Genomic DNA, 57671 nt, shown 5'->3' with positions numbered 1-57671 from the left:
GTCTGTCCAACGTGCTGTCCGGTAAAACTGAATTCAGCCCGGCGCTGATTCAGCAGGGCGTGTACGGTTTCGACTTCCTGCCACGTGGTCAGGTTCCGCCGAACCCGTCTGAGCTGCTGATGCATCGTCGCATGGGTGAGTTGCTGGAGTGGGCGAGCAAGAACTACGACCTGGTGTTAATCGATACGCCGCCAATCCTGGCCGTCACCGATGCCTCTATCATCGGTAAGCTGGCCGGTACCTCACTGATGGTGGCGCGTTTCGAAGCCAACACCACCAAAGAAGTGGACGTCAGCTTCAAACGCTTTGCCCAGAACGGTATTGAGATTAAAGGTGTGATCCTCAACGCCGTGGTGCGTAAAGCCGCTAATGCGTATGGCTATGGGTATGACTACTACGCCTATGACTACGGCAAGACGAACAAAAGCTGATCATTGAGCAATAAAACAGGGGGCGGTCTGACCGCCCCTTTTTATCGTCCCTTTGAATGACGACACGCATCAATTTACACAGGTTATTCTGTCCAAACCCACAAAAGCGATACATCTATAAATCGCATGGCGAGCGTCACTCAACAGAATTCATCACCAGCAGGCATCGCCCGCACGCAATTTGTGACCGTGCAATCAGACTCGCTGTAAAGCCAGTCGGGAAGGCGAAGCGTGATTATTGCTGGCATGAGAACTTGTGGAATTAAGGAATCACACCATGGCTCCATATTGGTATGTATCAGGCTTTTTACTGCTGCTTTCGCTGTTTGAAATAGCGTTAAAAAAAGACGAACGCACAAATTATATTCTGACCTGGCTACTCTGTTTTGCCGCCGTGACTTTGATTATTTTCGGGGGAATACGCGGTCTTGGTACCGGCATGGATGACTTTCAGTACCGGAGCTTCTTCGAAGACTTTGTAAGACGTATTGAGATTAATGGCTTCTTTAATACCGTTGCGTTTTTCCGTTACGAACCGCTGATTTTTGCGATGGCCTGGCTCACCAGCCTGTTTTCGCACAATGCCAGCATCTTCCTGTTTGTCTTCTGCGCCATTGCCGTTTCCATCAACACCTGGTTTTTCAGGAAGATGTCTCCGTATCCGGTGCTGGCGCTGGTGCTCTATTCGGCGCACATCTTTATCAACAAAGACATTAACCAGATTCGCTTTGGCCTGAGTTCTGCGCTGTTCCTTGGCGTTCTCTGGTCGATCTATCTCAAGCGCTACTGGTGGGCATTTGCCTTCTTTATTCTGTCGTTCACGAGCCATAACACCGGTGTCATGGTGGTGACGCTTGTGCCGTTCCTGTTTATCCGGGACTGGCGCTGGTGGCCGGTCATTATCATCGTTGCCAGTCTGCCGCTATCGGTTGTGGGCGGCTCGGGCTTTATTGCCCTGATTGCCGGTCATCTGGGATCGCTGGGAGAGAGGGCATCGGGCTATAACAATGACCCCTCCTATGCAATGGGTGGCAGCATCCTGGCCGTATCGAACCTGAAAAACATCATGCTGGTGTTCGTCTTCTTCTATTTCATGCTGACCGATAAGCTGAAGCGCGAGAATTACGCCCAGTATCGCCTTAACTATCTGCTGATTTTAAGTTTTGCCATCGGCGGAGCGATCAGGATCTTCCTGTATAACTTCCCGTCAGGTTCGCGCCTGTCCAACTATCTGCAGCAGGTTGAGCCGATCATCCTGACCTCGCTGATTTATCAGGCAAGGCGATCCTGGAAGCCAGCGCTGTATGCCATGCTGGTGTTCTTCCTGCTCTATTACCTCTACTACAACACCATTTCAACCAAACAGGCCGTTACCGGTTATGAAGTGGCGCGGGAGTTTTGGCTGATCCACTAATCAATCTGACGACCGCCCCTGGGTGACGAGTTTCACCCAGGGGCGGTCGTCGGTCAGAACACAGGTTTTTCATCGACCGTTGTCGAATGAACTGTTTATTTTTGAACTACTTTAATGAGGTGCTGGCAATGAAGGACATTCGTTTCTCCATCGTAATTCCGGCTTATAACGCGTCAGAATCGATTGTCACGACGCTGGATTGCGTTAAAGCACAAACGTATCGCAATTTCGAAGTCATCATCGTTGATGATAAATCTGCGGATGCCGCCGCGCTGGCGGATGTGGTACGCAGCGAACGCTACCGGGATCTCGATATCAATCTGGTGCTCTCCGAGGTCAAACTCAACGGAGCCGGTGCACGTAACAAAGGAATTGAGCTGGCGACCGGTGACTACGTCAGCTTCCTTGACGCCGATGATGAGTGGGCGGCGGACAAACTGCAGCAGGTGAGCGAAAAAATTGCTCAGCTGGACGCGCAGGGCAAAAAGAATTTCGTCATTTTCAGCCAGGTGAATATCTATCAGGATGGCACGTTCCTGAAAGTGATGCCGATGCAGCCGCCAGGCAAAAATGAAACGGTCGCGGAGTATCTGTTCGGCTGCTACGGCTTTATCCAGACCAGCACCATTGTGCTGAAGCGGGAAGACGCGGCGAAAATTCAGTTCGATACCCGCTACATCCGTCATCAGGACTATGATTTCTGCATTCGTGCCGACCGCATGGGCTATGACTTTGTGATGATCGCTGCACCGCTGGCGAACTACCACCTGGTCACTAAATTTGGCTCGAAACACAAAGGCGAATCGGTGAACTACTCGATGTTCTGGCTCGATAGCATGAAGCCGCATCTGACCCCGCGTGACATCCACACCTACAAAGCTTTTAAGCTGCCGCTGCGCTACAAGATGGATGGTAAGTCGCTGATGGCAAGCCTGAGCTTTGCGCGCTACTTCTTCCTCACCAACAAAGACAACCGTGCTTACTTTATGAACCGGGTTAAAGACAAGGTCAAAGCACGTTTCGGCGGTGAGAAAGCGATCTCCTGACGCGCGCCGCGCCTCGCTCTGCTCCTGATGCCGGGAGCGACTCTTTTTACGATTAATTCAGGGTTGAAGATGAATACTTCTGTTGGAACCGTTGGCATCGTCATGCCTATGTATAATGCACGTCAGACGGTGTTACGCGCGGTGCAATCGGTTATCAATCAGCACTATACCGACTGGCATCTGTATCTGGTCAACGATAAATCGACCGATGACTCGCTGGAATTTGTGCGTGAGCATTGTCAGGATCCGCGCATTACCATTCTGGATAACGCGGTCAACATGGGCGCAGCAGAGACCCGAAATGTCGGGCTGCGCGCGGCCACTGAAGAGATTATCGCCTTTCTCGACAGCGACGATGAGTGGCATGCGGATAAACTGACCCAGCAGGTCGCTGCCATCGCGGCCGGTGATGATTTTGTGATTACCGAATATCACTATAAAACCCGCAAGGCTGAGCACGACATTACCTACGGCAAACCTTACCTGCAGCAGGAAAACTTTGTGAAGAAGCAGTATCGCGTCTGCTTCTCCTCCGTCTGTTTCCGCCGTCCGCCGCAGGGGCTTTTCTTCCAGCGCAAAGGCCACGAAGATTTCCTGTTTTTGTATGAATTATTCACCCGCTATAAGCAGGCGCGCGTAATTCAGACGATTCTGGTCAACTATTACGAATTAGGCGATTCCCTTTCCCGTAATAAGAACAAAGCGGCCCAGTGGCACCTTGAATTATTAAGAATTATCTATAAAAACAATCCTTTAAAAATCTATTACTATTACGCCTGGTATATGGTGAATGGTGTGCTGTTTACCTTTAAGCATCGTTAAGCCTGTCGGCAGGATTGTCTTTAAAATTTGAGGTGGATAGCGTTTCATGAAAAAAATTGTCCTGGTGATCAAAGATGCTTATTCGTATGCGGGCACCGAGAACATCTGTAACTTCATGTCAGAGTGTCTTGGCGAGACCCATGAAGTCACCATCTACTCGCTGGAAGGCAGTGGAAAAACCTTTTACCCGTTTGAGCACGTCAAACAGATCGTCAGCTTTGAAGGGCAGAGCAATCCGATCAAAAGCGCGGTTGCCCGGATTCACGAAGAGGGCTTTGATACCGTTTTCCTGATCAGCATGGGTCGCCTGAGCGTGATGTTCGCTTTCTGGAATCTGCTGGCGATGAAGAAGAAGCGGGGCAAAGCCTACGCCTGCGAACACATCGCCATTAACTCCTTCAGCAAACCGATTAAGTTCCTCAAGTTTCTGCTGCTGCGCTACTACGACCGCGTGATTGTTCTGACCGACAAAGATCATCAGGTGTTCAGCCGCTGGCGCATTCCCAGCAAGCAAATCCCCAACCCGGTGGTTTACAAAGACTATCAGCGCCAGACCCGTCATCGCCAGGCGCTGGCCGTAGGCCGACTGGATAACCAGAAGGGCTTTGACCTGATGCTGGATATCTGGCGCGACTTCGCCCGCAGCCATCCTGACTGGACGCTGGTGATTGCCGGTGACGGTGAACTGCGTCAGCAACTGCATGACCAGGCGGCGGTGCTGGGCATCACCGACAGCGTGAAGTTTGTCGGTAAGGTCAGCAATATCAACGACTACTATCGCGACAGCGATATGGCGCTGATGACCTCGCGCTATGAAGGATTGCCACTGGTGCTGCTGGAAGCAAAATCCTGGTCACTGCCGGTAGTGGCATATGACTGCCCGACCGGTCCACAGGAGATCATCAATCACGGTGAAGATGGTTTCCTGGTTCCGATGAACGACAAAGCCACGTTTCTGGCCCGAATGGAGCAGCTCGCCAGCGATGACGCGCTGTTCTATGCCATGAGCGAAAAAACGAAACAGACCGCGCTGAAATTCGACGGTAATCAGATTAAGCAAAGCTGGCTGTCATTGGTTTAACCGGAGCTGGAAAAGCTCACTTGCGACGTGCCTCAGGGACACCGCCATGGCCAATGGCCTTATTGACTACGGGAATTGATGCATGAAAAGAAGAGAAGTTTTACAGACCGCCGCCTCCGCTCTGGTGGGGGCTCTCTCCGTGAGCACCTTTTCCAGCTACGCTGCAAAAAGTAACGGTATCGCCCTGAAACCGGTTGATGCCACTGACGTGCCTAAAGGCGACGTGCCAATTCTGACCCCGGAAAATGTCTACGCCATGCCACCGCAGTTCTGGCAGGGCTTTGAAGGCAAACTCTGGATTGGTAAAGCGGGCGCAGATGCCAGCAAACCGGGCAACCAGATCCCGGTCTTCCTGCGTGATGCCAGCGGCAAAGTGTCGGAGATTGCTCAGCCTATCGCGCTGAACAAAGGTAACTTTGCCCAGTTTATTCAGGACAATGCTGCGCTGATTGCCAATCCGTCGCATTCGATGGCAGTCGAGGACAGCAGCGGTCAGACGCTGTTCAACATCGCAGATGTCAGCCGTCCGGGCGCTGCAGATTTCAGTCAGCGTCTGGCGCAGCCCGCGGGTTATCAGCTGATTGGTGAGATCCCGTCCGTAGCGGAGTTACGCAAAACCCGTCCGTTGTTTGAAGGGGCCAAGGTTAAGCTGAAAAGCTGGCATGAAGGACGGGAAGTCGGCGGCGGCGAGTTTGTCGGCAGCTTCCAGCCCGCTCAGAATGATGGCGGCGTAAACTTTGCCGGTGAGGGCTTTTCCTGGCGTCGCGTGGTAGACGATTTTAACCGCCTGACGCTGTTTGATTTCGGTGCGATTGCCGATGGCAAAACCGATACGGCGCCCGCCATTATGGCGATGTTCCAGTGGTCACAGCAGGCAAACCAGCAGATCTGTGTCCAGTTCCCGGCCGGTACCTTCATGGTCTCAGCCTGTAACCTTGGCGATAAGTATCTCAACTTCTTCCGCATGTCCGGTGCGATGGTAAACTTCGGCTACTTCCCGGCGACCACTATTGTCTCAGATGGTAAGTCAGAGTTCGTCTTTGAGATGAATGCCCGTCGGGTTGAGCTTTCCAACCTGAATTTTAACGGCAACAGCGATAAGAGCCCCAACAAGCAGGGCTTTTTCCATAACAACTGCCCTGGCGGACAATATTTCCGTGGTGCCTGCCTGCGCTTTAACGCAGTCGGCGGCACTGCCATCAGCCTGCAGGATACTCTGGATTGTAAAATCGACCAGTGGTACGCCTCACGCTGCAGTGGTGATGTGATCAAATCGGGCTGGTCAGGGCAGAAGCAGGGCAAATGGGACCACAGCACCGCGATCGAACTGTCGAACTTCAATGCGCAGTACTGTCGTGGTGGCAAAGTCCTCAACCTGCCGCGCTGCGGCCAGTCGATTATCCATAACGGCTGGATTGAGCACTGTGATAACCCGGGCGATCTCTCCAACGGCCAGTGGATTGTCGATGCGCTGAGCCTGGAAGATTGTAAAAATCCGCTGATCGCGCATAACACGCGCCTGAATATGCGCCAGACCAGCCTGCAGTCGGGCAGCTGGATCGACAACTCCATGCAGGGCGACCGTCTGCTCAGCATCTGGGAGATGGGATCGACCCGCGTGGAGTCCTATGGCGTCGCGCTGGATGGCAGCCTGAAGTACAACTACATCACCTCGCGCTGGCGTTTAGAGAACAACACGAATCAGGAGACCTGGTTTGATCTCGGCAGCCTCTACTCCCCGACCGTGGGTGATTCGTGGGAGATCGAAATTTTTGGTCAGTCGCAGTTCAGCAACGGCAGTGGCGATAAGCCGCTGATGAACCTCATCGGTGACAAGACCACCGGTGGCCGCGCGATGATCCACGTACAGCGCAAAAAAGATCGCTCTGAAGCGAGCTGGTCGGCCGAAGGCAGCAGCCCGATTGTCGATGTGCGCTATGTGGCTGAGCATGACACCGATGTCCGCATCTTCGTCAAACTGGCGGGCTGGACGCCGTCGGTGGCCGTGCTGGTGAAAACCACCGGTAAAGATCGCTTTGTCACTGGTCGCTGTGCGCGCGTTAACGCGAAGATGGAGAAGGGCAATCCTCCGGCGGGCGACGCGACTAAACGCGCGCCGCAGCGCTTCAGCCTGCACAACGGCAAAGCGGGCGTGGGTGCCAACGAGCAGGGCGATCTGCTGATGGCTTCCCGTCCGCTCTCCGCCGATCAGGTCGATACCAGCAAGCCGGAAGGCTTTGTTTCCGTCGTAATCAACGGCAAACAGGTCGCACTGCCTTACTTCGCAATCAAGTCGTAATCCCTTGCATCACGGCCGCCACAATGGAGGCGGCCGGTTTTAACAGGAGCACTACCTTTGGGTGCGTTATCCCGTAAAGCATTACTTTAAACAGAGTTCATTTTGCCCATTGCGGATCTGGGCGGCTTACAGAATTAAAAAAATTCATTCGGAGTTGTTATGAAAATTTTATTGGTGGGTAACCATACGTGTGGAAATCGCGGGGATGGCGCGATTCTTCGTGGACTGATTGATTCAATGAAGTCTGCACGCAGTGATTTAGAAATTGATGTTATAAGCCGTTATCCAACCAGCTCCGGTTATCTGCTTCAGCAGGATATTAAGCAGGATGCGCTGTATCTGCACAACAGCAAATCAGGCAAAGGTCTGGTCGGTTCGTTCAAGCGTAAAGTCGCGAACCGCCTGATGCCTGATATCATGATGGCGCATCTGGGCAAGGGCGGGATCTTTAAGTCGTTCGCTGTACCGCCGCACCTGAAGGCGTTTACTGACAGTCTGGCAAAATATGATGCGATTATTCAGGTTGGCGGATCGTTCTTCGTTGACCTCTATGGCGTGACCCAGTTTGACCATGCGCTCTGTGCGCTGATGGCGAAAAAGCCGATCTACCTGATCGGTCACTCGGTGGGGCCGTTCCAGAACCCGCGCGTCAATGCGCTGGCAAACTTTGTCTTTGATCGGGTCGACAGCCTGGTGCTGCGTGAATCGGTCAGCCTTGACCTGATGAAGCGCGATGGCGTGACCAGTTCTAAAGTCGCGTCTGGCGTTGATACCGCTTTCCTGGTGCGGGCACGCGAAGTCGAAAATCCGAGCCATAACCTGCTCTACTGGCAGGGCATTATCGATGGCCGTAAAACCATCGCGATCACCGTGCGTGAACTGGCACCGTTTGATAAACGTCTGGGTGTGACGCAGAAAGAGTATGAAGCGGCATTTGGCCGGGTGATCAATGCCATGATTGCTGAAGGCTATCAGGTTGTGGCGTTCTCAACCTGTACCGGCATCGACAGCTATGCCAAAGATGACCGCATGGTTGCACTGACCCTGCGTGACCACGTGACGCAGCCTGAACATTACCATGTCATTATGGATGAGTTTAATGACCTGGAACTGGGCATCCTGCTGAATCATTGCCATCTGACCATTGGTACCCGCCTGCACTCGGCGATTATCTCCATGAACTTTGGCACCCCGGCTGTGGCGATCAACTACGAGCACAAGTCGATGGGTGTGATGAACCAGCTTGGTCTGCCGCAGATGGCAACCGATGTGAAAAGCCTGATGGATGGCTCGCTAATCGACAAGGTGAAAACTGTTCTTGCCGATTACGACAACATCAAGCTCAAGGTCGACACGGCCGTTGCGAATGAAAGGGAAATTGGCAACCGGATCACTGAAGAGATTCTCAAAGTATTAGGGTAATGTGATGAAACTGACTTTTTTCACCATGCGTTTCCCGGTTGCCTCTGAGACATTCGTATTAAATCAGGTAACCCACTTTATTGATGCCGGTTACGAGGTGGAGATTATTTCAGTCTTTCCCGGCGATTTAGTGAACCGGCATGCCGCTTTTGATGAGTATGGTCTGGCGGCGAAGACGCATTATCTGCTGCCGGAAGAGAAGATCTCGATTGTCGATAAGCTGAACCAGCGCATCAAGCTGGTGCTGCCAAAAGTGACGAAGCCGTCGCTGCTGCGTTCGCTGAATGTGCGCCGTTATGGCGCGCAGTCCAGCAAACTGCTGCTGCCGTCGATTGTGGCGAATGCAAAGCAGACCTTCACCGCAGATGTGTTCCTGGTGCATTTCGGCTATGCCGGTGCGCTGGCGAACAAGCTGCGTGAGCTGGGCGTGCTCAAGGGTAAACAGGCGACCGTGTTTCACGGTGCCGATATTTCCCGTCGTCACATTCTGGAAGAGCACAAACTCGACTATGTGAATCTGTTCCGCCAGAGTGAGCTGATGCTGCCTATCAGCAATCTGTGGAAGAACAAGCTGATTGAGATGGGCTGCCCGCCGGAAAAAATTCACGTTACGCGTATGGGCATTGAGCCGGAGAAGTTTAACTTCCAGCCGCGCCAGGCGTTTCAGACGCCGCTGCGTATCGTTTCGGTGGCACGTCTGACCGAGAAGAAAGGGCTGGATGTGGCGGTCAAAGCCAGCGCCATCCTGAAGCAACGTGGCGGTCAGTTTCAGTACACCATTATCGGTAACGGCGATCAGGATGAGATGATGCGTGATTTCATCGCCCGCGAGGGGATGGAAGATTGCGTCAGCATGCCGGGCTTTAAACCGCAGGAGGAGATCCGTCGCGCGCTGAGTGAGGCTGACATCTTCCTGCTGCCCTCCAAAACCGCCGCAGATGGCGATATGGAAGGTATTCCGGTTGCACTGATGGAGGCGATGGCGGTCGGCCTGCCGGTGGTCTCAACCTTCCACAGCGGCATTCCGGAGCTGATCGAAAACAACGTATCTGGCTGGCTGGTGGAAGAGGACGATCCTGAGGCGCTGGCGGAGACGCTGCTGAAGCTCTCTCAGGGTGAAGTGGATGTGGCGCCCGTGGTCGCGGCCGCCCGTCACAAAGTTGAGACTGAATTTAATCAGCATATCGCCTACGGCGAACTGGCACAGATTCTGGAGCGACTGGTGTGAGTGGATTTAAGTCACAGGCGATTTGGCTGTTCGGCAGCACCTGCTTCTCGGCAGTGCTGCAGGTTGCACAGCTAAGCTTTCTCGCCCGCAAACTGGAAACCCACGAGCTGGGTCTGTTAGCCATCATCAACGCCATCCTGGCGGTGGCGGGTGTGCTGCAGGATATGGGGATGAGCAGTTATCTGGTGCATCGCCAGAACATTACCCGTCGTGAGCAGAGCACTATCTACTGGGTGAACGTCTCACTCAGCTTGTGTACTGGCCTGATCATGCTGCTGATCGCCTTCCCGGTCTCCTGGTTCTATCACCTGCCGGAGCTGGTGGGTCTGATCATGCTGACCAGCCTCAACTTCCTGGTGCTGGGGCATCTGTCGCAGTATCAGGCGCACTACATCAAAACCAAGCGGATGGTTTCGCTGGCGAAGATTGAGATGGGCACCAAGCTGTTTGCCTTCCTCTGTGTGGTGGCGATGCTGGAGTTCACCTCGCTCACCGTAGCGGCGGCGATTCTCGGTCTGTTCATCAACGCCTTTACCCGCATCCTCTGCATGATTGCGCTGGGTGAGAAGTCGTGGCGTCCGACCTGGGAGTTCGACAAAGCGACCTTTATCGGTGCGATTCGCTACGGCAGCTATCAGCTCGGCTCGCAGACCATTAACCAGCTGCGTACCCAGGCCGATGCGCTGGTGGTCGGTAAAGTGATGGGCGCCGAGATGCTGGGTGTTTACTCGCTGGCGAAAGAGCTGGTGCTGCAACCGCTGAAGCTGGTGACGCCGGTGATTAACCGACTGGCACTGCCGCGCTTTGCAGAGAAGCAGCACGATGCCGAGCAGCTGAAGAAGCTGTTCCTCAAAGGCACGCTGGGGATCATGCTGTTCAGCAGCGCGATGTACCTGGTGATTGGCATCTTCTCGCCGGTTATCGTTCGTGTGCTCTACGGCGCATCCCACGAGCAGGTCTATCATCTGATTCCGCTGATGCTGCTGTTTGGTATGCTGCGGCCGATGGGCGGACTGACCGGGGCAATTTCCCAGGCCAATGGACGGACCAACGTTGAGTTCTACTGGAACATCGTGGCGAGTATTGTGGTTCTGGCGGTGCTGGCAACCACCTTTATCTGGCCGAACGTGCTCTATGTGGCACTGACGCTCTCCATCTCGCAGATCCTGATCTCGGCACTGGCTCATCCGTTCTTTATCAAGCCGGTAATTGGCATTCGGTTTATTCCCTATGCCCGGCAATGGGTGGCGGTGTCGGTGGTATTTGTGGGCATAATGTTGCTGGTCAATCACTTTAATCTGTTTGTGATGCCGGAGTGGTTTGAAGGCTGGTTGTAATCACAATTGCGTTATATCAACGGGCGGCCTCAGGGTCGCCCGTTTTCATTTATGGCTGGTCTCAGCCGCGCGGCGAGCTGTGGTGGAAATAACAGAGGCGATATTCGATTACTGATTGTCTTTATTCAGTTTATACCGTTGCTGGCAATGGGCAAAATGCCGAATTTCCAAGTTATGACAGAGAGTTACTGTCCGATTTTCAGATAAAGATTATACTTGCTCTTCCGGCCGATCCTGCATAATCGACCCACATCTTCATTTTATTAAACGGAATAAATATGACCAAGCTTAAAGCAGTAATCCCGGTTGCGGGCCTCGGTATGCATATGCTCCCTGCGACTAAAGCCATTCCGAAAGAGATGCTGCCTGTCGTCGACAAACCGATGATCCAGTACATCATTGACGAGTGTGTTGCCGCGGGTATTAAAGAGATTGTGCTGGTCACGCATGCATCGAAAAATGCCGTAGAAAACCATTTCGACACCACCTATGAGCTCGAAGCGCTGCTTGAAGCGCGCGTGAAGCGTCAACTGCTGAGCGAAGTGCAGTCTATCTGCCCGCCAGGCGTAACCATCATGAACGTGCGCCAGGCGCAGCCGCTGGGCCTGGGTCACTCTATTCTCTGTGCCCGTCCGATGATCGGTGATAATCCGTTTGTGGTCGTGCTGCCAGACGTCCTGCTGGATGACTCCACCGCTGACCACATGCGTTACAACCTTGCAGCAATGGTTGCCCGTTTTGAAGAGACCGGCCACAGCCAGGTCCTGGCGCAGCATATGCCCGCGTCCAATCTCACTGAGTACTCGGTAATCACCACTGCAGAGCCGATTGATCACCCTGGCGACATCAGCACCATTACCGATTTCGTTGAGAAGCCTGAAGATACTGCCGGACTGAACTCTGACCTGGCTGCGGTAGGCCGCTATGTCCTCTCTGCTGATATCTGGGCCGAACTGGAGCGCACTGAGCCAGGCGCGTGGGGCCGTATCCAGCTGACCGATGCGATTGCGAGCCTGAGCAAACATAAAACCGTTGATGTTTCGCTGCTGACCGGTCACAGTTTTGACTGCGGTCGTAAGCTCGGTTACATGCAGGCGTTTGTCTCTTACGGCCTGCGCAGCAACGCGCAGGGTCGCGATTTCCGCGAAGCTATCCAGACCATCCTCGCAAAACAACAGTAATTTATTTGCCGCGTCCTGCGCGGCAGATTGAAAGGAGCTCACATGGCAATTTTAGTCACGGGCGGAGCAGGGTATATCGGCTCCCATACGGTACTGGCGCTGTTGCAGCGCGGTGATGATGTTGTGGTTCTGGATAACCTCTGCAATGCCTCACGCGAAGCGATTAACCGCGTTGAGAAACTGGCAGGCAAAAAAGCGACCTTCGTTGAAGGCGATATCCGTGATCGCGCCTGTCTGCGTGACCTGTTTGCATCCAACAGCATTTCAGCCGTAATCCACTTTGCTGCGCTTAAAGCAGTCGGTGAATCTACGCGTATGCCGCTGGAGTACTACGAGAACAACGTCGCGGGCACCGTGGTGCTGCTGGAAGAGATGCGTGATGCCGGCGTCTGGAACTTCATCTTCAGTTCATCAGCAACCGTTTATGGCGCAGATGCCCCGGTTCCTTACGTTGAGACTACCCCGATTGGCGGCACCACCAGTCCATACGGCACCTCTAAGCTGATGACCGAATTCGTGATGCGCGACTTCGCCAAAGCTGAGCCGAAGTTCAAGGCGATTGCCCTGCGTTACTTCAATCCGGTTGGCGCGCATGAGTCAGGCGAAATCGGTGAAGATCCGGCGGGCATCCCAAACAACCTGCTGCCGTATATTGCACAGGTCGCGATTGGTCGTCTGGAGAAGCTGGGCGTGTTTGGCGGTGATTACGATACGTCAGACGGTACCTGTCTGCGTGACTACATCCATGTCGTTGACCTGGCGGAAGGGCACCTGAAAGCGCTGGATTATCTGAGCAAAGTTGAGGGCTACACCGCCTTTAACCTGGGCGGCGGCAAAGGCTTCTCGGTGCTGGAGATGATCAAAGCGTTTGAGAAGGCGTCCGGCAAGGCGATCCCGTTTGAGATCAAGCCACGTCGCGATGGCGACCTGCCTGCGTTCTGGGCCGATGCGTCACTGGCAAATACGACGCTCGACTGGCGCGTGACGCGCGGCATCGATGAGATGATGCGCGATACGTGGAACTGGCAGAGCAAGAACCCGGATGGGTTTCGGTAGTCTGCGATGAAATTCAAAAAACCCGGCTCAGGCCGGGTTTTTTTGTGCCTGCGTTAAGAGAAATTGCATATTCCTGCTCACTCTCCTCACCTTAATGCCAGATTGTGAGTGACTGATGACTTAATACGGAATTATCCTGGTCTGGCTTCTGTAGCGTTTAATCACAATAGCGGCTAATCCGACTCTGTGAAGAGGCGCAAAGCGTGATTCCTCATACGCTACTATGCTGTTTTGCCAGTGATTACATTTACTCATGCAGGATGAGATCAATGTTTAGTCACTCTTAAGTTTTGTCAGTGGCAATGAAAGATTAGGCATATTATTTTTGCCGCACAAAATGTACTATTTGGAGTTATCCCGGAACCCGTATGCGATTGATTGAAATATAATCAGCGCATCGACAGGCTAACCTGTGAAGGCAAGATTCCTATCACACAGCGCATTGGTTGCTGCAAGCCAGGGGCGGTAGCGTGGCTGTTTATTCATAATGAGTAAAAATTGACCCGCTTATATGCATAGCATGTTTAAATTTGTTAGAGGATGTGGAATGTTACTTCCCGTAATCATGGCCGGAGGAACCGGCAGCCGCTTATGGCCCCTTTCCCGCGAACTTTATCCTAAACAGTTCATCTGTCTGCACGGTGAGCACTCCATGCTGCAGGAGACGGTTAATCGTCTGAGCGGCGTCGAAGCGCGTGCACCGATGGTCATCTGTAACGAGGAGCATCGTTTCCTGGTTGCTGAGCAGTTGCGACAAATTAACAAGCTATCCCATAACATCATTCTCGAACCGGTAGGGCGTAACACTGCTCCGGCCATCGCGCTGGCTGCGCTGAACGCCGTAGAGCAGGGTGATGATCCGGTTCTGCTGGTGCTGGCCGCCGATCACGTAATTGAAGACCGTGCTGCGTTTCATCAGGCTATCCAGGTCGCTACCGCTTATGCCAAGCAGGGCAAGCTGGTGACTTTTGGTATCGTGCCAACCGGTCCGGAAACCGGCTATGGCTACATTCAGCGTGGCGAAGCACTGCCAGGCGCAGAAAGCGGCCCTTATCAGGTTCAGCGCTTTGTTGAAAAACCGAATCAGAGCACCGCTGAGCAGTATCTTGAGTCCGGTGAATACTACTGGAACAGTGGCATGTTCATGTTCCGGGCTAAACGCTATCTGCAGGAGCTGGAGAAATTTCGCCCGGATATTCTGGAAGCCTGCCGTCGCGCCATGGCTAACGTGAAAGAAGGGAATGATTTCATCAGTATTGATAAAGATGATTTTATCGCCTGTCCTGACGAGTCAGTGGATTACGCAGTAATGGAACAGACCGATGCCGCAGTGGTCGTCCCGCTGGCAGCCGGATGGAGTGATGTCGGTTCATGGTCTGCACTGTGGGAAGTAAACGACAAAGACGCTCACGGCAACTCGCTGAAGGGCGATACCTTCCTGCACAACACCAAAAACTGCTACATCAACAGTGAAGATCAACTGGTTGCCGCCATCGGCGTTGAAAACCTGGTCATTGTGAACACCAAAGATGCTGTGCTGGTTGCACGTAAAGACCAGGTACAGGATGTTAAGCGGGTGGTTGAGTTCCTGAAAAACGAGTGCCGCAGCGAATATCGCCGCCATCGTGAAACTTACTGGCCATGGGGACGTTGCGATCTGGTGGTTAACACTGGCCGCTTCAACGTTAACCGCATCACGGTTAAGCCGGGTGAAGCCTTCGAACTGCAGATGCATTATCACCGCACCGAACACTGGGTGATCCTCTCAGGCACAGCGAAAGTCACTATTCAGGATAAAACCCTGCTGCTGACAGAAAACCAGTCAACCTTTATTCCAATCGGTCACCCGCATACGTTAGAAAATCCAGGCAAAATTCCCCTGGAACTTCTGGAAATCCAGTCGGGTTCTTACCTTGGTGATGACGACCTCATTTTGATTAAACAACAGTTTGCAAGTAAGTAAGGACAGACACGATCATGGCAGCACTGACCTGTTTTAAAGCTTATGACATCCGCGGCGAGTTAGGCACTGAACTGAATGAAGACATCGCTTACCGCATTGGCCGCGCCTATGGTGAATTTATCCGGCCAAAAACGATCGTGGTGGGCGGCGATGTCCGACTGACCAGCGAGTCGTTAAAGCTGGCACTGGCTAATGGACTGCGGGATGCGGGTACCGATGTGCTCGACATTGGTATGAGCGGAACAGAAGAGATCTATTTTGCCACGTTTCATTTAGGCATTGATGGCGGCATTGAAGTGACTGCCAGTCACAATCCCATGAACTACAACGGGATGAAACTGGTACGGGAAGGTGCTCGCCCGGTCAGTGGTGATACCGGTCTGCGTGACGTGCAGCGCCTGGCTGAAGCGAATGACTTTGCTCCGGTAGAAGAGAGTAAGCGCGGCAGCTATAAACAGATTTCTGTGCTGGATGCCTATGTCGATCACCTGATGGGTTACATCGACCTGAGCAACTTCACTAAACCAATGAAGCTGGTGATCAACTCCGGTAACGGTGCTGCAGGTCATATTATTGATGAAATTGAAAAACGCTTTAAGCAGGCCAATGCGCCAGTAACGTTCATCAAAGTTCATCATGAAGCTGACGGTAACTTCCCGAATGGCATCCCGAACCCACTGCTGCCGGAGTGTCGCAAAGACACTTCTGATGCGGTGCGTGAGCATCAGGCCGATATGGGTATCGCCTTCGACGGTGACTTTGATCGCTGCTTCCTGTTTGATGAGAATGCAGAGTTCATTGAGGGTTACTACATCGTTGGGTTGTTAGCCGAAGCGTTCCTCAAGAAAGAGCCAGGAGCGAAAATCATTCACGATCCACGTCTGACCTGGAACACCATTGATGTGGTGACCAAAGCGGGTGGTATTCCGGTGATGTCTAAAACCGGTCATGCGTTTATCAAAGAGCGCATGCGTGAAGAAGACGCGGTTTACGGTGGTGAGATGAGTGCGCACCACTATTTCCGTGACTTCGCTTACTGCGACAGCGGTATGATTCCATGGCTGCTGGTGGCAGAACTGCTGGCAGTGAAAGGAGAGACGCTTTCCGGGCTGGTTTCGGAAAGAATGAAGGCGTTTCCCTGCAGTGGTGAGATTAATTTCAAAGTTCAAAACGCACACAAGATAATTGAAAAAATCACTGATTTATACGCAAGCAAAGCAGTAAAAAGAGACGAGACTGACGGAATTAGTCTTGAGTTTTATACATGGAGGATGAATATCCGAACATCAAATACTGAGCCTTTACTAAGATTGAATATCGAATCAAGGAAAGAATCTGTCTTAGTAAACGACATGTTAGAAAAAATTAGTTTATTAATAAAGGCACCTCAATGATTATTTCGTTAGGCAAAGCATTATGGAGCTATAGAGGATTCGTTCTTGGTAATGTTAAGAGAGAGTTCCAATCTAAATACCAGAACTCATTACTCGGTGCAGCCTGGAATATACTCAATCCATTATCGATGATTGTTGTATATACAGTTATTTTCTCTCAGGTTATGCATTCTAAGATGCCAGGAGTCAGTAATACTTTTGGATATAGTGTCTATCTTTGCTCAGGGATTTTAACATGGGGTTTATTTGCTGAGATTGTGGGGAGGGGGCAAAACGTTTTTCTTGAGTATGCCAATTTATTGAAAAAAGTTAGCTTTCCACGGCTTTGCTTGCCAGTAACGATAGCTTGTAATGCGCTTTTGAATTTTGCAATAGTTTTTGGCCTGTTTACTTTATTCCTTCTTTTTACAGGAAACTTCCCGGGTTTAAGCTATTTTTCTTTAATTCCTGTTCTTATCGTCATGATCATTTTCGCAATGGGATTGGGTATAACTTTGGGAGTTTTAAATGTTTTCTTTAGGGATGTAGGGCAGTTCTTCGGAATCGCATTGCAATTTTGGTTCTGGTTAACACCTATTATATATCCTGCTGAGATTTTACCTGAAAAGATTAAACACTATCTTTCATTTAATCCAATGTATGGTGTCATTTCTTCAGCCCAAAATATTTTAGTAAAAGGCATTTATCCGCAATTCCATCAGTTGTTACCTGCGCTAATTATTGGGATATTATTATGTATAATTGGATTGAAGTTATTCAGGAAGCATTCAGGTGAAATGGTGGATGAATTATAATGGGTAAAATTACAGTAGAAAGCGTGGGTAAAGCTTACAAACAATATCCAACCAGGTGGAGCCGTCTCGCAGAATGGTTCATGCCAGGTAATAAAAAATACCACAAATTAAAATGGGTGTTGGAAGATATTTCTTTTGCTGTGAATCCAGGCGAAGCACTAGGTATTATAGGAATAAATGGTGCTGGTAAAAGTACGCTTCTAAAAATGATTACTGGTACGACACAACCGACATCTGGAATGATAAAGTTAGAAGGTCGTGTAGCAGCAATGTTGGAACTAGGCATGGGCTTTCATCCTGATTTTACTGGCAGACAAAATGTCATTATGTCTGGACAGTTATTAGGTTATAGTCTCAGTGAAATCTATGAACTAATGCCTGCAATCGAAGATTTTGCAGAGATTGGAGCATATATAGACCAGCCGGTACGAGTATATTCCAGCGGGATGCAAATGAGACTGGCATTCTCAGTCGCTACCGCTGTGCGTCCAGATATATTAATTGTTGATGAAGCATTATCTGTAGGCGACGCCTATTTCCAACATAAGAGTTTCAATAGGATAAGAGAATTTAATCGGGATGGCACTACACTGCTTATCGTCTCGCATGATAAACAATCCATACAAAGCTTGTGTGATAAAGCAATACTTCTTAATCAAGGTAAACTTGAAATGGAAGGTGATCCTGAAGCAGTTATGGATTATTACAATGCTCTATTGGCTGATAAGCAAAATCAAAAAATAGAACAAGTTAAATTACCTGATGGAAATATTCAGACAATTTCAGGTAGCGGTGAAGCTACCGTTAAAGAAATAAAAATATTAAATAGTAAAAATGAGAGTATCGAGTTTATTGATGTTGGACAGGATGTTACTTTAAAAATTGATGTTGAAGTCCATGAAGACCTCCCAAGACTTGTTTTGGGTTATGGAATTAAAGATCGATTAGGGCAGGTTGTATATGGAACGAATACGGACCTGAAAAAACAGCCAATTATTGATGCTAAAAAAGGGTCAATATATACATTTAATATTAAATTTAATGCAAACCTTGGGCCTGGAAGTTATTCTATTCAAACTGCTCTGGTAAGTACCGATACGCATTTAGTGAATAATTATGAATGGCGAGATCTTGCACTAGTATTTAATATAATAAATATTAATAAACCGCATTTTGCTGGATGTGCCTGGATTGACCCCGATATTGAGATTAAATAGATATGCCAATTATTAGTTATGCTCAAAACTTCGAAGATGTCATGTTGTGGCGTGCTCTAAGACATATTGAGAATGGATTCTATGTTGATGTCGGTGCAAACGATCCAGTCATTGATTCTGTAACAAATTTATTTTACGTAAATGGTTGGAGTGGAATTAATGTTGAACCATTACGAAAGCACTTCAAAATGCTTGTTGAGTCACGCCCCAGAGACATTAATTTAAATGTCGCGTTGTCCGACACTGAAGGTGAGCTCGAAATATGGGAATCTGAAGTAAGGGGATGGGCAACTTTAGATAAATCAGTGGCCGAACAGCATGAATTAAATGGATTCACCGGTGACTGGACTAAAACATCAGTTCGAACTTTAAAAAACATCCTCGATGAAAATTTACCCGAAGAACTCACGGAAATCCATTTTCTAAAAATTGATGTTGAAGGTGTAGAGGAAAGTGTTGTTCGTGGAAATGACTGGCTAAAATTCCGACCTTGGATTGTAGTAATCGAATCAACTAAGCCAAATTCTCAACAAGAAAGTTATGAGAATTGGGAACAAATAATATTAGATCGAAATTATGAATTTGTGTATTTCGATGGGTTGAATCGCTTTTACGTATGTCAGGAACATAATTATCTGGCAGCAAATTTTCTAACCCCCCCAAATGTTTTTGACGAATTTATTAGTTACCGTGAAGAAGAAGAAAAAATAAAAAACATAGAGTTAACTCATTCATATGATCAGTTGAAATCTAACTATGACCAATTGGAATTAAATCATCAACAGTTAAACTCCGATAAGTTAATTCTCGAAGAGACTTTAGGTTCGCTAAAAGTTGACTATCAAAATATTAAAAATGAGATTGATGAAATATTAGGCAGTTCATCCTGGAAAATAACCACTCCCTTAAGATATATTTCATCTTTTTTTAAACGGAATAAATAATGAAAAATATTCTTTTTCTTAGTACCTACTCTTTTGCGAAACCCAGACATGGGGGACAAATTCGACTTCATCAGTTAGTGAAAAAATTTAAAGAGAATGGGTGGAAAACACGTTCAATTGCTGTTTATGAACAAGAAAGTTTTATTGGAGATGAGTTAGGTACATTTGATGTCCCGCTTCCGGTGGATTCAACTTTCAGATTGTTTAAGGGAAGAAACATACCTCTTATAAACGATTTGTTGACTGGCTCCTACGCAGCATCTGAGACGGGGGGGTTCAATAAAGTCGTTTCAAATTTACCTGAAAAAATTGATGTAATTTACGTTGAACAATGTTGGATGTGGGAAACAGCTATTAAAATAAGAAATATTCCTAAGTTCAATAAATCAATAATTGTTTTTGGTTCGCAGAATATAGAGTATTTATTAAAAGAAGATATTTTGCAGCAATATGATGTTAAAGATACAGATGAAGTCATTAATGCTATTAAGGCACTTGAGATTAATGCAACTCTAGGTGCTGATGTTGTTGCTGCAGTAACTAAAAACGATGCCGAACTCATGATGAGCTGGGGCAGAGAGGAAGTAATACTCGCACCAAATGGCATTGAACCATGGGAGAAAAAGGCATTAACGGACAAATGGTCTGAAAAATTACCTAAATCTCCATGGATGCTCTATATTGCAAGCGCTCATCCCCCGAATTTCACCAGTTTTAACAAGATTATTGGCGATACATTAGCTTGCATTCCCCCTGACAGTAAATTGGTTATAGCAGGTAGTGTCTGCGAACATATTTACCGTGAGATTCTTAAATCAAAATGGGCAAATATAAATGTAAGTAGGCTTGAACTATTGTATGTCCTTGATGATGAGGATTTAGCTGAAGTAAAAAATCGCGCGCATGTATATTTTCTCCCTATTGAACACGGCGGTGGATCTAATCTGAAAACTGCTGAAGCATTGTATTCAGGTAAATATGTTATTGGGACCAAATCTGCTTTCCGCGGCTTTGAAAATTACATTAACTGCGCAAGGGTAAGTTTAATCACCAGTCCGCAAGAGTTTTTCGCTGCAACGCGTAAGGCACTATTATCACCAATCCCAGAGTTAACTGAATCAGAATTACATGATATACAAGGCTTAACCTGGGGAAGAACACTTGAAAGTATTTGCTTAAAAGTAAGTGAAGCATATGAGGTTTTGATTAATGAATAATACCTGGCTTGATGTAACAACCATTTTAGGTTGGCACAGATCTGCGGTAGGCATTGTAAGAACTGAAGTTGAATGTGCGACTTATGCTCTGAGTATGAGCGATAAAAAATCAATGAAGTTCTGTGCATATAATCCAAATGATGGATATTATGAAGTCAATGCGGATGTTGTCAGAAGTACTATTGAAAAAATCAATGGGCATGTAAAAAAGAAAATTAACAATGAAGTTATTGATCCTGTTGTAAAAACCAATCTTAAAACAAAAATTAAATCAAATGTCTTGAAAGTAATTCAGATATTTCCTGTTAAAGCACAAAGGAAAATAATTAATTATCTGTTACCACGACGAGAGGCTGTTCATACTCTTTTAACGTCTTTAAGATATAGCAAGCTTGCCTTGAAGCAATGGATTAAACCTGCAGGGGGTTTTAATCAACCACATTCACATCTTGAAAGCTCAACGGCCGAAGTGAAATTTCCTTTTCAGCAAGGGGACGAATACATATCTCTTGGGCTTGATTGGGATCAGAAAGATTTTCATTATCTTTACCTGATTAAGAAGAAACTAAATCTTAAAGTTAAGCTTTTTTGCTACGATGTGATTCCTGTAAAGCTGCCTCACCTTTGCGTTGGTGATGTTGCTGGTAAATTTTCACATTATTTTTCAAACGTTGCTTGGTGTGCCGATGAGATTTTTTGTATCTCTAAATGCTCTCGTGATGATCTGGAAGAGCTTTTAATTCAGTTAGGAACTCCAATACCAAAGCTTACAATAGTTAAACTGGGTTGCGAACTTCCCGTTCATAATGAATCTGTAGATGTTTCTGTTGAAGTCCAGAATATTCTTGATAAAAAGTTCTTGCTTTTCGTGTCTACTATTGAACGTCGTAAAAATCACGAAGTATTATATAAAGCATATACTCGGCTTATCGATAATAATGTCGAAGGGCTACCATTATTGGTTTTCGTTGGTATGCCTGGATGGGGAATGAATGATTTTATTACGGATCTAAGCCTTGATCCGCGCATTAAAGGAAAAATCATTCAGTTAAACAATATATCCGATCCTGAGTTAACGCTCTTATATAAAAACGCCTGGTTTACATTATATCCTTCGCTCTATGAAGGATGGGGTCTTCCAGTTGCAGAAAGTTTAGCATTTGGCAAATATTGCCTGGCTTCATCAGCAGCTTCAGTACCTGAGGTTGCAGGTGATTTACTTGATTATATTGATCCCTGGGATGTGCTTGGGTGGGCTGAGAAAATCAGATACTTTATTGACAACCCTGATGCCATAAAGCAGCGTGAAAAGAGAATCGAAGCAGAGTACAAATCAACTAAATGGTCTGAAACTGCAGCTTCAGTATTAAACTAATGATATAATTATATTATACAAATTTTCAATCAAACGAAGAATGTGGAATTTATAATGAACGAAAAAATTGCAGTCGTAACTGGCATCACCGGTCAGGATGGCGCTTATTTAGCCGAATTGTTACTCGACAAAGGTTACACGGTCTTTGGGACCTATCGTCGTACAAGTTCAGTAAACTTCTGGCGCATCGAAGAGTTAGGAATTAAAAAAAATCCTAATCTTCATCTGGTCGAATATGATCTGACTGATCTGTCATCAAGCATTCGTTTACTTCAGGAAAGCAAAGCAACTGAAGTCTACAACCTTGCGGCTCAGAGCTTTGTAGGTGTTTCTTTTGATCAGCCGCTTACCACAGCTGAAATTACAGGTATTGGTCCGGTAAACCTGTTAGAAGCTATTCGCATCGTTAACCCTAAAATTCGTTTCTATCAGGCGTCTACTTCAGAGATGTTTGGTAAAGTACAGGCTATTCCGCAGAAAGAAGATACACCTTTCTATCCGCGTAGCCCGTATGGCGTTGCAAAGTTGTATGCCCACTGGATGACAATTAACTACCGTGAGAGCTACAACATCTTCGCATCAAGCGGCATTCTGTTTAACCACGAATCACCACTGCGTGGACAGGAGTTTGTGACCCGTAAGATCACCGATTCTGTTGCCAAAATTAAGCTCGGTAAGCTGGATGTGCTTGAGTTAGGTAACATGGACGCCAAGCGTGACTGGGGCTTTGCTAAGGAATATGTTGAAGGCATGTGGCGTGTGCTGCAGGCTGATGAGCCAGATACATTTGTCCTGGCAACCAACCGCACTGAAACAGTCCGTGACTTCGTTTCAATGGCGTTCAAAGCTGCTGGCATTGAATTGCGCTTCGAGGGCAAAGATGACCAGGAAGTTGCAATCGATGTAGCCACTAATAAAGTGGTGGTTAAGGTCAATCCTAAGTTCTATCGTCCTGCTGAAGTAGAATTACTGATTGGTAATCCACAGCGCGCGAAAGACATTCTGGGCTGGGAACCAAAAACCACGCTCGAAGAATTGTGCGCGATGATGGTAGAAGAAGATCTGCGCCGCAATAAACAAGGGTTCTCCTTCTGATATGACTAATGGCAAAAAAGCATTGATCACTGGGATCAAGGGCTTTACCGGCCAATATATGGCAGCGGATTTATCCGCTGCCGGATATGAAGTTTATGGTTTCGGTTCAACTCCCGCCCAGAATTCCTCACGCTATTTTCAGGTTGATCTTACGAATGCAGCACAGGTAAAAAACGCTGTAGACAGTATTCAGCCTGACGTCGTTGTTCATCTTGCAGCCATCGCTTTTGTTGGCCATGCTGACCCGAATGCGTTCTATAGTGTAAACCTTTGCGGTACGCGTAATCTGTTACAGGCTCTTAGCGAATCAGCAAAAATGCCGGATGCAGTTTTGATCGCCAGCAGTGCTAATGTTTACGGTAATAACACACCGGGAAAATTAGCAGAGTCGGTTCCTGCCAGACCTGCAAATGACTATGCGGTAAGCAAGCTGGCCATGGAGTATATGACCAGTCTGTTTTATGAAAAATTGCCGATTATTATTACCCGGCCATTCAATTACACCGGCGCCGGTCAGGCTGATAATTTCCTGATTCCGAAAATCGTCAAACATTTTCGTGAGAGAAAAGATGTCATTGAGCTGGGCAACATAGATGTATGGCGTGATTTTTCGGATGTGCGCGACGTCGTTAAAAGCTATTCAGCGTTACTTCATTCCCGCTCATCTGGTCAGACTGTCAATGTTGCTTCAGGTAAAATGCACTCATTGAGGGAAGTCGTTGATCTCTGCCAATCCCTGACAGGCCATGATATTAAGATTAAAGTTAATCCTGATTTTGTTCGGCCTAATGAAATTAAAGAACTTTGTGGTGATATCACTTTGCTCAGTCGCTTAGTTGGTGAGGCTTCGTCTAAAATTCCTCTTAGAGATACCCTGAAATGGATGCTGGAAGCAAAGCAATAAACGTCGTTTACTCTACGGACTGTATTAAATATCCTTTAACCGGTATTGGCCGTTATGCGTTTGAGCTTGCTAAACAGCTTCAGGAAAGAGAAAACGTCGCGCTGACGTTTCTTCATGGTACTAAGACTCGCGACTCACTGGCAGTGGCGAGTGAGTCTGCTCAATCTGTTCAAACACTAAAGCGTAAGTTACAAAAAAGTAAAACTGTAAGTGAAATATATCGCCTGACTTTTCCGGTAATGAAAATGATGGCGCTTAGGAATTTTAAGCATCACATTTTTCATAGTCCAAACTACTACTTACCTCCTCGCGTGAAACATTGTGTTGCCACATTTCATGACCTTTCTGTATTTCACTGGCCACAGTTTCATCCGGCTGGTCGTGTTCACCTGATGCAAAAAGAGTTAAGGAATACCGTTTCGCGTGCGTCCATGTTGATTACTGACTCTTATTACACGAAGAATGAGTTAATTGATTTCTTTGGTATTGAAGATAATAAGATTGCCGTAGCTCCTCTGGCCTGTAATGAACATTTTCATCCCCGGGATGAAGCAGAAACACAACATGTTCTTGAAAAGTATAATCTTAAGTGGCGACATTTCTTTCTGTATACCGGCACAATTGAACCAAGAAAGAATATACTGACGCTGCTTCAGGCGTATGATCGTCTGCCCGCTCAGGAAAAATCTGCCTTCCCGTTAGTTATTAGTGGTTATAAGGGTTGGGAAAATGAGCAACTTTTTAAACTCTTTGACAAGGGTGAGAGAGAAGGGTGGCTAAAGTATTTAGGTTTTGTACCCGGTAAAGATCTGCCGTTTTTATTCAGTGCTGCAACGAGTTTTGTATTCCCTTCAATCTATGAAGGTTTCGGCTTACCGGTTCTTGAAGCAATGGCATCAGGAACGCCCGTAATCTGCTCAAATGCAACATCACTTCCTGAAGTCGCCGGAGATGCAGCACTAATGCATGACCCTCAGGATATTCATGCTTTGACAACTTACATCCAGATGATGATTGAAAACGCAGATGTAAAGCGCCGTATGATTGATACGGGATTAGCGCGTGCCCGCGAATTTTCATGGTCACTGTGTGCGGATAAAACCATTGAAGCTTATGAGCAGGTCGCAAAATATATATGATTAAAGTTTTACACTGTTACAAAACCTACTATCCTGATACTTTTGGCGGCATTGAACAGGTTATTTATCAACTTGCAGAAGGTGGTTTTAAATCAGGTATTGAGTCTGTTGTTTTTACTCATAGTCCCCAATTTGAAAACAAGAAAAACACGCTGGATAATCATCAGATTCATCGGGTCAAAACGCAGTGTGAGTTTGCTTCCACGCCATTCTCCTATTCAGCGATAAAAGAGTTCAGGGAACTGGCGCAGGATGCCGATATCATCCATTACCACTTTCCTTACCCATTTATGGACTTCATGCATTTTGCCGCTGGCATTAAAAAGCCATCAGTAGTGAGTTACCATTCTGATATTGTTAAGCAAAAAGTACTGTTAAGGCTCTACACTCCATTGATGAACCGCTTTCTCTCCAGTGTAGACCGCATCGTTGCTGCGTCGCCTAACTATGTTGAAAGTAGCCCGGTCCTGCAGCAGTTCAAAGATAAAGTTGAAGTTATTCCTTACGGTCTTGATAAACAGTTTTATCAAAATAACGATCCTGCCGTTCTGCAAAAATGGCAGGCAAGATTTCCGGATGGCTTCTTCCTCTTTATTGGAACATTTCGTTATTACAAAGGCCTGCATATCTTAATCGAGGCGGCAAACAACAGCCGTTATCCAATCGTCGTGGTTGGTGCAGGTCCCATCGAGGCAGAGCTGAAATCGCAGGCGCAGCAGTTAGGCGTGAACAATATTCATTTCCTGGGTGCGCTTGAAGACAGCGAAAAATCTGCCTTGCTACAGTTATGTACCTGCCTGGTTTTCCCGTCTCATTTACGTTCTGAAGCTTTCGGTATCTCTTTGCTGGAAGGTGCTCTCTACTCAAAACCACTAATCTCCAGCGAGATCGGAACGGGAACAACCTTTATCAATATTGATCGGGTCACAGGATTAGTCGTCCCTCCATCTGATCCCGCAGCGTTACGACGGGCGATGGATGAAATCTGGCAGAACCCCGAGCTGGCAACGACCTATGGTGCGGCTGCGCTGGCACGCTTTGAATCCCTTTTCACAGCAGATAGAATGATTCAAAGCTATACCAAGCTTTATAAATCCTTGTTAAGTGTGTGATTTATTTTCAGATAATTTCATCTGCACGACCGCACCATTCATTACCTTTAATCCGCTATCCTGAGTTAACATACTGATCACTTACAAAGTGGTGTTACGGGTAACACCATGCGAGACCACAGACAGGAGTATGTAATGTCCAAGCAACAGATCGGCGTTGTAGGTATGGCAGTGATGGGCCGCAATTTGGCTCTTAACATTGAGAGCCGCGGTTACACTGTTTCTATCTTTAACCGTTCACGCGAAAAGACTGATGAAGTCATCGCCGAGAACCAGGGCAAGAAACTTGCTCCTTTTTACACCGTTGAAGAGTTTGTCGAATCGTTGGAAAAACCTCGTCGCATCCTGCTGATGGTTCAGGCGGGTGAAGCGACCGATAAGACTATCGCCTCCCTGACTCCACACCTGGATAAAGGCGACATCCTGATCGATGGCGGTAACACCTTCTATAAAGATACCATCCGCCGTAACAAAGAGCTTTCTGACCAGGGCTTCAACTTCATCGGTACCGGTGTTTCCGGTGGTGAAGAGGGCGCACTGAAAGGCCCATCTATCATGCCTGGCGGTCAGAAAGAAGCCTACGAGCTGGTTGCACCGATTCTGGATAAAATTGCTGCACGTGCAGAAGATGGCGAAGCCTGTGTGGCTTACATCGGTCCGGACGGCGCGGGCCACTACGTGAAGATGGTTCACAACGGCATCGAGTATGGCGACATGCAGCTGATCGCTGAAGCCTATGCTCTGCTGAAAGGCGCGCTGGGTCTGAACAACGAAGAGCTGGCTGAGACCTTCACTGAGTGGAACAACGGCGAACTGAGCAGCTACCTGATCGACATCACCAAAGATATCTTCACCAAGAAAGACGAAGAAGGTAAATACCTGGTTGATGTGATTCTGGATGAAGCAGCGAACAAAGGCACCGGTAAATGGACCAGCCAGAGTTCACTGGATCTCGGCGAACCTCTGTCACTGATCACTGAATCTGTATTCGCTCGTTACCTCTCCTCGCTGAAAACCCAGCGTGTGGCAGCCTCTAAAGTACTGAGCGGTCCACAGGCGAAGGCCTTCACCGGTGACAAAGCGGAGTTCATCGAGAAAGTTCGTCGCGCTCTGTATCTGGGTAAAATCGTCTCTTATGCTCAGGGCTTCTCACAGCTGCGTGCCGCGTCTGAAGAGAACAACTGGGATCTGCACTACGGTGAAATCGCGAAGATTTTCCGCGCTGGCTGCATCATCCGTGCCCAGTTCCTGCAGAAGATTACTGATGCATACGCAGAAGATGCAGGCATCGCTAACCTGTTGCTGGCACCGTACTTCAAAGATATCGCAGATCAGTATCAGCAGGCGCTGCGTGATGTGGTTTCCTACGCGATTCAGAACGGTATCCCGACGCCAACCTTCTCTGCTGCGATCGCTTACTACGACAGCTACCGTTCAGAAGTGCTGCCTGCTAACCTGATTCAGGCGCAGCGTGACTACTTTGGTGCGCATACCTACAAGCGCATTGATAAAGACGGTGTGTTCCACACCGAGTGGTTAGATTAATTAAGTCATTTCAGTTTAGAATCCCAGCTTGCTGGGATTTTTTTTGATTAAGGGATTGATTAGTGAAGCTCATCATACAAATGCCATGCTTCAATGAAGCTGGAACTTTAGAAATTGCATTATCTGCTTTACCGCGAGATGTTGAAGGGTTTGATTGTGTTGAATGGCTAATCATTGATGATGGTAGTACAGATGAAACTGTTAAAGTTGCCCAGCGATGTGGTGTTGATCACATTGTGCAGCACATGGGTAATAAAGGTTTGGCAGTAGCGTTTATGACAGGCATAGAAAATAGTTTAAAGTTTGGAGCAGACGTTATTGTCAATACTGATGCTGACAATCAATATGATGCAAGTAATATACCGGATTTAGTTAAGCCAATATTAGAACATAGATCGGAAATGGTTATCGGCGCCCGGCCAATTAATGCAATTGAACATTTTTCTCCTGCAAAAAAGCTGCTTCAGAAAATAGGGAGTTGGGTAGTTCGCGGAGCCAGTAAAACCAATATTCCCGATGCCCCTAGTGGTTTCCGTGCATTTAGTAAAAGCGCAGCACAAAAACTAATTGTGTTCAGCGAATATACATATACTTTGGAGACTATTATACAAGCTGGGCAAAAGAACATATCAGTTTGCTCAGTCGATGTGGGAGTAAATGAAGATTTAAGGCCTTCAAGATTAGTTAAAAGCATTCCATCTTATATTCAAAGAAGCATATTCACAATAATAAGAATATATGTAATCTATAGGCCTTTTAGGTTTTTTCTGACTTTAGGTGCTTTATTATTTTTTGTTGGCTTGTTGATAAGTTTAAGGTATATGTACTTTTATTTTTTTGAAAATGGCGAAGGGCATATTCAATCTTTAATACTTTCAGCAATTTTTATTATGATGGGCTTCCAAACAATCCTTGTTTCTTTCCTTGCAGATTTGCTTTCCGCAAATAGAAAACTACTTGAAGATATAAGGTATAAAACGAATAAAATACTTAATGATGATAAAAAATAGGTTTTTTAAATTAAGGTTGGGTGATGGAATCTGATTTACATAAATCAAATAAAGCACATAAAAAAGTGGGGCTGAAGAAATATGCTAAGTGGCTAAACATTTTTGGTGGGTTAATTTCTGTAGCAAGCATTTTTTTTGTTGTTTTACGATTAAAAGTTTATCTTAATGAAGATGTGCTTGTTTTTTTTAATCTCACTAATCTATTAATTGTTTCGCTCATTGCCTTTTCATATGGGATAACTAGCATTATCTTAGGTTGTTCATGGAGGTATTTATTAGCAATGTCTGGTTCGGTTCACACTTTTAGATGGGCTATTGGTGTTTATGGTATAGCGCAGCTTGCAAAGTATATGCCCGGGAATATATTCCATTTTGCTGGGAGACAAGTTCTAGGAATGGCAGACGGTGTATCTGCAAAATCTCTATTAAAATCGACCTTTTGGGAATTGGTAATATTGGTAATTTCCGGTGGGGTATTTATCATTATAGTTATCCCATCTTATTTGGGTTCTTATTTGCAGTTTAAAACATTAGCCATGTGTGCATTTGTTTTTAGTGTTTTCTTTATAGGTGTTTTTTCATATAAATTTATCAACCGTTTTTTTACAATTGCTTTTTTTCTACAGCTGTCATTTCTTGTTTTTTCGGGTTTTGTTTTTTATTTAATTTTGCTCCTTGTTTCAACTAAAAAACATTTTTTTTATACAGAAGACTATTGGATGCTGATGTTTGTTCCAGCAGCATTCGTAACGGCTTGGCTAATTGGTTTAGTTACTCCCGGTGCGCCCGCAGGAATAGGTATTAGAGAGGTAGTGTTGATCTATCTTCTGGGTAGCTATTTTGATAACTCTGAAATTATTTTGGCTGTAGTAGTTTCAAGAATAGTGACGGTTTCAGGAGATGTGTTTTTTTATTTCATCGCTAATGCTTTTAGAAGAGTAAGTATCAATGCTTGTTAAATATTTTAACCCATCAATAAATAAGTATTTTTTTATATTTTTTTGTTTTTTTGTGGCCATCCTAATAAATAATACAATACCCTATATTAGCTTGCCAACTTTGGGGCAGGCATTATGGGCTATGGGATATGCTAAGTCTATCAGCAATGGAGGCTTATTAAATGTATATGCACTAGATTTCGGTATACCTCAACCTGCTGCAATAGCCTTTGGTCTGTCTGCGGTTTTGCCTATGGGTTGGCTAATTAAGCTAGGGATAATGCCTGAAGCTGCATATAGCTTAATATTTTCACTTTGGTTAGCTTTAGCTTTCTGTGGAGCTTATAAATTTTCAGTTTTACTATCAAAAAATATAAATATTGCCCCCTTTTACTCACTCCTTTGGTTGATTACACCTATTGTCACTAAGCATGCTGCATATTCTATGCTTATGCTGGGTATAGCGTTACTGCCTTTCTACTGTTGGTGTGCATTTGTTTTTATTTTTCAAGAAAATAATAATCGTCGGGATTATTTTTTTGCCGCTGCATTGTTTTTAGTAGCTGCATTAGTATCTATATTTATGGATGGTTATACCTTTGTCATGTTTGCAGTAGCATCTTCATTTATGCTTCTTTTTGCATACTTTAAAGCAAAAGGAAAGATGAGTTTTATTTACGGAAAGATGACGGTTTTTCTTATTGTTTTCAGTTTGGCATATTTTTTATATTCTCATTTTATAGGTAAGTCCTCATATCACGCAGAACCATTAGATTTTTTTAGGGGGTGGGGTGTTGACCTATCTTTTTTAATTATACCATCGAGAGGGGTGTTCTGGTTTTTTGATTATATAGGATGGTCAAAACAGCGTTTATTTACTGAGTATTTTGGTGATTCATCTGTTTGGGATACAACTTTCTCCATTCCTTTTATTTTGTTTGGTTTTTTTGGATGGTGGAAATTTAGAAATAAATCTTTATTTATTAGCTGTTTATTTGTTATTGGGGTTTTCTCCTTATATATGGCATTAGGTCCATCATTCAAATTCTTTTCAACTAAAACAGATAGTTATGTTAACTCACTTGCTAACACTATGCTAATGCCAGAAAAATATGCTTTATTCCCCACAGGAAATTCAGTTTTATCTGAAAACTTACCTGGGTTTAATGTAATGAGAGCATCATATAGATGGATGGCATTAGCTATATTTGTATTTTGGTGCCTGACTATTTCGTTCATGAAAGAGAAAAGAAATATTATCCAATATGGTTCGGTAGTGCTATTATTAATTCTCTTTCTTCCTAATATACCGGGCACATGGAAAAATGGCAGGGCAAACTATAACTCAGTATTAGATATTAACAAAAAGCTTGTAAGTGAATTGAAAAATGATATTCCTAAAGATTCTAGTGTGGCATTTATTCCTTGGGGGAATGATTTCTTTGCTAACTATTTGGCGCCATTTTCTGGGTTCAGGAGCTTTAATATTGGTGGTGATAAAAACTTAGAGGCGGCCCTGCCTCATTGGCCTTCTGTTATGGTAAATCTTCAAGGTGAGATTAATCAAAATAAAATAAATTATTTAATCCAGTTGTTACTTAATAAAAACGTAGACTATGTTGTTATTCCCTACTTTAATATGCTTTGGTCTGCACACTATTGGGTATGCCCTTCCGATACGTTAATGCCGCTTAGTGATGAGACATATTTTTCTTTGAAATATGAGTTGAAACTAATTTGCCCTTATGAAATAAAAGAGAATTTGAAAGGCAATGTCAGCGCTATTAAAGCTTTGCCATATTTGAATGTGTTGGATAGAAAATTGTATGCTGTAATAAGTATTAATTCAGTGCTATTTAATGAATATATAAGAAAAAAATCAAATGATTACCCATTAAATGTGGAGTCTGACAATTTTGCGCTTAATGATGTGCTTGAAAAGGGATGGTATTATTTAGAGGCTGGGCACGTATGGTCAAAATATAATGCTAAAATTAAACTTAGCGTACCAAATGAAAGTAATGATTTATTTGTCTTTAGGTATAGTGTCTTTTACGTAAAAGGTAATGACCCTATCACTGTTGAATTTGAAAGTATCGTAAAAGGCAGGCGTGTCAAAATAACAAAAATTATAAAGGATAATGAAGTGCATACAGTCGAAATTCCAATTGATCATGATCTAACTTCACAATTAGTTGATATTAAAGTATCAAACGCCAAATCACCATCTGAGCTTAATGTGGCACCAGATACTCGAAAGCTTGGTATCTCATTAGAATCTGTACATTTATCTAATTAATCCATAAGGGCTTCCCTCGGGAAGCCCTTTTTTTATCCTACCAGTAAATCCCCGCTCCGAATCTCTCGCTCACCTGCCAGCCTCACCACCAGCATGCCTGCCGTCGCAAACTTAGCCCAGTGTCTTGCATAGAGAATACCGCCATGTTCCGTCACCAGCGGGGTGATCTGGTCGGTTATCGGGTCAACAATCTCCGCCACCACTTCTCCCGGCCGAATCTTTGCGCCCAGCGGTTTACGATGCAGGATCAGTCCGGATACCGGCGAATGAATATATTCGCAGCCCGCTAATGGCGTAGGTGGATTTTTCAGGGCAGGGGAGGCTGCCGCCGATCCTTCGCTGTGACGCTCTTTGATGACGCCAGCTTCTCCAGGTGCTTCAGCGATATCTGGCACGTTTAAACCAATCGGGCCGTCATTGATAGCCACGATATCGTCTCCGCCCGCGCTCGCCGGGACAAGTTCGTCGCCACCGATCACGGGTGCCGCTACTTCCACGGAAATCGCAGGCTCGCTGTAGCCGATATAACCGCCTTCCTGTAGCGCTGAAATAATCGCCTCCGCGTCTTTCTCTGCTTGTTCAGGCGACACATCACGCACGCCACGCAACTCCAGCGTCACCGGCAGCAATCCCCGTGGCATCGGATAATCTTTGCCAAACCGTTCCGCCAGCGTCAGCCAGGGTTCGCAACAGGCTTCATCAAACGGTTCTCCGCCAGAGATCTGCGCCAGCAGCTGCACCTCGCTGCCTAACCAGCGCGCCAGCGGCTCAATGTCCGGCCAGGCGTGCGGCGTGGTGTAGAGGTGAGGCACGGCTTCCCAGTCACAGTGCAGATCAATCATCAGATCGGCCTGACTGGCCATCCGCATCAGCGTGTGGCGTTGCGCATCCAGCTCGGTTTTTGGCACGGTATCACGATAGTGACGATCAATCGCCTCGCGGATCAGGCTCTTATTTTGCGTTTCACTTTGGGTCAGACTCTCAGCCAGCCCGGCCGCCAGGGTTGCGCCCAGTGACGGGAAACGGCGGTTGAAGTCCTGGCCAGAGAGCGTATGGAATCGGCCCAGATGGGTGCCATGCCAGTGCTGTCCCAGCGCCAGCGGATTAGCAACCGGCACCAGGGTAAAAGCGGCTTTAAGTTGACCGGCGGACTCCAGCGCCTGCAGTCGCTGCTTTAAAAACCACGCCACTGCCATACCGGGCAGTTCGTCGCCATGCAGCGCAGCCTGGATATAGACCTGACGCTCGTTGTCTTCCGCAAAATGGAAACTGATGATTTCACGCTGGGTGCCTAAAGAGGCGCTTAACAGTGGATGATGTTGTTGATGCATACCGTGTTAATGTCCTTTAATCGGCAAAGGACGACAGCGCGCCGTCCTGAAAAAGTTAAAGTATAGTGCCGGATCGCGTTGAGGATGAAAAAGGGCGACCGCGAGGTTAAGGCTGGATAGAGATATCCGTGGCGAAGTAGCGCTTCTGAATCTGGTCAAAGGTGCCATTCTTTTTGATTTCGACGAAGGCGTTATCCAGTGCGGTTTTCAGCTCGGTATCGCCTTTACGCAGGCCAATCGCCGTGCCGGGGCCGATGATCGGATCCTGAATAATCGGGCCGGCCAGTTCAAAATCTTTGCCCTGCGGATGCTTCAGGAAGCCGATGGCAGCCTGTGCCGCATCGGTGAATACCGCATCCAGTCGGCCTGAAACCAGATCGCTTTCAACCTGTGCCTGATCGCCATAAGGCACCACGGTCACACCGTGAGGCTGCCATTTCGCCAGCGCATAGCGCTCCTGAACCGTTCCCTGTTCTACACCGACCGTTTTTCCTTTCAGGGATTCAACGGTGGGCAATATGCCAGCACCTTTACGGGCAATCAGCTGGGTGTGGGTGTCATAGAGCGGCGCGGTGAAATCAATCTGCTTCAGGCGCTCTTCGGTAATGCCCATGTCGGACAGAATGGCATCAAATTTACGCGCTTTAAGGGCCGGGATCATGCCGTCAAACTGGCTTTCGACCCAGACACATTTTGCCTGCATCTGAGTACAGAGCGCATTGCCCAGATCAATATCAAAGCCGACCAGCTTGCCCTGTGGCGTTTTCGATTCGAATGGCGGATAGGTCGGATCGACCGCGAAACGCACCTGTTCGATCTTCGCCTGCGCGCAAAAAGCGCAGCCTGCCATAACCGCCACAGCCAGCGTCTGACGCAGGCGTTGAGTGAAAATGTTCATGATTTTGCTCTTATTCTGTCGTGATGAGTGATTATGCAGAGTATCGCCGGGCTGCCGGGATGGCAATTACTGCGTAATCTTCACCACGTCAGCCGCGCATAACGCGCGATAATCTTCGGTATTCAGGATCACTGAGCGTTCCAGCAGACCAGCGTTAAAGGCTATCTCCGGATAACGTTCAAACAGCGCGGGGTCAACAACCAGTCTGAGGTCGGGATGAAAGCTGAACGGTGGTATCGCCCCGAATACGCAGCCGGTCAGCAGATCGGTTTCCGCCGGACTGGCGAGTGAGGCGCGTCTTCCTCCGACTGCTGCCGCGACTCTGCCCAGATCGGCCTGATGATCGGCAGGTAAAACCGCCAGCACATGCTGTTTAACGCCGTTGCCTTTCACATGACAGACCAGCGCTTTAGCACCCTGGCCGATTTCGGTGCCGCGTATCGCCGCGACCGCTTCACATTTACCGGTCGCCTCATGCTCCATCAGGCGATAGCGTGCCTGGTGCTGGTCGAGCAGGGCGATTAATTTCTCATGGGTGGTCACGGTTCTCTCCCTGAGGTTTGAGTTGCCGTCATTGTGCCGGATGGACGTGAGGAATGAGCAGAATTCTGCTCAGAATTCGCATAAAAACAAAATTCTGAGCAGCATATTGCACAGTTACTTATGGCGGTCGCGCAGGTTGTTGATCACGGCGCGGAAGTCGAGATCCTGATCCTGCAACAGCACCATCAGGTGATAGACCAGGTCAGAAGCTTCGTTGGTGAGTTCATCCCGATCGTTGACCGTGGCGGCCAGTGCGGTTTCAACGCCTTCTTCACCCACTTTCTGCGCGATGCGTTTGGTGCCGCTGGCGTAGAGTCGTGCGGTGTAGGAGCTTTCAGGATCGGCGGTTTTACGCGAGGCCAGCAACTGCTCAAGCTGATAGAGGAACGTCCACTCAGGAACCGCCGGTGAGAAGCAGCTGGTGGTGCCCAGATGGCAGGTCGGGCCAATAGGATCCGCCAGCACTAACAGGGTGTCATTGTCGCAGTCAGGCGTGATGCTCACCACCTGCAAAAAGTTGCCGGAGGTTTCGCCTTTGGTCCACAAGCGATTTTTGGTGCGGGAGAAAAAGGTGACCTTGCTTTCTGCCAGCGTTTTCTCCAGCGCGGCCGGGTTCATGTAGCCATGCATCAGTACTTCGCCTGAGACGAAGTGCTGGACAATGACCGGCATCATGCCCTGTGTTTTATCCCAGTCGAGAAGGGCCTGTTGTTGTTCAGTTAGCACGCGCGAATCTCCACTCCGTTGTCGATCAGAAAGCTCTTCAGCTCACCAATATTAATAATCTGCTTATGGAATACCGAGGCGGCTAAAGCACCATCCACGTTAGCTTCGGTAAACGCATCCAGGAAGTGCTGCATGGTGCCTGCGCCGCCAGAGGCGATGAGGGGGACCTTGCAGACTTCACGCATTTTCTTCAGCTGCACCAGGTCATAGCCGTTACGCACGCCATCCTGATTCATCATGTTCAGCACGATCTCGCCTGCGCCCAGCTTCTGCACTTCCTGCACCCACTCCAGCGTTTCCCACTGCGTCACGCGGGTGCGCGCTTCGTCGCCGGTATACTGATTCACCTGATATTTACCGCTGGCTTCATCAAACCAGGTATCGATCCCGACCACAATACACTGCACGCCAAAACGGTCCGCGAGGCGGGTGATCAGCGTGGGGTCGGCCAGCGCCGGCGAGTTAATCGAAATCTTATCTGCGCCAAACTCCAGAATGCGCGCTGCGTCTTCCGGGGTTTTAATGCCGCCCGCGACGCAGAACGGGATATCGATTACTTCCGCAACCCGCGAGACCCAGCTTTTGTCGACGACCCGGCCATCGGATGAGGCGGTGATATCATAGAACACCAGCTCGTCGGCACCTTCGGCGGCATAGCGCTGCGCCAGCGGTACGATGTCGCCGATGATTTCGTGATTGCGAAACTGTACGCCTTTGACCACCTGGCCGTCACGTACGTCCAGGCAGGGAATTATCCGTTTTGCCAGCATGCGATCGCCTCCGAAACAGTGAATTTATCTTCCAGCAGCGCACGTCCGACAATTATGCCCTGAACGCCGCTGCCGCGCAGGGCGGCGATATCATTGAGGTCGCCAATGCCACCCGAGGACTGAAAAGCAATCGTCGGGAAGCGCGCCGTCACTTCCTGATAGAGCGCAACATTGGAGCCGCTCAGGGTGCCGTCGCGAGAAATGTCGGTGCACAGCACATGCTTCAGGCCCACCAGCTGAAAGTCGGTAATCACCTCTTCCAGCGTGACACCCGCCGCTTCCTGCCAGCCACTGATCGCCACTTCTTTGCGGTTACTGGCATCAATGCGCACATCTAACGCGAGCACAATCGCCTCTGCGCCAAACTCCGCAAACCACCGTTTTACCTCTTCAGGCTGTTTCACCGCGGTGGAACCGACCACCACACGACTCGCTCCGGCTTCAAGCAGCGCATGCACATCATCACGGCTGCGAATGCCGCCACCAACCTGCACCGTCACATCAACGCCATCCAGCAGAGTTTTCAGCAGCGCGATCTGGCGTTTCGCCGGATCTTTCGCGCCGGTTAAATCCACCAGATGCAGCACGGTCGCGCCCTGGCGAACGTAATCCTGCAGACGTGGCAGCGGATCGCTGCCGTAATCGCGCTGCTGTCCATAATCGCCCTGATGCAGACGAACCACTTTGCCGTCAATTAAATCTAACGCGGGGATAATCATTACATCTCCAGGAAGTTTTTCAGCAGCTGCGCGCCCGCTTTGCCCGAGCGTTCCGGGTGGAACTGGACGCCAAAGAAGTTATCTTTCTGCACCGCGGCGGTGAAAGCTTCACCGTAGTGACACTGGGCGATAGTGCTGGCGTTGACCGGCATGGCATAACTGTGGACGAAGTAGAAATAGCAGCCTTCGTCGATGCCACGGAACAGATGATTGCCCGCCTGCGCGGTAATCTGGTTCCAGCCCATGTGTGGCAGCGGCAGGCCGTGCGTGTCCATTAATGACACCGGCTCATCGATAATCCCCAGCGTCGGCACGCCGCCGTTTTCATCGCTGCCGCGACCCAGCAACTGCATACCCAGGCAGATCCCCAGCACCGGCTGGGTACAGGCTTTCACCAGATCGATCAGGTCACGCTCTTCCAGCTGATTCATTGCCGCCTGCGCGGTGCCTACGCCGGGCAGAAACAGTTTGTCGGCACGCAGCACCACATCGGGGTCGCGGCTTACTTCCGGGGTGTAGCCCAGACGTTCAATCGCCCATTTCACCGACGACAGGTTGGCGCAACCGGTATCCATGATCACCACGTTCATCACAGCACTCCCTTCGAGCTCGGCAGCGTATTGCCCTCAACGCGGATCGCCTGACGCAGCGTACGTCCAAAGGCTTTAAACAGGCTCTCGACGCGGTGATGGTCATTCTTGCCTTTGGTTTTAAGATGCAGGGTGCTCATCATGGCGTAGGAGAGTGAGCTGAAGAAGTGCTCGACCATCTCGGTACTGAGGTCGCCCACGCGCTGATAGTTGAACTCCGCTTTGAACTCGATGTGCGGACGGCCGGAGATATCCAGCGCGCAGCGCGCCAGACATTCATCCATCGGCAGCACAAAGCCGAAACGGCCTATGCCACGCTTGTCGCCCAGCGCCTTCAGCAGCGCTTCGCCCAGTGCCAGACCGGTATCTTCCACCGTGTGATGATCGTCAATATAGAGATCGCCTTTCACTTCGATGTTCATGCGGAACCCGCCGTGCACGGCAATCTGGTCCAGCATGTGGTCGAAGAAACCCACGCCGGTATTAATCTTGCTGCCGCCTTCGCGATCCAGCCACAGTTCAACCCGCACCTGTGTCTCTTTGGTGTTGCGCTGCACCAGCGCATGGCGGTCACGCTGGGTCAGACGCTGCTGGATGGTCTGCCAGTTCTGGCCGTCAGCGCCGTAGCGGATAGGCTGGATACCCATGTTCTCCGCCAGCTGGACGTCGGTCAGGCGATCGCCAATCACGTAGCTGTTGGCGGTATCCAGCGCGCCTTCGGCCAGCCAGGCTTCTACCATTCGGGTTTTCGGCTTGCGACAGTCGCAGTGATCGTCCGGCATGTGCGGGCAGATCAGCACATCGTCAAACGCAATGCCCTGCGAGGTCAGGATCTGCATCATCAGATTGTGCGGGCCATCGAAATCGGCCTGCGGGAAACCCGGGGTGCCAAGACCATCCTGGTTGGTGATCATGACCAGGCGATAACCGGCGGCCTGCAGCGCCAGCAGCGCCGGGATAACATCTGGCTCAAACGCCAGCTTATCCATGCGGTCCACCTGATAATCTTCAGGCGGCTCAGAGATTAACGTACCGTCGCGGTCGATAAAAAGGGTCTTCTGGCTCATGCTTGCTCCACAGAAAAGGCTTGCAGCGCGGCGATCACTCGTTCGCACTCTTCACGCGTGCCGATGGAGATGCGCAGGCATCCCGACAGGCCCGGATTTTTGTTCTGATCACGCAGGATAATGCCCTGATCCCATAAGGTTTTGAAGACTTTTGGTGAATCGGTAAAGCGCGCCAGCACATAGTTGGTTTCACTGGAGAAAACCTGCTCAACGCAGGCCAGCTGAGCCAGCTGAGCCAGCTCAGCCTGTAGCCAGCTACGGTTCTCATTCAGCTGTGCCACATGCTCACGCATCAGCGCAATTCCCTGGTCGCTCAGTGCCTGACCGGCGACATCGGCCACCGGTGTGGCCAGCGGGTAGGGCGCGATCACCTTCATCAGCAGGTCGATGACCGGCTTATTCGCCAGCGCAAAGCCGCAACGCAGGCCAGCCAGCGCAAAGGCTTTAGAAAGAGTACGCAGGATCACCAGATGCGGATAATCCTTCAGCCAGCCGGTCAGGGTCGCCTGCGGGCAGAACTCAATGTAGGCTTCATCTGCGACTACCAGCGCTTTACGGGCGGTCATCGCCAGCAGATGACGGATGTCGTCCTGATTGATCAGGTTGCCGGTCGGGTTGTTCGGGCTGCAGAGGTAAACCACTTTGACGCCATCCAACTGCTCTGCAATGGCAGGCAGGTTCAACTGCCAGTCGGTCAGGGCCGGGACGGTGCGGTATTCAATGCCGATGGTTTCGGCGCTGACGCTGTACATGCCATAGGTCGGTGGACAGAACAGAATCGCATCCTGACCCGGCTCACAGAAGGCACGCATGATCAGTTCGATGGCTTCATCCGCGCCACGGCTCACCAGCACCTGCTCCGGCGTTAAGCCTGCATAAGCCGCATAGCGCTCAATCACCACTTTAGGCTGACACTCCGGATAGCGGTTCAGCGTCTGCTGCGACAGCTCAAACGGCACCGGCAGCGGAAACTCGTTGGCATTGAGCCAGACATCTCCGTTGCCACCCAGACGACGCGCCGACATATAGGGCGTCAGGGCGCGCACATTGGCGCGCGCCAGCTGCTCAATATCCTGACTCATGCTTGCTCCTTCAGTGCGGCAACGCGCAGGGTGACGGCATTCTTATGGGCATCCAGCTGCTCGGCGGCGGCCAGGGTTTCAATGGTGGCGGCCAGGTTCAGGAAGCCCTGCGGCGTCAGCTCCTGCACCGTCATGCGTTTCTGGAAATCGGCCAGGCCCAGGCTGGAACAGGTCGAGGTGTAACCGTAGGTCGGTAACACGTGATTGGTGCCAGAGGCGTAATCGCCCGCGGACTCCGGCGACCAGTCACCTAAAAATACCGAACCGGCGCTGGTGATCGACTCCACCAGATCGCGCGGCTGACGCGTCTGCAGAATCAGGTGCTCCGGGCCGTAGAGATTAGAGATCGCGATGCACTGCTCAAGGTCACGCGCCACAATCAGGCGGCTGCTTTCCAGCGCCTGACGCGCCGTGGCAGCCCTCGGCAACTGCGCCAGCTGCTGCTCAACCGCGACCGCGACCGCCTCGGCCAGGGGCAATGAAGGCGTCAGCAGAATCACCTGCGAGTCGGGACCATGTTCAGCCTGTGAGAGCAGATCAGACGCGACAAACGCGGGCGTGGCGCCTTCATCCGCAATCACCAGCACTTCAGAAGGACCCGCTGGCATATCAATCGCCGCGCCATCGAGTCGCTGACTTACCTGACGTTTCGCTTCTGTCACCCAGGCGTTGCCCGGGCCAAAAATCTTGTCCACGCGCGGCACGGTTTCGGTGCCGAAGGCCATCGCGGCGATGGCCTGCGCGCCGCCCACCTGGAACACCTCTTCTACGCCGCACAGCTGGGCGGCATACAGGATCTCATCGGCAATCGGCGGCGGCGAACAGAGCACGACGCGACCACAGCCAGCGATACGGGCCGGGGTCGCCAGCATCAGCACGGTGGAAAAGAGCGGGGCGGAACCACCAGGAATATAGAGTCCGACCGATTTCACCGGACGGGTAATCTGCTGGCAGCGTACGCCTGGCTGGGTTTCCACATCCACCGGCGGCAGGATCTGCGCGTTGTGGAAGGTTTCGATATTGCCCACCGCGACAGCCATCGCCTGCTTCAGCTCGTCACTCAGACGTAAGCTGGCTTCTGCGATTTGCTGCGCGGTAACACGCAGGTTATCCACCTGCGCTTTGTCGAAGCGGGCGCTGAATTCGCGCAGGGCGTCATCACCGTTCAGCTTTACCTGCTCCAGCACATCGCGCACCGTCAGCGTCACGTTTTCAGAGGCGGCGATAGCAGGACGTAACAGCAGCGCCTGCTGATGTTCGGGGGTGCACTGCTGCCACTCAATCGGGGTAGAAAAGGCCATGGTTTACTCCATCATCTTCTCAATAGGCAGTACCAGAATCGAACTGGCACCCAGCGCTTTCAGTTTTTCCATGGTTTCCCAGAACAGGGTTTCGCTGCTGACCATGTGCATCGCCACGCGGCTGACATCGCCTGCCAGCGGCAGCACGGTCGGGCGCTCTGCGCCAGGCAGCAGGCTGATCACTTCTTCCAGACGCTCACTCGGCGCGTGCAGCATGATGTACTTCGATTCACGCGCTTTAATCACGCCCTGAATACGGGTCATCATTTTGTCGATCAGCTCCTGCTTCGCGGCAGGCATCTCGCCGTCACGCTGGATCAGCACCGCTTTTGAACGATAGATCACTTCAACTTCGCGCAGGCCATTGGCTTCCAGCGTAGCACCGGTAGAGACCAGATCGCAGATGGCGTCAGCCAGACCGGCGCGGGTCGCCACTTCTACGGAACCGTTCAGTAAACAGGTCTTAAAGCTGACGCCTTTTTTGTCGAGGTATTGTTTTAACAGGTGCGGATAGGAGGTGGCGATACGGGATTTATCCAGGCATTTCGGGCCGGTGTACTCGGCATCTGTCGCCATCGCCAGTGACAGACGGCAACCGCCGAAGTCGAGGCGGCGCAGCGTAAAGTAGCGCGGATCTTCACCCTGGGCGCGGCGCGACAGCAGCTCCTCTTCCAGCACGTTCTCGCCGATGATGCCTAAATCGACCACACCATCCATCACCAGGCCAGGAATATCGTCATCGCGCACGCGCAGGATGTCGATCGGCATGTTCTCCGCAAACGCAATCAGGCGCTGTTGCTGAAGGTTGATTTTAACGCCGCAGCGCGCCAGCAGTTCGCGTGAATCATCACTTAAACGGCCAGATTTCTGCATAGCTATGCGTAAACGGGTGTTATCTAACATGGTTCCTGTCCTCTTAATTCGGTCCTGAATGTGTGGTTACGTCAGCCCATAAAAAAACCCCCGGAAGACGATCTTCCGGGGGTTCTCTTGCGTTCACACCACTGGAAGATCTTGAAAGTCTTCCAGCACCAATCGCCTGAAAGACTAGTCAGGATGATGGTGGTGATGATGGTTGAACTGAACGCGTGTCATAATAATCTCGTCGATGAATGAGTATTCATTTGTGGGGTTTAACCTAGCGAAGATGGCTGCGCTTGGCAACACTTTTTTAAACGGGCGGTTCGGAAAGCGCTGAAACAGGTTGTTCTGGTTTGCAATCCGGGGGCAAACTACGGTGAAGTCAGGGTTGATGTTTCACGTCAGGAGTCAAAATGAAGAAGGTCGCGATTGTGGGACTGGGCTGGTTGGGTATGCCGCTGGCCACGGCGTTAACGGCGCGAGGCTGGCAGGTCACCGGCAGCAAAACCACGCCAGACGGTATAGACGCGGCACGCCGCTGCGGCATTGAGGCGTTCCAGCTGGAACTGACGCCGGAACTGCTCTGTGATGCCGCCGATATTGAGCCGCTATTCAACGTCGATGCGCTGATCGTTACACTGCCCGCCAGCCGCACTGCGGAAGGGGGCGAAGCCTATCTGCAGGCGGTGCAGAATGTGGTCGATACCGCGCTGGTTTATAAGGTACCGCGCATTATCTTTACCAGTTCCACCTCAGTCTATGGCAGCAGCGCCGGCGCTAAGCGGGAAAACAGCCCGCTGGACGCAGAAACGGTGGCCGGAAAGACGCTGGTTAAACTGGAGAACTGGCTGCACGATCTGCCAGGCACCAGCGTGGATATTGTGCGGCTGGCCGGTCTGGTAGGACCAAAGCGCCATCCGGGACGCTTCCTCGCCGGCAAGCAGGATGTGGCCAATGGCTCGCAGGGCGTGAATCTGGTGCATCTGGATGATGTGGTGGAGGCGATCACGCTGCTACTGCAGTCGCCCAAAGGGGGCCGGGTCTACAATCTGTGTGCCTCGAAACATCCCTCGCGTGACACCTTCTATCCTGCGGTCACGCACCAGCTTGGGCTGCAGCCGCCGCAGTTCGCACCCGAGGCGGAAAAGAATAGCGGCAAGCTGATTGACGGTTCCCGCATCTGTAGCGAACTCGGTTTTGAGTACCGCTATGACGACCCGATTAAAATGCCACTGGAGTGATACGCGGCTGGCGCTGTTGCGGGGGCTGATTGCTCCCGCTCTGATATATAAGGGTTCTGCTCTTTTCATAGTTACAACATACTAAAGCAGTTTAAACTACTGGGCAGAATGTGCCTCGCTGAAAGACCTGTTTTCATCAGGCCAGACAGCCAGGTCTGGCCCTCAGCCTCATACCCCTAACCGATCCCTCAACGCATACCACACCGCGCCCATCGCCGTCAGCGGCACCTTAAATCGTCGCCCACCGGGAAACGGGAGATGAGGCAGGCGGGCGAAGGCATCAAAACGCTCGGCGTCGCCGCGTAACACTTCGCTGATCAGCTTGCCGGAAAGATGTGTACTGGTTACGCCATGACCGCTGTCACCCTGCATAAAATAGACATTCTTCTCCAGTCGGCCAAACTGCGGCATGCGCGACAGCGTCAGCAGGAAATTGCCGCTCCAGCTGAAGTCCAGTTTCACGTTCTGCAACTGCGGGAAAGTGCGGCGCAGCCTGGGCCGGATCAACGCTTCAATATCGGCCGGTTCCCGTGCGCCATAAACCACGCCGCCGCCATAGAGCAGCCGGTTGTCCGCCGTCAGACGGAAGTAATCCAGCAGATAGTTACAATCTTCCACACAGTAGTTATTCGGCATCAGCGACAACGCCTGGTCGGTTGACAGCGGTTCGGTTGCCACAATCTGCGATCCGCACGGCATGCTTTTCCTGCTCAGTCGCGGTTCCAGCTGCGGGGCCAGATAGGCATTCCCGGCGAAGATCACAAAGGTCGCGCTGACCTCGCCCTGGGCGGTTTTTACCCGGTTTGGTGTGCCATAAACCACACTGGTCGCCGCGGACTGTTCATAGATGCGTCCGCCATGTCGACGGATCGCCTCCGCTTCCCCCAGCGCCAGGTTCAGCGGATGCAGATGGCCGCCGCGCCGATCCAGCAGCCCGCCAACGTAGCGTTCGGTGGCGACTTCACGGCGGATGGCTCGCTCATCCAGTAGTTCCAGATCATGATTCCCATACTGCTGCCATAACGCTTTCTGTTTTCGCAGATGCGCCAGCTGACGCGCATTCAGGGCCGCAAAAACGCCGCCAGGCCGGTAATCGCAGTCGATCGCGTACCGCTTAATGCGATCGCGGATGATTTCAGCGCCTTCAAACATCATGCTGCCCAGCATACGGGCGCTCTCTTTACCGTAGCGCTGCTCAATCACATCCACGTCGCGGCTGTAGGAGTTCACCACCTGACCGCCGTTACGCCCGCTGGCACCAAAGCCGACCCGTGCTGCTTCCAGCACGACCACGTCATAGCCCACCTCGGTCAGATGCAGTGCCGCCGAAAGACCGGTGAAACCGCCGCCAATAATGCAGACGTCACACTGAATACTCTCCTGTAATGTCGGCCAGGGCGCATGTGGATTGGCGGTCGCTGCGTAATAACTCTCCACGTAATTCATAACAATCTCCTGAATGCGCCTAAAAGTTGGCTGGCGTATGGGCACTGACAATGCGGCAGGGGATTTCAGCACGGTTGGTGAAACTGTGTGGTAAGCCCGTATCAATGACGTAGCTCTCTCCGGCGGAGAGATGATAGTGCTCTCCGTTGATGACCAGCGTAATCTCTCCTTCCAGCAGCGTGCCGGTTTCTTCGCCCGGATGACGCAGCTTCTCGCCGGTGCTGGCACCGGGTTGATAAGTTTCCAGCAGCATGCCCAGCGTGCGTTGTGCACGGCCATTGTCGATAAGCTTCAGCGAAACCCCCTGACTGCCAATCTCCAGCAGGTCGCTGGCGCGGACAATGACCTTCGGTTCCGCATCCGGTTTAGGTTCCGAGAAGAACTCAGACAGCGAGAGCCCATAGACTTTCAGCAGCTTCTGCAGGGTACTGACCGCCGGGCTGACCTTGTCCTGTTCAATGGTGCTGATGGCGCTATGGGTCAGTCCGGCCAGTTCGGCGACACGGCGTTGCGACAGCCCCAGTGTCTGCCGGATCTGCGCCAGCCGTCGTCCCGGCGCCAGCGTGGCATCACTCATTTTCTTTTTCCTTGTGATAATGAATGGCGGCCTGAATAAAGCCACTGAACAGCGCCTGCGATCCCGCCGTGCTTTCCGGCTGCCACTCGGGATGCCACTGCACCGCCAGGGCGAAGGGATGATGGCGCAGACTCACCGCCTCAATCAGGCCATCCGGCGCTCGCGCTTCAACGCGCAACTGCGGGCCCGGTTCGCGTACCCCCTGATGATGCAGTGAATTGACCGCCAGCGGACTGTTGCTGTCCAGCAGCGTCGCCAGCAGGCCGTCGGGTTCGATAGTGATTGGATGCGCCTGAGCATACTGCTGCTTCAGCGGCAGCGTCTCATCTTCATGGTGACGCTGAAACGACGGCTGCCCGCTGAGCTCCCGCCACAGCGCACCGCCATTTGCCACCACCAGCTCCTGCAGCCCACGGCAGATCCCGAACATCGGCATCTTGTGGCTGGTGGCCCAGGTGATCAGCTGAAAGGCGAGATGGTCACGGCCCGGATCGGCATGCAGCTCTTCGCCTGCCTCGCCATAATGCCAGGGTTCGATATTGCTGGGGCTGCCGGTCAGCAGCAGGCCATCCAGAACAGCCATAGCGTTTTCTAATAGATGAGGCGCATTCATCAGGCTGTGGGGCAGGGCCAGCGGTACGCCACCCGCAAGGACAACCGCATCGGTATACTTATTGTGAACCGTCTGGCTCGGATGGCCGCCCAGATCCTTCTGGCACATCACTACGCCAATCAACGGCTTGTCAAAAATAATGCCCATCTCACGTCCTCGCATCGCTGTTCGAAATATCTACCGAAAGGGCACGTCTGGCGGTTAAGTGTGCAATATTTTTTCAATCTAGCAATCTGCTGTTTGTTCTTCAAACAGATTTGTTACATTTGCACACTTTTTATGTTGGCGCTATGTTAGTGGTGTGGCTGTTATTTTGAGCATTACGCAAACCTAATAGGGGCGGGTGAGATCATGACTAACCTAGTAGAAGTGGAAGACTTCACGCTTCACAGTGAAGAGAAACGAACCAGCGCGTTCCAGCTTGAGGTGAAAACCTGGCTGGAGCGCCATCCTGACACGCAGTATGTCGACATCCTGTTAAATGATTTAAATGGTGTGTTCCGCGGCAAGCGCATTCCGGTCTCTGCGCTGCCTAAGCTGGAAAAAGGGTGTTATTTCCCCGCCTCGGTGTTTGCCATGGATATCCTCGGCAACACAGTAGAAGAAGCGGGACTCGGCCAGTCACTGGGCGAACCCGATAATCTCTGCCTGCCCGTCACCGGTACTTTAGTTCCCTCCGCGTCTGACCCTCAACACATTGCGCAACTGCTGTTAACCATGTGCAACCAAGATGGCACTCCCTTTGACGTTGAACCCCGAAATGTCCTTAACCGGCTGTGGCAACAGCTGCGTAACCGAGGTCTGTTCCCGGTGGTAGCGGTAGAGCTGGAGTTCTATCTGGTGGACAAAAAGCGCGATGCCGAAGGCTTTATCCAGCCGCCGTGTTCCCCCGGCAGTGATGAACGCAATATGCAGAGCCAGGTCTACTCGGTAGATAACCTCGATCATTTCGCCGATGTGCTGCGTGACATCGACGATCTGGCCCGTCAGCAGGGCATCCCGGCCGATGGTGCGCTGGCGGAAGCCTCGCCCGGACAGTTTGAAATTAACCTGCATCATACCCGCGACGTGCTGCGGGCCTGTGACCATGCGGTGCAGCTGAAGCGACTGATTCGTCAGGTGGCGGAAAACCACGGTATGACCGCGACGTTTATGGCGAAGCTCTATGAGGAGTACGCGGGCAGCGGCATGCATGTGCATATCAGCATGCTGGATGCCGCCGATCATAACGCCTTCGCCTGCGATGACGGCAGTGATTCGCCGCTGATGAAACGGGCGCTGGCTGGGATGATCGATCTGATGCCCGCCTCAATGGCGCTGCTGGCACCCAATGTGAATGCCTATCGCCGCTTTGTTCCGGACGCCTATGTGCCGTTGCAGGCATCGTGGGGCCATAACAACCGTACCGTTGCGCTGCGGGTGCCGTGCGGGGATATCGACAATCATCGTATTGAGTACCGGGTTGCGGGCGCGGATGCTAATCCCTACCTGGTAGTGTCGGCTATTCTTGCCGGGATGCTGCATGGGCTGGATACCCAGTTGCCGTTGCCCCATCCGGTCACCGGCAACGGTCACCATGCCGAGGGTCTGGCACTGCCGATCCGCCAGAGCGATGCGCTGTATGAGTTTGACAACAGCTATCCGCTGCAGAAGTTACTGGGCGAACGCTTTGCCAGTGTCTGGCACAGCTGTAAGCATCATGAACTGATGCAGTTTGAACGGCTGATTACGTCTACCGAGATCGACTGGATGCTGAAAAATGCCTGACAGGTTTTTTTAGCTGTCAGCTAGCGGCCTTTTTTTTGCATAAGATGCCCCGATAGCTTGTATTCCTGCCATGGGTTAGGGCAGAATACGCGGCCTGCAAAATCAGATGATAACCGACGCTAACCGCGCCGGTTATTTTTTTGCATCCAGTTTTATGAGAGCGTTTTTTGCTGACTTAACCGAGGCCGGGCACGCACCCGGATAGATAAACACTGAAAACACGCATAAGCGTGAGATTGAGGATGACAAAGATGGGGATGTTTTACACTCTGCCAGCCAACGCTGGTACGCGTTTTCGTGATGACTACGGCGCCGCGTTAACCGCTAACCTTACTCCCTGTCGCTTAATGCGCAGTTGCCCTGTGACCCAGCCCAGCCAGGTTGTCGCACATGGGGGACTGAAGCATGTCGCTTAATACCTCCGCCGCACCGCAGCGTGCGCAACTCAAAAAAACACTTACGTTACTTCCGGTCGTCATGATGGGCTTAGCCTACATGCAGCCTATGACCCTGTTCGATACCTTTGGCATCGTTTCCGGGCTGACCGAAGGTCACGTCGCCACCGCTTATGCTTTCGCGCTGATTGCGATACTGTTCACTGCCGTGAGTTACGGTAAGCTGGTACGCCGCTTCCCATCTGCGGGCTCCGCTTATACCTACGCTCAGAAGGCGATCAGTCCGCATGTCGGCTTTATGGTCGGCTGGTCATCACTGCTGGACTACCTGTTCATGCCGATGATCAACATCCTGCTGGCTAAAAACTATTTCGAATCGCTGGTGCCGGGCATCCCGTCGTGGATTTTTGTGGTGTTGCTGGTCGGGTTTATGACGCTCTCTAACCTCAAGGGCATCAAAACCGTCGCCAACTTCAACAGTGTGATTGTGGTGCTGCAGGTGGTTGTCATGGTCGGGATTACCGCGATGGTAATCTACGGTGTGGCAAGCGGCGTGGGTTCCGGCACGCTGGTGAGCAGCCGTCCATTCTGGTCTGAGAATGCGCATGTAGTGCCGATGATTACCGGTGCGACGATACTCTGCTTCTCGTTCCTCGGCTTTGATGGCATCAGTTCGCTGTCGGAAGAGACCAAAGATGCAGAACGCACCATTCCGCGCGCTATTTTCCTGACCGCGCTGATTGGTGGTGTGATCTTTATCGCGGCATCTTACTTCCTGCAGCTCTACTTCCCGGACATCACACGCTTCCAGCACCCGGACTCATCGCAGCCTGAAATCATGCTGTTCGTGGCCGGTAAAGCGTTGCAGGTCGGCATCCTGATCTTCTCGGTGGTCACGGTGCTGGCATCCGGTATGGCGGCGCACGCTGGCGTCTCGCGTCTGATGTATGTGATGGGCCGTGATGGCGTGTTCCCGGAGCGTTTCTTCGGTTACATCCATCCAAAATGGCGTACCCCGTCGCTCAACGTGCTGCTGGTGGGTGCGATTGCGCTGATGGCGATTAACTTCGACCTGGTGACCGCAACCGCGCTGATTAACTTTGGTGCGCTGGTGGCGTTTACCTTCGTTAACCTGTCGGTGATTGCGCAGTTCTGGGTCCGTGAGAAGCGTAACCGCACGCTGAAAGATCACGTTCAGTATCTGCTGCTGCCGCTGCTTGGCGCGCTGACGGTGGGTGCGCTGTGGGTGAACCTGGAAGAGAGTTCTATGGAGCTGGGCCTGATCTGGGCCGCCATCGGGATTATCTACCTGGCGTTCGTAACCCGCAGCTTCCGTAATCCGGTGCCGCAGTTCAGCGAAGAAGTTTAATCGCGCTCACGTTGCCGCCTTCCCGGCCTCAGGGAAGGCGGCGACAGCTTAACCAGCCAGCACCAGTTCACAGCTCCCCGCACTTAACAGCTCCCGCGCCGACTCACTCAGATGCGTATCTGTCACCACCCGATCAAAGCTCTCCAGCGGTAAAGCCAGAAACGTCGCAATCCTGTTGTACTTCGAACTGTCACTCAGCAATACCCGCTTACTGCTCACCTCACTCACCGCCTGCTTCACCGTCACCTTATCTTCATCCGGCGTAAACAAGCCACGCGGCCCCCAACAGGAGGCGGAAATAAAGGCAATATCAATGGCCAGATGACGCAGGCTGCGTGCCGCTGACTCGCCGACACAGGAGCGGTTCTCACGGCATACGGTGCCGCCCGTGTGAATAACCCGGCACTGACTGGCCTCCATCAGCAGATTCGCCACCATAAAATCATTGGTCACCACCAGTAAATCATCGCGATCCACCACTTCTCTTGCCAGGGCTAACGTTGTCGTGCCGGCATCCAGGTAGATGCAGCTGTTACGGGGGATCTGTCGGGCGGCGGTGCGACCAATGGCGCGCTTCTCCTCATTGTAGAGGGCGCTTTTCGTCAGATGTGACGGCTCAGCCGCCAGCCGGTCGGCTGAGCGCACGCCGCCGGAGACCGACAGCACGGCCCCTTGCTCCTCCAGTTTCTGCACATCACGGCGTATGGTCATGTGTGACACACCCAGCCGTTCAGTGAGTTCTGCAATGCTCACCACGCCACGATCGGCCACCAGCGCAAGAATCTGTTGATGACGTTCAACCGGAATCATATCGGCTCCCTGATGATTACCATTTTTTCACATTATAAAGTATCTGCGGGTTAACCAGAACAAATAATAACAGCGGCAATCCCGGCAACGACGGCGGTAACTGCACTGCGGCAGGGCCGGTGCTGCCAATCTGGTAATGTTAAAAATTGTTCTGGTTCACATCGGGAATATTTTTTTGTGAGCGGTAACACATTTTTGGCGGCAGTAAACTGGCAGGATTAACAGTAACAAACAAATAATCACTTAAATTAACAGTGGAGGCGTATCGTGCCAGCTGAAAATATCTGCGTTATCGGGTTAGGTTCCATGGGCATGGGTGCCGCGAAATCCTGCCTGCGTGCCGGTCTCAATACCTGGGGTGTCGATTTGAATCCCGCCGCGCTTGAGAACTTACGCCAGGCGGGCGCGCGTGATGCGCAGGCTTCAGCATCCGCCTTTGCAGACCAGCTTGATGCCGTTTTGCTGCTGGTGGTAAATGCGCAGCAGGTTAACGCCATTCTGTTTGGTGAAGAGGGCCTGGCCGCAAAACTGCGTCCCGGCACCGTGGTCATGGTCTCATCCACATTGTCCGCCCGGGATGCGCAGCAGATTGAACAACAGCTGGCGCAATATCAGCTGCTGATGCTGGATGCACCGGTCTCCGGCGGTGCCGCTAAAGCGGCCAGCGGTGAGATGACGGTGATGGCGTCCGGCAGTGAAGCGGCCTTTACGCAACTGCAATCTGTACTGGATGCCGTGGCAGCCAAAGTGTATCGCGTGGGCAGTGAGATCGGCCTCGGATCAACCGTCAAAATTATCCATCAGCTGCTGGCAGGTGTTCACATCGCGGTCGGGGCAGAAGCGATGGCGCTGGCGGCGCGTGCCGGCATCCCGCTGGAAACCATGTATGAAGTGGTCACCAACGCCGCAGGCAATTCATGGATGTTCGAAAACCGCATGCGGCATGTGGTGGATGGCGACTACAGCCCGAAATCTGCGGTCGATATCTTTGTGAAAGATCTCAATCTGGTGGCCGATACCGCAAAATCCCTGCACTTCCCGCTGCCGCTGGCCTCAACCGCCCTCAATATGTTCACCGAAGCCAGCAACGCCGGTTATGGCCGTGAAGATGACAGTGCAGTAATTAAAATCTTCAGCGGCATCACGCTGCCGCAGGCAGAGGAGAAAATCTGATGCGGCTTGGCGTGATAGCGGACGATTTTACGGGTGCGACTGACATCGCCAGTTTTCTGGTGCAGAACGGGCTGACCACCATTCAGTTCAACGGCATTCCTGACAGCGAGGAAATCACAGAGGCGCAGGCGATTGTGGTCAGCCTGAAGAGCCGCTCCTGTCCGGCAGACCAGGCGGTTGCTCAGTCACTGGCTGCGCTGGCATGGCTGCAGAAGCAAGGCTGTGAGCGCTTCTACTTCAAATATTGTTCCACCTTCGACAGCACCGCGCAGGGCAATATCGGTCCGGTAACCGACGCCCTGCTGCAGGCGCTGGGTGAAACGCAGACGGTGATCTGTCCGGCGCTGCCGGTGAATGGCCGCACCGTTTATCAGGGCTACCTGTTTGTCGGCGATCAGCTGCTGTCAGAGTCTGGTATGCGGCATCACCCGGTTACACCGATGCACGACAGCAACCTGCTGCGGCTGATGACATCACAGGCGAGGGGCAAAGCCGGTCTGATCGCTGCGGCACAGGTCGATCAGGGCGCTGAGTCAGTACGGCAGGCGCTGGGTCAGCTGGCGGCGCAGGGGATCAACTACGTCGTAACTGACGTCCTGCATCAGGAACATCTGTTGACCCTGGGCGAAGCACTGAGCGATCTGCGGCTGGTCACCGGCGGTTCCGGGCTGGCCATCGGTCTGGCACGGCAGTGGGCAGCGGCTCAGAGTGATGCAAAAGCGGAGCAGGCAGGCCGTCCGCAGGGCGATCGTGCCGTGGTGCTTTCCGGTTCCTGTTCACAGATGACCAATCGTCAGGTCGCCGCGTACCGCCAGCTGGCACCGGCCTGCGAAGTTGAGACTGAACGCTGTCTGGACGATGCCGGGGCTTATGCCCGGCAGTTATGCGACTGGGTGGAAGCGAACAGCGATCAGACGCTGGCACCCCTGCTGTTTGCCACCGCTGACGCGCAACAATTGCAGGAGATTCAGCAGCGTTATGGTGCTCAGCGCAGCAGCGAAGCCGTTGAGCAGCTGTTTGCTGCCGTCACCCGCGAGCTGAAACGGCGCGGATGGCAGCGCTTTATCGTGGCGGGTGGCGAAACCTCCGGCGTGGTCGCACAGAGCCTGGGTGTGACGGCCTTTCACATCGGCCCGACGATTTCGCCCGGCGTGCCCTGGGTGCGCGACATTCATCAGCCGCTCTCTCTGGCACTGAAATCGGGCAATTTTGGCGATGAAGATTTCTTCCGCCGCGCGCAAACGGAGTTTACTGATGTCTGAATCTTTCTCTTTAACGGAACAGCAGGCGCGTGACGAGATGGTGCGTCTTGGCGCATCGTTTTTTCAGCGCGGCTATGCCACCGGCTCGGCGGGCAACCTTTCAATGTTGCTGGAGGATGGCAATCTGCTGGCGACACCCACCGGCTCATGCCTGGGTGAATTACAGGGTGACCGGCTGGCAAAAGTCACGCCTGACGGCGAATGGCTCTCAGGTGATAAACCCTCCAAAGAGATTGCGTTTCACCGCGCGCTCTATCTGAATAATCCCGACTGCAGGGCGGTGGTGCATCTGCATAGCCACTACCTGACGGCGCTCTCCTGCTTACAGGGGCTGGACATGGACAACTGCATCCGTCCGTTTACCCCCTATGTGGTGATGCGTGTCGGTGATGTGCCGGTTTTGCCTTACTACAAGCCGGGTGATGGGCGACTGGCCGAGGATCTCGCGGCGCTGGCTCCACGTTACCGTGCCTTCCTGCTGGCGAATCATGGCCCGGTGGTAGTGGGGAAATCGTTGCAGGAAGCGGCAGACAACACTGAAGAGCTGGAGGAGACCGCCCGGCTCATCTTTACCCTGGGAGACCGCCCGATCCGTTATCTCAATGATGCCGAAGTGGCAGAATTAAGGAGCCGATAATGCCGAAGTTTGCTGCTAACCTTTCGACGCAATTTACTGAATTGCCGTTTGCTGAACGCTTCGCTGCAGCGGCGAAAGCCGGTTTCACCGCCGTCGAATTTCTGTTTCCTTATGACTATCCCGCCACGCAGATCAAGCAGTGGCTTGATGATAACCAGCTGCAACTGGTGCTGTTCAATACCGCACCCGGCAACGTCGCAGTGGGTGAGTGGGGCGTTTCGGCCATCCCCGGACGTGAAGCAGAAGCAAAGGCGGATATCGATCGCGCCCTGAGCTATGCGCTGGCGCTGAACTGCCCGCAGGTGCACATCATGGCGGCGACGGTGCCGCCCGACGCTGACCGTCAGCGCTACGTTGAGACCTTTATCAGCAATATGCGTTATGCGGCTGAGCGCTTTGCGCCGCACGGCATCATCCTGCTGATTGAGGCGCTTAATCCCACAACCAAACCCAACTATCTTTATGCCAGCCAGTATCAGACGCTGGAGATGGTCGAACAGATCGATCGACCCAATGTCTTCACTCAGCTCGACCTGTTCCATGCGCAACGGGTGGATGGCAACCTCAGCCATCTGATTCGCCACTATGCCGGACGCTATCGGCACGTGCAGATTGCTTCGGCACCGGATCGTCATGAACCGGATGAGGGTGAAATCAACTACCCCTATCTCTACTCACTGCTGGATGAGGTCGGCTATTCCGGCTGGGTGGGCTGCGAATATATCCCGCGCGGCAACACTACCGCTGGTCTTGGCTGGTTTGCGCCCTGGGCGAGAAAAACCTGATTTAACGGGCTAAAAAAACCGGTGTTTCGGCACCGGTTGAGATTTTTTCGTCCTTTTTCTGACCCTGCACCTGTTTATTCTGTACGGCGATAACCTAAAAAATATAACAATTTCTGAGGTTTACTATGTCCACCGCACTGCTATTAGCCATAGCGACCGCCAGCATCGTGATCCTGCTGCTGCTGGTCATCAAAGCCAAAGTTCATCCCTTTGTCGCCCTGTTAATTGTCAGTCTGCTGGTGGCCATCGCCACCGGCATTCCGGCTGAAAAAATCATGGAGACGATTATCACCGGGATGGGCGGCCTGCTTGGTCACATCACCATCATCATCGTGCTTGGTGCCATGCTCGGGGCGATCATTGAAGCCTCGGGCGGTGCCGAGTCGCTGGCGCAGCGTTTCAGTAAAACGCTGGGGCTGAAGCGTACCGTTGCGGCATTGACCATGGCGGCCTTTATCCTTGGCATCCCGGTATTTTTTGAAGTCTGTTTTATCATTGTTATTCCGCTGATTTATGGCTTTACCAAAGTGGCGCGGGTCTCGCCGCTGAAGTTTGGCCTGCCGATGGCGGGCGTGATGCTGACGGTACATTTGGCATTGCCGACCCATCCGGGCGCAGCGGCGGCAGCCGGGATCCTGCACACCGACATGGGATGGCTGATGATACTGGGAATCGCGATTTCCGTGCCGGTCGGGATCATCGGCTACTACGTAGCGAAATTCATGAACCGTCGCCACTACCCTCTGTCGGTGGAGGTGCTGGAACAGTTGCAGATGGCCAGGCCGGAAGGGCAGGAAAAGAAGAATGAACCGGCACCACCCGGTGCGCTCACCATCAGCGGCCTGATTGTGGTCCCGATTGTATTGATCGTGCTGGGAACTCTGTCACACACACTGCTGGCTGAAGGGAGTCTGCTGCGTAGTGTGATGACCGTGATCGGCACACCGCCGATTGCCCTGCTGATTGCCTTAGGGCTGGCGGCCTGGCTGCTGGGCGTACGGCGTGGCTGGAGCAAAGATAAGCTGGAAGATCTGACCGGCCGGGCCATTCCCACCTCAGCCAGCGTGATTCTGGTGGCCGGGGCCGGTGGTGCATTCGGCAAAGTGCTGGTGGAGTCGGGCGTGGGTAAAGCGCTGGCGGTCACGCTTGAAACGCTGCATCTGCCGCTGGTGCCAGCGGCATTTATCCTGTCGCTGGCGCTGCGTGCATCACAGGGTTCCGCCACGGTGGCGATCCTGACCACCAGCGGGCTGCTGACCCAGGCGGTGACCGGCGTGACGGATATGCAACGGGTACTGGTCACCCTGGCGGCCTGTTTTGGTGGTCTGGGATTATCGCATGTCAATGATGCAGGATTCTGGGTAGTGACCCGTTATCTGGGACTTTCGGTGGCCGACGGTTTACGCACCTGGACGGTGCTGACAACACTAATGGGGCTGAGCGGCTTTGCGCTGACCTGGCTGGCGTGGACAGTGTTATAACCCGGATAGCGCACGCTCACCCGGCAGAAGCAGGCCGGGTGAGGTGAAGGGACGGCAGAGCGGCTCAGGAGACCAGCTCCTGGGCATAGAGATAGAGCGCTTTAAGCTGCCCAACCTTTTCTGCATCCGCTTCATGCAGATTCGCCAGAGCTTCCAGTTCCTGCATAAACGCCTGCACCCGCTCGGCATTCAGCACCTCACGGCGGTGCTGCAACCAGCGTTGCTGCTCGGCATCGTCCAGCGTGCCGGGGAAGTTACGCGCCCGGTAGCGGAACAGCAGTTTCGCTACCCGCGCACTCTCAAAGCTCAGGTCCAGCGCAGGCAGATTCGCAGGCGCGGTCTGACGGATAATATTCATCCCCGCCCGGTCGGCATCACTGAAGAAGCCATCATAGAGTTGTGTGTCCACATCATCTGACGGCGTAAAAGGCTCCGCTTCGGCAAACAGCGTGACCAGTTTTTCCCGCACGTCGGGCTGCTGACGCAGCAGCGCCAGATTCGCCAGGCAGTGCTGACGATCAATATTCAGCCGGGCCGCATCTTCCGGTCGTAGCGTACTGGCAGGCGCCAGCACCGGACACTTATTGATATGTACCAGTTTGACCGGCACCGCAGGCAGATCGCCGAGATCGTTTTTCGGCGTGTAAAGACGCTCACGCAGCGTGTCGGCATCCAGTTGCAGCAGTGGTGACATATCGCCCGCCAGATCCACCACAATCAGCGCATTGCGGTTATCGGGATGCCAGGCCAGCGGTACGATCCAACTGGTGTTACCGCGCGCGGCACCGAACATGCCGGAGACATGAACCAGCGGTTTCATCTGCGGGATATCAATCAGGTTCATCAGCTTGTTTTTGTTACGATGGGTAAACAAAAACTCAAACAGTTTTGGCTGCTTCTCCTTCACCAGCTTCGCCATCGCCAGCGTGGCGTAAACGTCGGACATGGCATCGTGCGCATTTTCATGGGAGACGCCGTTTGCTTTGGTCAGATGCTCCAGCCGGAAACTGGGAAAACCTTCTTCATTCTCAGGCCAGTTGATCCCTTCTGGCCGTAACGCGTAGCAGGCACGCATCACGTCGAGCAGGTCCCAGCGTGAGTTGCCGTTTTGCCAGGCCCAGCCATAGGGATCGTAAAAGTTGCGATAGAAGATATTGCGCGTCACTTCATCATCGAAACGCACGTTGTTGTAGCCCACCACACAGGTTTGCTCCGTGGTGAACAACGCGTGGATGCGTTCAGCGAACTCAGCTTCGATCACGCCGCGACTCATCGCTATCTGCGGGGTAATGCCGGTGATCATCACCGCTTCGGGCTGTGGCAGATAGTCATCAGGCGGACGGCAGTAGAACACTTCGGGTTCGCCGACCGGATTAAACTCACTGTCGGTGCGCAGGCCGGCAAACTGGGCTGGCCGGTCACGAGAAGGGCTGGTGCCGAAGGTCTCGTAATCGTGGAAGAGGAAAGTGGGCTGTACGCGGTCGTTATTCAAATTTCATATCCGTTCATTGCGTTCACTAAACTGATGAACAGAAAGTCATCAGGCTTCCCGTTCGCTGGATGCCTTTCTTCATCGGCGCCTGGCTGCTGGTGCGAGAGCGGTGCCTTTGCCGGGCAAGGTCATGCAGGCTCAGGCTTCACTCACTACATGGTAAACCATAATCCGACTGGCCTGAAGTTTCGGATGGTAGCGGGGGGCGTAGTATCTGACTGAGCGGTCAGGGGCAAGGAGTAAAGCGGACTTTTTACCTCTCAGGCTGTAGCTCGCTCATTCCATGTGCCACGATAGATAATATTCCCTTCGGCATATTTCCAGGTTATTGCTGCATACCGTAATTCCGGTGTTTCCAGATGCGTGCTGCTCATGCCGCTGGGTGAAAGGCAGGGCGATACCGTGGTGACCTTAACGTTTTCCAGCATGATATTGAAATATTCGGTCTCAATTCCTGCATCAATTAGCCGTT

At 51.2% G+C, this 57671-nt stretch carries 51 protein-coding genes, 1 pseudogene and 1 other annotated feature (1 of these 53 running past the window's edge); of the genes and pseudogenes, 34 read left to right on the top strand and 18 right to left on the bottom strand.

All coding sequences use genetic code 11. The features are described 5' to 3' along the window. The 26 genes from wzc to PAG01S_RS05825 form a co-directional block, all read left to right on the top strand. On the top strand, window positions 1–431 hold the 3' portion of the coding sequence (wzc, locus tag PAG01S_RS05950; RefSeq protein ID WP_010248139.1) for a tyrosine-protein kinase Wzc. Its footprint begins 1747 nt before the window's first position; only the last 431 of its 2178 coding nucleotides appear in the window; the start codon falls outside the window, past its left edge; its stop codon occupies window positions 429–431. 277 nt (window positions 432–708) lie between these two features. Next, window positions 709–1845, top strand: coding sequence for an EpsG family protein (locus PAG01S_RS05945; RefSeq protein WP_010248137.1), 1137 nt, complete (start codon window positions 709–711; stop codon window positions 1843–1845). A gap of 128 nt (window positions 1846–1973) precedes the next feature. Continuing rightward, window positions 1974–2891, top strand: coding sequence for a glycosyltransferase family 2 protein (locus tag PAG01S_RS05940; RefSeq protein WP_010248134.1), 918 nt, complete (start codon window positions 1974–1976; stop codon window positions 2889–2891). Window positions 2892–2960: 69 nt separating this feature from the next. Beyond that, window positions 2961–3713, top strand: a complete 753-nt coding sequence (locus PAG01S_RS05935; protein WP_062758041.1) for a glycosyltransferase family 2 protein — start codon at window positions 2961–2963, stop codon at window positions 3711–3713. Between the two features lie 46 nt (window positions 3714–3759). Then, window positions 3760–4794, top strand: coding sequence for a glycosyltransferase (locus PAG01S_RS05930; protein WP_010670977.1), 1035 nt, complete (start codon window positions 3760–3762; stop codon window positions 4792–4794). A gap of 82 nt (window positions 4795–4876) precedes the next feature. Further along, window positions 4877–7093, top strand: a complete 2217-nt coding sequence (locus tag PAG01S_RS05925; protein ID WP_062758040.1) for a phage tailspike protein — start codon at window positions 4877–4879, stop codon at window positions 7091–7093. Window positions 7094–7252: 159 nt separating this feature from the next. Further along, window positions 7253–8515, top strand: coding sequence for a colanic acid biosynthesis pyruvyl transferase WcaK (gene wcaK, locus PAG01S_RS05920; RefSeq protein WP_010248124.1), 1263 nt, complete (start codon window positions 7253–7255; stop codon window positions 8513–8515). Window positions 8516–8519: 4 nt separating this feature from the next. Continuing rightward, the gene (locus PAG01S_RS05915) at window positions 8520–9743 is read left to right on the top strand and encodes a glycosyltransferase (RefSeq protein ID WP_010248122.1); all 1224 of its coding nucleotides are present in this window, start codon (window positions 8520–8522) and stop codon (window positions 9741–9743) included. Continuing rightward, the gene (locus PAG01S_RS05910) at window positions 9740–11080 is read left to right on the top strand and encodes a lipopolysaccharide biosynthesis protein (protein ID WP_010248120.1); all 1341 of its coding nucleotides are present in this window, start codon (window positions 9740–9742) and stop codon (window positions 11078–11080) included. Before PAG01S_RS05915 ends, PAG01S_RS05910 begins: the two co-directional genes overlap by 4 nt. Window positions 11081–11358: 278 nt before the next feature. Beyond that, window positions 11359–12261: a UTP--glucose-1-phosphate uridylyltransferase GalF gene (gene galF, locus PAG01S_RS05905; RefSeq protein WP_010248118.1), complete on the top strand. Its 903-nt coding sequence runs from the start codon at window positions 11359–11361 to the stop codon at window positions 12259–12261. A 42-nt stretch (window positions 12262–12303) separates the two neighbouring features. Further along, a complete protein-coding gene (gene galE, locus PAG01S_RS05900) occupies window positions 12304–13317 on the top strand; it encodes a UDP-glucose 4-epimerase GalE (RefSeq protein WP_062758038.1) in 1014 nt (337 codons plus the stop codon). A gap of 547 nt (window positions 13318–13864) precedes the next feature. Next, a complete protein-coding gene (locus PAG01S_RS05895; protein ID WP_062758036.1) occupies window positions 13865–15280 on the top strand; it encodes a mannose-1-phosphate guanylyltransferase/mannose-6-phosphate isomerase in 1416 nt (471 codons plus the stop codon). A gap of 14 nt (window positions 15281–15294) precedes the next feature. Then, a complete protein-coding gene (gene cpsG / locus PAG01S_RS05890; protein ID WP_062758034.1) occupies window positions 15295–16674 on the top strand; it encodes a phosphomannomutase CpsG in 1380 nt (459 codons plus the stop codon). Then, entirely contained in the window at window positions 16674–17468 is a 795-nt protein-coding gene (locus PAG01S_RS05885) for an ABC transporter permease (RefSeq protein ID WP_062758081.1), read from the top strand. Before cpsG ends, PAG01S_RS05885 begins: the two co-directional genes overlap by 1 nt. Continuing rightward, window positions 17468–18685 carry an ABC transporter ATP-binding protein gene (locus tag PAG01S_RS05880; protein ID WP_062758032.1) on the top strand — a complete coding sequence of 406 codons (1218 nt, stop codon included), beginning with the start codon at window positions 17468–17470 and terminating at the stop codon, window positions 18683–18685. The genes PAG01S_RS05885 and PAG01S_RS05880 overlap by 1 nt, the downstream gene beginning before the upstream one ends. A gap of 2 nt (window positions 18686–18687) precedes the next feature. Then, entirely contained in the window at window positions 18688–19629 is a 942-nt protein-coding gene (locus PAG01S_RS05875) for an FkbM family methyltransferase (RefSeq protein WP_062758030.1), read from the top strand. Continuing rightward, window positions 19629–20846, top strand: a complete 1218-nt coding sequence (locus PAG01S_RS05870; protein WP_062758029.1) for a glycosyltransferase family protein — start codon at window positions 19629–19631, stop codon at window positions 20844–20846. Before PAG01S_RS05875 ends, PAG01S_RS05870 begins: the two co-directional genes overlap by 1 nt. Next, the gene (locus PAG01S_RS05865) at window positions 20839–22221 is read left to right on the top strand and encodes a glycosyltransferase family 4 protein (protein ID WP_062758027.1); all 1383 of its coding nucleotides are present in this window, start codon (window positions 20839–20841) and stop codon (window positions 22219–22221) included. Before PAG01S_RS05870 ends, PAG01S_RS05865 begins: the two co-directional genes overlap by 8 nt. Before the next feature lie 54 nt (window positions 22222–22275). Further along, window positions 22276–23316 carry a GDP-mannose 4,6-dehydratase gene (gene gmd, locus PAG01S_RS05860; RefSeq protein WP_062758025.1) on the top strand — a complete coding sequence of 347 codons (1041 nt, stop codon included), beginning with the start codon at window positions 22276–22278 and terminating at the stop codon, window positions 23314–23316. A gap of 1 nt (window position 23317) precedes the next feature. Then, window positions 23318–24220, top strand: coding sequence for a GDP-mannose 4,6-dehydratase (locus PAG01S_RS05855; RefSeq protein ID WP_062758023.1), 903 nt, complete (start codon window positions 23318–23320; stop codon window positions 24218–24220). After that, complete coding sequence (locus PAG01S_RS05850) at window positions 24196–25359, top strand: glycosyltransferase family 4 protein (protein ID WP_081114144.1); 1164 nt, start codon at window positions 24196–24198, stop codon at window positions 25357–25359. The genes PAG01S_RS05855 and PAG01S_RS05850 overlap by 25 nt, the downstream gene beginning before the upstream one ends. Continuing rightward, window positions 25356–26471: a glycosyltransferase family 4 protein gene (locus tag PAG01S_RS05845; RefSeq protein WP_062758022.1), complete on the top strand. Its 1116-nt coding sequence runs from the start codon at window positions 25356–25358 to the stop codon at window positions 26469–26471. The genes PAG01S_RS05850 and PAG01S_RS05845 overlap by 4 nt, the downstream gene beginning before the upstream one ends. 135 nt (window positions 26472–26606) lie before the next feature. Further along, window positions 26607–28016, top strand: a complete 1410-nt coding sequence (gene gnd, locus PAG01S_RS05840; RefSeq protein WP_010248093.1) for an NADP-dependent phosphogluconate dehydrogenase — start codon at window positions 26607–26609, stop codon at window positions 28014–28016. Window positions 28017–28078: 62 nt separating this feature from the next. Further along, entirely contained in the window at window positions 28079–29026 is a 948-nt protein-coding gene (locus PAG01S_RS05835) for a glycosyltransferase family 2 protein (RefSeq protein ID WP_062758020.1), read from the top strand. A gap of 23 nt (window positions 29027–29049) precedes the next feature. Further along, window positions 29050–29985, top strand: coding sequence for a hypothetical protein (locus PAG01S_RS05830; protein WP_062758018.1), 936 nt, complete (start codon window positions 29050–29052; stop codon window positions 29983–29985). After that, window positions 29975–32263: a hypothetical protein gene (locus tag PAG01S_RS05825; RefSeq protein WP_140417643.1), complete on the top strand. Its 2289-nt coding sequence runs from the start codon at window positions 29975–29977 to the stop codon at window positions 32261–32263. The genes PAG01S_RS05830 and PAG01S_RS05825 overlap by 11 nt, the downstream gene beginning before the upstream one ends. A gap of 32 nt (window positions 32264–32295) precedes the next feature. Here PAG01S_RS05825 and PAG01S_RS05820 read toward each other — a convergent pair whose 3' ends face one another. From PAG01S_RS05820 to hisL, 12 genes are all read right to left on the bottom strand, one after another. Further along, the gene (locus tag PAG01S_RS05820) at window positions 32296–33594 is read right to left on the bottom strand and encodes a succinylglutamate desuccinylase/aspartoacylase family protein (RefSeq protein WP_033758378.1); all 1299 of its coding nucleotides are present in this window, start codon (window positions 33592–33594) and stop codon (window positions 32296–32298) included. Window positions 33595–33700: 106 nt separating this feature from the next. After that, window positions 33701–34492 carry an ABC transporter substrate-binding protein gene (locus PAG01S_RS05815; RefSeq protein WP_062758014.1) on the bottom strand — a complete coding sequence of 264 codons (792 nt, stop codon included), beginning with the start codon at window positions 34490–34492 and terminating at the stop codon, window positions 33701–33703. A gap of 66 nt (window positions 34493–34558) precedes the next feature. Then, window positions 34559–35035: a YbaK/prolyl-tRNA synthetase associated domain-containing protein gene (locus tag PAG01S_RS05810; protein WP_062758012.1), complete on the bottom strand. Its 477-nt coding sequence runs from the start codon at window positions 35033–35035 to the stop codon at window positions 34559–34561. Window positions 35036–35149: 114 nt separating this feature from the next. After that, entirely contained in the window at window positions 35150–35761 is a 612-nt protein-coding gene (hisIE, locus tag PAG01S_RS05805; protein ID WP_010670963.1) for a bifunctional phosphoribosyl-AMP cyclohydrolase/phosphoribosyl-ATP diphosphatase HisIE, read from the bottom strand. Next, on the bottom strand, window positions 35755–36531 hold the full coding sequence (gene hisF, locus PAG01S_RS05800) for an imidazole glycerol phosphate synthase subunit HisF (protein WP_010248068.1): 777 nt from the start codon (window positions 36529–36531) through the stop codon (window positions 35755–35757). Before hisF ends, hisIE begins: the two co-directional genes overlap by 7 nt. Further along, window positions 36513–37250, bottom strand: a complete 738-nt coding sequence (gene hisA, locus PAG01S_RS05795; RefSeq protein WP_062758010.1) for a 1-(5-phosphoribosyl)-5-[(5-phosphoribosylamino)methylideneamino]imidazole-4-carboxamide isomerase — start codon at window positions 37248–37250, stop codon at window positions 36513–36515. The genes hisF and hisA overlap by 19 nt, the downstream gene beginning before the upstream one ends. Then, on the bottom strand, window positions 37250–37840 hold the full coding sequence (gene hisH / locus PAG01S_RS05790; RefSeq protein ID WP_008926061.1) for an imidazole glycerol phosphate synthase subunit HisH: 591 nt from the start codon (window positions 37838–37840) through the stop codon (window positions 37250–37252). The genes hisA and hisH overlap by 1 nt, the downstream gene beginning before the upstream one ends. After that, window positions 37840–38907, bottom strand: coding sequence for a bifunctional histidinol-phosphatase/imidazoleglycerol-phosphate dehydratase HisB (gene hisB, locus PAG01S_RS05785; RefSeq protein ID WP_010670960.1), 1068 nt, complete (start codon window positions 38905–38907; stop codon window positions 37840–37842). Before hisB ends, hisH begins: the two co-directional genes overlap by 1 nt. Next, window positions 38904–39989 (bottom strand): histidinol-phosphate transaminase, encoded by a 1086-nt coding sequence (gene hisC / locus PAG01S_RS05780; protein WP_062758009.1) that lies wholly within the window; start codon window positions 39987–39989, stop codon window positions 38904–38906. The genes hisB and hisC overlap by 4 nt, the downstream gene beginning before the upstream one ends. Next, entirely contained in the window at window positions 39986–41290 is a 1305-nt protein-coding gene (hisD, locus tag PAG01S_RS05775) for a histidinol dehydrogenase (protein WP_062758008.1), read from the bottom strand. Before hisD ends, hisC begins: the two co-directional genes overlap by 4 nt. A gap of 3 nt (window positions 41291–41293) precedes the next feature. Continuing rightward, window positions 41294–42193, bottom strand: coding sequence for an ATP phosphoribosyltransferase (gene hisG, locus PAG01S_RS05770; RefSeq protein WP_062758006.1), 900 nt, complete (start codon window positions 42191–42193; stop codon window positions 41294–41296). A gap of 48 nt (window positions 42194–42241) precedes the next feature. Continuing rightward, window positions 42242–42362, bottom strand: a sequence feature (His leader region). Then, window positions 42338–42385 carry a his operon leader peptide gene (gene hisL, locus PAG01S_RS22215; RefSeq protein ID WP_100396937.1) on the bottom strand — a complete coding sequence of 16 codons (48 nt, stop codon included), beginning with the start codon at window positions 42383–42385 and terminating at the stop codon, window positions 42338–42340. (Overlaps the previous feature by 25 nt.) A 179-nt stretch (window positions 42386–42564) precedes the next feature. Between hisL and PAG01S_RS05765 the strand changes: the two genes are divergently transcribed. Continuing rightward, window positions 42565–43392 (top strand): SDR family oxidoreductase, encoded by an 828-nt coding sequence (locus tag PAG01S_RS05765; RefSeq protein ID WP_062758004.1) that lies wholly within the window; start codon window positions 42565–42567, stop codon window positions 43390–43392. Between the two features lie 168 nt (window positions 43393–43560). Here the strand turns inward: PAG01S_RS05765 and PAG01S_RS05760 are convergent, their stop codons facing one another. From PAG01S_RS05760 to puuD, 3 genes are read right to left on the bottom strand one after another with little or no spacing between them, the layout of a single operon-like run. Further along, the gene (locus PAG01S_RS05760) at window positions 43561–44838 is read right to left on the bottom strand and encodes an NAD(P)/FAD-dependent oxidoreductase (protein ID WP_062758002.1); all 1278 of its coding nucleotides are present in this window, start codon (window positions 44836–44838) and stop codon (window positions 43561–43563) included. A 19-nt stretch (window positions 44839–44857) separates the two neighbouring features. Next, window positions 44858–45415, bottom strand: coding sequence for an HTH-type transcriptional regulator PuuR (gene puuR / locus PAG01S_RS05755; protein ID WP_010670955.1), 558 nt, complete (start codon window positions 45413–45415; stop codon window positions 44858–44860). Further along, window positions 45408–46175 carry a gamma-glutamyl-gamma-aminobutyrate hydrolase gene (puuD, locus tag PAG01S_RS05750; protein WP_062758000.1) on the bottom strand — a complete coding sequence of 256 codons (768 nt, stop codon included), beginning with the start codon at window positions 46173–46175 and terminating at the stop codon, window positions 45408–45410. The genes puuR and puuD overlap by 8 nt, the downstream gene beginning before the upstream one ends. A gap of 201 nt (window positions 46176–46376) precedes the next feature. On the opposite strand from puuD, the gene PAG01S_RS05745 reads away from it, so the two are divergent. After that, window positions 46377–47795 (top strand): glutamine synthetase family protein, encoded by a 1419-nt coding sequence (locus tag PAG01S_RS05745; protein WP_170933485.1) that lies wholly within the window; start codon window positions 46377–46379, stop codon window positions 47793–47795. A 405-nt stretch (window positions 47796–48200) separates the two neighbouring features. Further along, complete coding sequence (locus PAG01S_RS05740) at window positions 48201–49559, top strand: APC family permease (RefSeq protein ID WP_010248042.1); 1359 nt, start codon at window positions 48201–48203, stop codon at window positions 49557–49559. 48 nt (window positions 49560–49607) lie between these two features. Here the strand turns inward: PAG01S_RS05740 and ygbI are convergent, their stop codons facing one another. Then, entirely contained in the window at window positions 49608–50369 is a 762-nt protein-coding gene (gene ygbI, locus PAG01S_RS05735; RefSeq protein ID WP_062757996.1) for a DNA-binding transcriptional repressor YgbI, read from the bottom strand. 267 nt (window positions 50370–50636) lie between these two features. On the opposite strand from ygbI, the gene ltnD reads away from it, so the two are divergent. From ltnD to PAG01S_RS05710, 5 genes are all read left to right on the top strand, one after another. Continuing rightward, a complete protein-coding gene (gene ltnD / locus PAG01S_RS05730) occupies window positions 50637–51542 on the top strand; it encodes an L-threonate dehydrogenase (protein WP_062757995.1) in 906 nt (301 codons plus the stop codon). Beyond that, window positions 51542–52804, top strand: a complete 1263-nt coding sequence (otnK, locus tag PAG01S_RS05725; protein ID WP_062757993.1) for a 3-oxo-tetronate kinase — start codon at window positions 51542–51544, stop codon at window positions 52802–52804. Before ltnD ends, otnK begins: the two co-directional genes overlap by 1 nt. Next, window positions 52797–53441: a 3-oxo-tetronate 4-phosphate decarboxylase gene (otnC, locus tag PAG01S_RS05720; protein ID WP_062757991.1), complete on the top strand. Its 645-nt coding sequence runs from the start codon at window positions 52797–52799 to the stop codon at window positions 53439–53441. The genes otnK and otnC overlap by 8 nt, the downstream gene beginning before the upstream one ends. Next, window positions 53441–54226, top strand: coding sequence for an HPr family phosphocarrier protein (locus PAG01S_RS05715; protein WP_062757989.1), 786 nt, complete (start codon window positions 53441–53443; stop codon window positions 54224–54226). Before otnC ends, PAG01S_RS05715 begins: the two co-directional genes overlap by 1 nt. Window positions 54227–54351: 125 nt before the next feature. Further along, window positions 54352–55707 carry a GntP family transporter gene (locus PAG01S_RS05710; RefSeq protein WP_062757987.1) on the top strand — a complete coding sequence of 452 codons (1356 nt, stop codon included), beginning with the start codon at window positions 54352–54354 and terminating at the stop codon, window positions 55705–55707. A 64-nt stretch (window positions 55708–55771) separates the two neighbouring features. Here PAG01S_RS05710 and sbcB read toward each other — a convergent pair whose 3' ends face one another. Both sbcB and PAG01S_RS21555 read right to left on the bottom strand, forming a co-directional pair. Then, complete coding sequence (gene sbcB / locus PAG01S_RS05705; protein ID WP_022624997.1) at window positions 55772–57199, bottom strand: exodeoxyribonuclease I; 1428 nt, start codon at window positions 57197–57199, stop codon at window positions 55772–55774. 260 nt (window positions 57200–57459) lie between these two features. Then, a pseudogene (locus tag PAG01S_RS21555) lies at window positions 57460–57669 on the bottom strand (type VI secretion system tube protein Hcp); the annotation flags it as partial. Window positions 57670–57671: the final 2 nt, after the last annotated feature.

The sequence above is a fragment of the Pantoea agglomerans NBRC 102470 genome (genome assembly GCF_001598475.1).
In the GTDB taxonomy this organism is placed as follows: Bacteria; Pseudomonadota; Gammaproteobacteria; order Enterobacterales; family Enterobacteriaceae; genus Pantoea; species Pantoea agglomerans.
Note: the sequence above shows the minus strand (reverse complement) of the source record. Positions and strands in the feature narration are given on the sequence as shown.

Coding starts and splice junctions, on each gene's coding strand:
- otnC (WP_062757991.1), top strand. CDS start 52,797: ATGTCTGAATCTTTCTCTTTAACGGAACAGCAGGCGCGTGACGAGATG.
- PAG01S_RS05825 (WP_140417643.1), top strand. CDS start 29,975: ATGCTTGTTAAATATTTTAACCCATCAATAAATAAGTATTTTTTTATA.
- ygbI (WP_062757996.1), bottom strand. CDS start 50,369: ATGATTCCGGTTGAACGTCATCAACAGATTCTTGCGCTGGTGGCCGAT.
- otnK (WP_062757993.1), top strand. CDS start 51,542: ATGCGGCTTGGCGTGATAGCGGACGATTTTACGGGTGCGACTGACATC.
- PAG01S_RS05815 (WP_062758014.1), bottom strand. CDS start 34,492: ATGAACATTTTCACTCAACGCCTGCGTCAGACGCTGGCTGTGGCGGTT.
- wcaK (WP_010248124.1), top strand. CDS start 7,253: ATGAAAATTTTATTGGTGGGTAACCATACGTGTGGAAATCGCGGGGAT.
- PAG01S_RS05925 (WP_062758040.1), top strand. CDS start 4,877: ATGAAAAGAAGAGAAGTTTTACAGACCGCCGCCTCCGCTCTGGTGGGG.
- PAG01S_RS05895 (WP_062758036.1), top strand. CDS start 13,865: ATGTTACTTCCCGTAATCATGGCCGGAGGAACCGGCAGCCGCTTATGG.
- galF (WP_010248118.1), top strand. CDS start 11,359: ATGACCAAGCTTAAAGCAGTAATCCCGGTTGCGGGCCTCGGTATGCAT.
- hisF (WP_010248068.1), bottom strand. CDS start 36,531: ATGCTGGCAAAACGGATAATTCCCTGCCTGGACGTACGTGACGGCCAG.
- hisG (WP_062758006.1), bottom strand. CDS start 42,193: ATGTTAGATAACACCCGTTTACGCATAGCTATGCAGAAATCTGGCCGT.
- PAG01S_RS05915 (WP_010248122.1), top strand. CDS start 8,520: ATGAAACTGACTTTTTTCACCATGCGTTTCCCGGTTGCCTCTGAGACA.
- PAG01S_RS05765 (WP_062758004.1), top strand. CDS start 42,565: ATGAAGAAGGTCGCGATTGTGGGACTGGGCTGGTTGGGTATGCCGCTG.
- PAG01S_RS05710 (WP_062757987.1), top strand. CDS start 54,352: ATGTCCACCGCACTGCTATTAGCCATAGCGACCGCCAGCATCGTGATC.
- gmd (WP_062758025.1), top strand. CDS start 22,276: ATGAACGAAAAAATTGCAGTCGTAACTGGCATCACCGGTCAGGATGGC.
- PAG01S_RS05820 (WP_033758378.1), bottom strand. CDS start 33,594: ATGCATCAACAACATCATCCACTGTTAAGCGCCTCTTTAGGCACCCAG.
- hisD (WP_062758008.1), bottom strand. CDS start 41,290: ATGGCCTTTTCTACCCCGATTGAGTGGCAGCAGTGCACCCCCGAACAT.
- PAG01S_RS05930 (WP_010670977.1), top strand. CDS start 3,760: ATGAAAAAAATTGTCCTGGTGATCAAAGATGCTTATTCGTATGCGGGC.
- PAG01S_RS05830 (WP_062758018.1), top strand. CDS start 29,050: ATGGAATCTGATTTACATAAATCAAATAAAGCACATAAAAAAGTGGGG.
- puuR (WP_010670955.1), bottom strand. CDS start 45,415: ATGAGTGATGCCACGCTGGCGCCGGGACGACGGCTGGCGCAGATCCGG.
- gnd (WP_010248093.1), top strand. CDS start 26,607: ATGTCCAAGCAACAGATCGGCGTTGTAGGTATGGCAGTGATGGGCCGC.
- PAG01S_RS05945 (WP_010248137.1), top strand. CDS start 709: ATGGCTCCATATTGGTATGTATCAGGCTTTTTACTGCTGCTTTCGCTG.
- PAG01S_RS05740 (WP_010248042.1), top strand. CDS start 48,201: ATGTCGCTTAATACCTCCGCCGCACCGCAGCGTGCGCAACTCAAAAAA.
- PAG01S_RS05845 (WP_062758022.1), top strand. CDS start 25,356: ATGATTAAAGTTTTACACTGTTACAAAACCTACTATCCTGATACTTTT.
- PAG01S_RS05875 (WP_062758030.1), top strand. CDS start 18,688: ATGCCAATTATTAGTTATGCTCAAAACTTCGAAGATGTCATGTTGTGG.
- PAG01S_RS05935 (WP_062758041.1), top strand. CDS start 2,961: ATGAATACTTCTGTTGGAACCGTTGGCATCGTCATGCCTATGTATAAT.
- PAG01S_RS05940 (WP_010248134.1), top strand. CDS start 1,974: ATGAAGGACATTCGTTTCTCCATCGTAATTCCGGCTTATAACGCGTCA.
- hisA (WP_062758010.1), bottom strand. CDS start 37,250: ATGATTATCCCCGCGTTAGATTTAATTGACGGCAAAGTGGTTCGTCTG.
- hisB (WP_010670960.1), bottom strand. CDS start 38,907: ATGAGCCAGAAGACCCTTTTTATCGACCGCGACGGTACGTTAATCTCT.
- PAG01S_RS05850 (WP_081114144.1), top strand. CDS start 24,196: ATGGATGCTGGAAGCAAAGCAATAAACGTCGTTTACTCTACGGACTGT.
- hisC (WP_062758009.1), bottom strand. CDS start 39,989: ATGAGTCAGGATATTGAGCAGCTGGCGCGCGCCAATGTGCGCGCCCTG.
- PAG01S_RS05715 (WP_062757989.1), top strand. CDS start 53,441: ATGCCGAAGTTTGCTGCTAACCTTTCGACGCAATTTACTGAATTGCCG.
- PAG01S_RS05880 (WP_062758032.1), top strand. CDS start 17,468: ATGGGTAAAATTACAGTAGAAAGCGTGGGTAAAGCTTACAAACAATAT.
- hisH (WP_008926061.1), bottom strand. CDS start 37,840: ATGAACGTGGTGATCATGGATACCGGTTGCGCCAACCTGTCGTCGGTG.
- PAG01S_RS05865 (WP_062758027.1), top strand. CDS start 20,839: ATGAATAATACCTGGCTTGATGTAACAACCATTTTAGGTTGGCACAGA.
- galE (WP_062758038.1), top strand. CDS start 12,304: ATGGCAATTTTAGTCACGGGCGGAGCAGGGTATATCGGCTCCCATACG.
- puuD (WP_062758000.1), bottom strand. CDS start 46,175: ATGGGCATTATTTTTGACAAGCCGTTGATTGGCGTAGTGATGTGCCAG.
- PAG01S_RS05760 (WP_062758002.1), bottom strand. CDS start 44,838: ATGAATTACGTGGAGAGTTATTACGCAGCGACCGCCAATCCACATGCG.
- PAG01S_RS05870 (WP_062758029.1), top strand. CDS start 19,629: ATGAAAAATATTCTTTTTCTTAGTACCTACTCTTTTGCGAAACCCAGA.
- cpsG (WP_062758034.1), top strand. CDS start 15,295: ATGGCAGCACTGACCTGTTTTAAAGCTTATGACATCCGCGGCGAGTTA.
- PAG01S_RS05855 (WP_062758023.1), top strand. CDS start 23,318: ATGACTAATGGCAAAAAAGCATTGATCACTGGGATCAAGGGCTTTACC.